The following is a 57,671-nucleotide window of genomic DNA, read 5'->3' on the forward strand; positions in this document are numbered from 1 at the left end:
GTCTGGCACTTGGGTTAAGGCTTCCAGGAGATTGACCTTCATAGCAAGCAAATGACTCGATTAAACTATGGCTGCAAGATTTAGTTTACGCTAAATTCTGGTCGTCCTAATTTTCTCTCATCACAATGAATTAGCCCTGCTACAAGAGGGGGGAGGACAGAGGATGCTTCGCTTTTTTGGCATGGGGGATTAAGGGGGGTTAAGATTAAAATGACGAGATTCAAAGTATTATAGGCACGTTAGCAACATGGTGCGTTACGGCGCAGTTATGGGTTGAGATAATCAACGTTAATTCTCCAATGCGCCTAACGCACCCTACGGGGTTAAACCACGTTAAACGTAATCGAAAGCGCTGCCATTTGTGAGGTGCGAATCCGCCGCCTCACTCCCACTTGGGCGCCTCGACTAACATCATCAACTAAATCATTAATTATCTCCAATGAATCTTCTCCCCGCGTCGAAATTATCCCCTTTTTCCCTCTGGCAAGGGTACGCAGTTTGAGTAAGGCTTTGGTAAAGGGTTGATCACTGGCGACAATTAAGACTTCACCCAACCCCGCCTCTTCTGCAATAAAGACAAATTCATCTTTATTCGGATTCGGAATTAATAGGGTTTGATTCGGTTTAATCCGGGTGGCATTATCCGGATCTTGCCGTGAAGTTTCCTGCAATTCATTAGGAAATAAAACTGTAATTCCAGCAGTTGGGTCAACCAGCATAATTCCCAAATGTAAATCCTTCTCTTCCCGATTCGTAACTTTAAACTGAAACGCATCTCCCACCGATAATTGATGACTCAAGAGTTGCCCAGATTCCCCTCGACTCCCTAACGGCGGACATTTGCTGTCATCTTGACGACACCCCCGTGGTGTAAAGGCTTGGGCAACAATTTCGGGACGATTTTCTAAACCCATTGTCACCTCTAAATTCAGTCGTGAGGATTCAGCATTGAGTGTCATTCGCATAATTCGCGCCGCTAATAGGGATTTAAGTTTACCCTGTAACCGTTCAATTCCTTGAGTCAACGTTTCTCCCGGTATGCCAAAGGAATCGGGAATCACGTCTAAAGTAGGAGAAAATAAGCCTAAACTATCCACAGGTGGTATTTTATCCGGTGTTTCTGATGACAATTGCTGCTGATACTCATCAGTCATCCGACTGAGAATATAATGCACATCTACCGGATAGGGAAATGTTCCCGGTTGGGGAAGAATCGGTTGAATCCGTTGTCGGGATTCTAGTTCAGTTTGGGCTGTTTCTGTCTCCTGACTTAACGACGGATCAAGTCCAATATGGAGTTTCCAATCCCTGGGAATCGTGCGGGAAAATTCCTGTAATAATTCTCCCGGTTGGACGTTTCCTTCGACTTGGGCTTCAGCAATTAACCCATTGCGTGAGATTAATTCAACTTTGGGCGTTTCGCCGCGACTGCGGAATGGGGGGGTAAAAATAGACCCTTCAGAAATCGCTTCTAAACTCTCTTGGGAAATACCCCCTAACCAAACTTGTACCCGATTATTTTCAACGCTTGTCACCACACCTTCGGCGGGAAGGGTTTTGGGTTCTGTGAAATAAATCGGTTCTCGGTAATGGCGACTATTCGGCGGAACCTCTACCAAGGGGATTTGGGTAGACAGGAATCGCATATCCCGTTCAATTCCCGCGATCGCACTTTCCACATCATGGTTATTCTGCCATAATGTTTGGGTGAGTAGATAGGTAAAGGCTCCCGCATAAAACCCAGAAAAGGGATAATCCGCCGCGATTTGTTCCCGTTGGGCTGAGGCAATTACCGCGCCAGTGGCGACGCCTTGCTGATAGGATTGGATAAAATCCTCACGGGATAGATTCAGCCGTTTTAGCCATTGTTGTTGATACTCGACTTCTTCCGGACTCATCCGAAAATCCATCCCCCCAGGAATCGCCCGGATTTTAACATTTCCCCGGGTTCCGCCCCCCGAATGACAACTATCCAGCACCACGGTAACATTGTCAGTTTTCTGCTTCAGGGCGAACATGAGTAAAAATAGGGTATGTCCGGTAATTTCATTGACAATACCGTCCTCAGCTTGCCAATGTTCATCCGCAGGAACAAGGGAACTATTCAGGGGATAAGTCGGATCAATGGGATTAGGATCAAAGACTTGTGAACCATGTCCCGAAAAATGAAACACTACCACATCTCCGGGTTTGGCTTGCTGAATTAAATGGGTTTCAAAGGCGGTTAAAATGCCATCACGAGTCGCCTCGGTATCCGTAACCGTCTTGATATCCTCTGGCTGGAAGCCGAAGCGATGAATCAGGAGTTGTTCCTGTAAGCGAACATCATTGACGCATCCAGAGAGGCTAGTAAAGCGATCGCTATTGGTAGGATACTGATTAATCCCCACTAACAGGGCGAGTTTGCGGGGAGTGCTTTGGGCTAAGACTTTACCATAACGTAAGGATTGGCGCTGTAAATCTAAGTGGCTTAAGCCGACGGTTGCTAAAGCCGATGTAGCCAATTGGATAAACTGACGACGCTTCATAGATGTCATAAATTTATGATCATAGCGATATATCTCTCAAGCTGAGAGACTCATGCAGAATGATGTTGGGGGACAATACAAGTTAACCTGACAATGCGCCTAACGTACCCTATAACGATGAATTAGATAACCGATTGAAGATGTCCCAGGATTGACGTGGGACGATAAAACTTGTAAGATTTCTAGCGTGGCACAGCTTAAACAGTGGAATCAATTGTAGGTTATTTTGACGTCAGGAAATCTCAGGAAATATAGGCTAAAGCCCTTACTACGAACCCAACTCTGCGCTTGGTCTTTGGGTATCGTTTGCTTCTGTACTCCCCCGGCTGGCGCTCAAATGCCTTATCTGCTGGCACAGGCGAATAATCAACCTGTTGAGATGCAGTTTGAAGCATCTCCAGAAACGATTATTCAGGAATTGGTTAAAGCCGATGTCGTTTATCTAGGGGAAATTCATAGTAATCCTGATGACCATAAAGCCCAACTCGACATTCTACAAGCCCTTTACCAAGAAAATCCCAAAATTGTCCTGGCGATGGAAATGTTTCAGCATCCCTATCAGGATATTCTGGATCAATATTTAGCTGGACACCTGACAGAAACTCAATTAATTGAACAAACGGACTATGAACAACGCTGGGGATTTCCCTGGGAGTATTATGCCCCCCTATTACAGTTTGCTCAAACCCATCAACTACCTGTTTTAGCACTAAATACCCCCACGGAAATTAGCCGCAAAGTTGCCCGGAATGGCTTAGAAAGTCTCACCCGTGACGAACTTCAACAGATTCCCCCCCTGGACGAAATTCGTACCGATAACGCTGACTATCGGCAAATGGTTGAAGCGGTTTATAATCAGCATCAACAGGCAGGTCATGGTAATAGCGATCGCTTTGAGCGATTTTTCACGGTTCAGGTGCTATGGGATGAAACCATGGCAGACGGGATTGCTAATTTTCTCACCGCTAATCCAGATTATCAAGTCGTCGTGATTGCGGGTAGGGGTCATATTGTCTATGGCTATGGTATACCTAGCCGAGTCGCCCGTCGTCTGAGTTATCGTCCCTTAATTCAGCGTTCGGTGTTGTTCGGTATGCCGGAAGGGTTGGAAAAAAATAGTGCGATCGCAGATTTCTTTTGGCAACCTCGCTAATATGATTTAAGAAGCACGTTGCTGTTGATATGCAATACCTACCCGATTTAACCAACCGTTTGCACTATCAAGGGATTTACCCCTGTCCCATCTGTCGTGTGGGTCAAATTCAAGGGATGCCATTAATGGATGCGATGGCTTGTGAAGCCTGTCGTCATATTTTCGTGGCTGACTTGGAACAGCAATTATTGAAAATGACCGATAGACAGCCTCCCCTTACCTGGCGTTGGAATGGCAAAAACTGGGTGGGGGCGCACCTCCAAGGCGTTGAATGGGGATGGATGACTTGGATTTTTGCAGCGGCGTTTGTGATACTACCCACCACGTTAATTGGCGTAGCTGCCTACACCTTCCCGCCAACGCCCGGTAGTCGCTTGGCTTGGCTACCCCTGGCTTGGACAGGATTAACGTTTTTATTCCATTTTGCCGTGATTGTCTGGCTATTAATGGAGTTTTATCAGTTTCCCCTGCGAGTCTATTTGCGAACTCGGCGGCGGCGTTTGCTGAGGCGTTAATCAAAAGGCAGAGGGCAAAGGGCAGAAGACAGAAAGTTGCAGCCAAATATGATAGGAATGGTCAATTGTAGGGGCGGGTTTAGGCACAATTGTAGGGGCGGGTTTAGGGACTCAATTCAGCTAGTCACCGATAAGTGAACAACAAAACCCGCCCTTTCCACCAATAACGGAACAACAAAACCCGCCCTTTCCACCAATAACGGAACAACAAAACCCGCCCTTTCCACCAATAACGGAACAACAAAACCCGCCCTTTCCACCAATAACGGAACAACAAAACCCGCCCTTTCCCACCAATAATTACCGATTAATTCAACATACTCCGCAGCATCCAAGCGGTTTTCTCATGAGTCCGCATCCGTTCAGTTAACAAGTCAACGGAAGACTCATCATTCGCCCGTTCAGCCGCCGGAAACGCTTCCCGCGCCGTTCTTACCACAGCTTCATTTGCTTCTACCAGTAAACGTACCATTTCTGAGGCTTCCGGAACCCCACGGGTTTCTGGAATCGAAGAGAGTTCGGCAAATTCGCTATAACTACCCGGCGCTGGATAGCCAATGGTACGAATCCGTTCGGCAATATCATCCACTGCTACCGCTAATTCAGTGTACTCGGTCTCAAACATATTATGTAGCGAGTGGAACATCGGTCCGGTGACGTTCCAGTGGAAGTAGTGTGTCTTTAGGTAAAGGGTATAGGTGTCTGCTAGCAGGCGAGACAATCCTTCGGCAATCTCTTTGCGGTCTTGTTCTGAAATACCAATATTGACGGGCGCAGATTTATCAGCAGTTTGCATAGTGGTCTCCTAATTTGCTCCAAAAATAATGTTAACAGAAAAGCTGGTATAGTTCCTTATTTCACCGAGTTTCACGGAAATAAGATGTGAATTCCGTAATTAAAGTATCTACAAGTCCTTTTCGCACACCAACTATCAATCTTAAACAATTAGCGATCGCTTACAAATCATCCTAAAGTATGAACTATTTTCGCCTAATAAAAATGAGGCTTCTCAGGCTAAATGTCGCATCAAGACAGCACGAGGGGCGCGGCGAACCCGGCATTTAATCGTTTCTTTACCTAGGCGCTGATGTGCCTCAAATCGATGACACCCAGAGAATCCGTAATACTCTCCATCAACTTCGAGTACATCTATGGGTTCTCTTAATCCCTCTTCTTGGATGGACTTCATCAACTCCAGCACCTTATTGGCGTCGTTTTCTCGGGGAAGGGGACGGCGGATTTGCTGTAGCGGAATTTCTCGAACTTCTACCATAGTGCCAAGTAACACCTCTGTCTCTTAATGTTTACCTCTAAATCATACTCGTTATGAGTTTGACTTGCAACTTGAGGATAAGGGAAGGGATATGGGGCGGGTTTAGTCGTATCTGGGTGAGGAAAGAAACGATAATAGTCAAACCCGCCCCTACACACGCACCAGGCTTTCTTGATTGAAGCGATAAAAGGGTCAAAACATTCCCTGTTCCCCGTTCCCTAACATAAGACAATTATTTTTGAATCCGAGACAGATCCATATTGCCAAAATTGACAAAAAAGGCAACATTAAGATTTTCTAGAGATTGAACCAACCAAAAAATATTATTAATTGTTTGACATTCGTAGTGATTGAACAAAATTGACAATCGCTTTTCTAAATCCGGTTTAACCTTGCCACATAGCAGAATGATTTTCAGCAATAATCCTGTGGTACGAATCGACCCCATATTAGAAATTAAATCAATAAAGACGTAGTGATTGGGATGCTGAGGACTGCTGACTAAGAAACTCAGTAATTGACTACAGGTTCTCAGCAATAAAAAATCGTTTATTTTCTTAGAATCGCTATCCGGCAAGGTGTTTTTGAGATGTTGCGCTAAACGCTGATTGAATTGATGTTTACCATAGGTGGGTTCAATTGCTGCTATTAAGTATTCATATAAATCAGCTTTAAAAGCACGATAAGAGCGCGTTTGATTACTTTGCTTGAGAAAACGTTGGGCTAAGTCTCGGTACGTGTAAGATCCTTCAACTTTACCCATAAACTGCTTCAGGGCGAAGTAGAGTTCGCGATCGCTTAACAGAGTCGGATTGGGTACAGGTTGAACCAGAGTGGTGTCTGCGGTGGGGGTTTTACTGGACGCCAGTCGCACTCGCCGGATTAGATAGGTGACATATTGCGAGAGGTTCATTTCTAATTGCCACTGACGTTGAGTTTGAATGTGGCGGATAGTTTGCTGATGTTCGTAGGAACTATCGGAACTTAGTAAGGCGTGGGTGTATAAATAAGGGTATCGACAAATCAATTGTCCTAACGCGGGATTGGAGTCTTGGCGATCCACATCGGTGGTGTGATCAACAACTTTGACCAAGCGTTTTAGGGTTTGAAAGTCTTCACTTTGAGTAAATACTTGCAAGAGTTGTCGCAATCGCTTGGATAGTCCCGATGTCGCCTTAATTGTCCCCAGTTGAAAGGGTTTTTCAAATAGTGCCACCAATTGCGCGATCGCCTGATCGTGGTTGCCTTGCATTTGCCATCGATTAATCAAGATATGGCAGCACCGATTGAGAATATGGGTAAAGTCTTGATGACGGGGATTAGCGAGGATAATTCGGTGGAAGGCGGCGATAATATCGGGTTCGGCGTAGTTTTTCGCGGTAATAAAGAGTTGTTCAAATCGTTCAATGAGTTGCTGGGGGGATTCTCGTTGTACCCAATAGAGTAAATGATCATATAATATCTGCTCGTCGGCACTCAAGGAACGCGGCGGAGACGTTGGTAAGAAGTCTGGAGGGGTAGGTTGTGGAGAGGGTTTTCTTGTCGATGTTGTATCTAATTGTTTCTGGGGGTTGGGGTTTCCTCGATAAGAACCAGCGATAATCTGCTGACGACTCGCATTCAGGAACTGGTAGTCCTTTTGATTTAAGCGTTTCCCTTTTGCCCAAATTAAGGCTTGTTGTAATTGATTTCGGTTCAACAAATAAGACGTATCCTGACACCCACTGAAAAACCAAGCCGCCATCGCCGAGTGATACGGGCGCAGATTATTCAGGGCGTTGGTTACCCAATCCCGATTAAAGATAGAGGCGTAGATGCGGTTATAGACTTTCAAAACAGGCTGGGCGTAGATTTCCCCAATTGGCTGTTTCACTACCAATCCCGATAGGCGCAATTCTCGTTGTTCTGGACTATTATCGGCAGGAATTTCTCCGCGATCGAGAATTTGCTGGTAGAGTGTTAAAAGTTGACGGGTACTGGCACAGTTAGGTAATAGGCGATCGCGAATGGTTTTCAGGTGTTCCGGTTCATCCTTGGCTTCCCAGTTGTCAATGATGTGCGATCGCACCAACTGTTCAATCCACACGCTAATTTGGGATTTATCTTGGGGAATCTTTGTGGGTAACCAGAGTTCAGCTTGATGCAGGACAATCTGACACAGCTTTTGGGTGAGAAAGGGTTTACCCCCTGTCCAAGTTAATATTTCCTGGATAATGGCGGGAGAATAGTTAACGTGGGTGGCTAATCCTTGGGCTAAGGGTAAACATTCATTTAATTGAAAGCCTGTCAGTTCAATTGCCCGACCAATGTTAAACGGGGTGCTATGTTTATCTTGAATTAACTCTGAGGGAGTCGCGACACCCAACAGGGCAAATGTGAGGCGTTGGTAGGCGGGATGATCGGCACGACTATCATAACAGCCACGAATCACCGCTAAAAAGTCATCGACGCGAAAGTTTAAGTTGAGAACCGTATCAATTTCATCAATAAAAATAACAATTGGTTGCGGAATCGCCGGAAGGAGGATACGTTCAATAAACTCACTGAAGCGTTGTACGGGCGAAAGTAAATCGCGATCGCGCCACCATCGACGCAAGTTAAATTGTTGGGTCAGATTGAAACTAATCACCAAACGACGGACTAAACCAGCATACCATTGCTCTGGCGTGAGATTTTGGCAACCAATCTTGGTTAAATCAATCGCCGCACAAGCAAATCCTTCCGCTTGTAAGCGGCGCATGGTTTGCACCCGCAAGCTAGATTTCCCCATCTGTCGGGAGTTGAGGACATAGCAGAAATCCCCTGCCCTTAACCCGTTGTAGAGTTCAACATCTGCCTGTCGCCACACATAAGTGGGGGAATCGGCGGGTAGGCATCCGCCAAATTGGTAGTTATAGGCTAAGGTGGTAGTCATATTCAATACCCTGACGAAACGCTGCATCGGTAGGAGACCGAGTAGAGCGAAGTAATAAAAAAAAGGGGTTACACCCCTCAGCGTAAACTATTTTTAAGTCGTTATAATAACCTTTTCCAAGTCTTGCTGACAATATTCCATGCTAGATTCACTTGAACCACCCTACTGCTCGGATAAGCTTGAATTAAATTTTTTCTCCCCCAGCTTCTCCCGCTTCCCCGGTCAAGTATTCCTAGAAACCGGGTTTCTCGTGAGAATGACAATACAATATCAACCTTTGACCCAAAGAAACCCGGTTTCTTGACCGATGTCCTAGTAACCCGATGTACTCACTGTCGGGATTTCGCCTACCTTCTGAGTTCCTTGCGCTATGATTTCTTTCATCGCATTTACCCAGCAACTATGTCTGTCTGTGGCAACGATAAATTTGTCGGCAAGTTGCTCTCCTTCCTTTATCGTAAATTCAACATTTTCCGAATCATCACGTCTGATTTTCCAGATATAATCCCCCATTAGAAATGTACGGTGAAAATCTTTTTCCAAAAACGCCGAAACAATATGATTTCCCATTCTGAATGCTTCTGATACAGGAATATCTATCGTCACAAGTAACTTAAAGTCTTGCCATCGATAGCTATTCATAGCCGCTACCCAAAATACAATCAATCCATCGCTGGCAAACTCAATTTTGAGAGCGGATTCGTGCGAGTTTACCTCTTTGGCTAGATTAAACGCTGCCGTTGAAAATAAGTTCGCGTCTTTCCATTCTCGCCAACATGACCGATGTACAAACCTTCTTGCTAACTGTGCCAGGGAGCTTGAGACCTTTGGATGAATATAAGGGAGTTGTGCTGCATCATAACGATTATCAATTACCTGATCGCAGATCGCACATTTTGTTACATTTTGAATAAAAAATGGCATAGTTCCATCCTCTTAAGTTTCTGGTTTGACCCATCCACTGTACTTAAGTTCCCTGACGATTCTTGCCACACTACATGAAGGTGTATCCCTGGTGAAACGGTAGACTGTTCCATCAACTGTGACCATATAGCTGTAACGTTGATTCAAGTACACTAAAGCGTTTACATCATCCTCAGAGATGAATTTTGCCATTCCAGTGCCATGATCATCAGGGTGTGAGTGCATTAGTAGTATTTTAGTGTTAGGTGGTAGCTCTCCTCCTTTGTAAGAACCCATATTAATCATGTCGTATGCGGACGAATTCTGAGGGATTCTCTGCAACACCCGATGCAACACGAACTCCTTTTTTACCTACCTGGCTATAGGTAAAAGCCCTTTTTATCATAGATTATCTCCTGTCTAGAGATTGTGTACTAATTTACTTGTACAGGAGATATGGAAGCAATTATTGTGTATGATCACGTACCTCACATAAATTGGTGGAGGCAAAAGTGATTTCGGTTGTTTAATCGGGGTCTTTTCGTGACTTGCGATCGCACTCGTGCTAAGTTAATCCTCAATCCACCACAGCAATACCCGACGAAATTCTCCCCCCTGTGTCGCTAAAGCTCAAACTTCGCCGTTGGTTTGCATCTGATGAACTTTATCGGCTAATTCCTGGGTTCGCTTTCTAATGAACACTTCGCCTAAATGGTAACATTTCAAGATTCGTTACAGTTGCCTCTTCTGTTTAAGCAAGGCTTGACACGCTTAAGCGCATTTAGATACGTTTAAGTTCAAGGCAAATAGTCGTGTTCTCAAGGACTAGGTAAATCTTTGAACCCGTTTTAACGGGTTTAAGCTTTTAGCCCGAACTTTAGTTCAGGGCTTTCTTTAGTTCAGGGCTTTCAGGGCTTCATTCTAAAACATCATCAGATTGCGATCGCGGATTGTCTTTAGCCGAAACTTGCATCGGACCAAATTCATCTGGCAAATCCTCAATCGAGACGCCCAACTCCCGACATAACGCTTTGACTTGGGGAATCGTCGGTCGAGGAGTCGCCTCACCTGTCTCCCATCGCACATAGGTTCGCAACGGAATGCGACACTGTCTAGCTAACTCCTCTTGAGTTAAATTTAGTCGTTCTCTGAGTATCTTTAATGGAGATTCAGCTTCTTTTGACTGTTTTTTGGTCATAGCGTTGCTTTTTGTCACGCCAACATGTCATCTTGACAAAAGCCATGTAAACGTGACACGATAACATGTGATGACAACAGAAAAGACCAGACGATTGAAACAGTTGCGTCAAGATAGGGCGTGGCTGGCTGGTCTTTCCTTCTCAGTGTCTCATCTTAATCAAAGATCCGCCGAAAAAATCCCAAGTGACCGAAATTCATCGCGTCGCCACGGATATTGCTGCCATCAATCAACAGGGTAAGCCATCATGACACCTTTATTTCGCCGCCTCCAACCCGCCCAGAAATTCCGGATCAGCCCCAGCAGTATCGCCCGACTCCTGAAAATCCCTAAACATTTGATTGTGCGTGTGGAATCTTGGGCATATATTGTTTTTGTCCATCGCCGCGACAAAGGTGGACAATTCATCAGCTATCGCCAATTACGCCAATGGTTTAACGCCATCGCCTGTCAAATTCAACACTGTACCACCTGCCAACAACTACAGCAATTGTGGCTGGCGATTGAACGCGATCGCAAAATCCACAACCAGCAATACAATCACCAAGATGCCGAGTTATTGTACAATTTTTGGACAAGGTGCTGGCATACACTAGGGCATCAGTAGTAGACATGACTTCTAATCAAGGGTGGCAATTTTGGATTGATCGCGGCGGCACATTTACCGACATTGTGGCGCGTCGCCCCGATGGACAATTGGTAATTCACAAACTCCTCTCAGAAAACCCCGATCGCTACACCGATGCACCAGTACAGGGAATTCGCGAAGTGATGGGACTTTCCGCTGATGCAGCGATTCCCACCGAACAGATTGACGCCGTGAAAATGGGGACAACCGTAGCCACGAATGCCTTACTAGAGAGAAAAGGCGATCGCACCGTTTTAATGATCACCAAAGGCTTCCGCGATGCCCTCCGCATCGGCTATCAAAACCGCCCCAATATATTTGCCCGTGAGATTATCTTACCAGAAATGCTTTACGAACGGGTGATTGAAGTCGAGGAACGCTACAGCGCCCACGGAGATGAATTAATTCCGGTGCAGATAGACGCCACTCGCCAAGCCTTACAAGCCGCTTATGATAACGGAATTCGCAGTTGTGCGATCGTCTTAATGCATGGCTATCGCTATCCGGGGCACGAACAGGAACTTGCCAACTTAGCGAGTGCGATCGGATTTACTCAAATCTCAGTTTCCCATGACGTCACACCCTTGATGAAAATAGTTAGTCGGGGTGACACCACTGTTGTTGATGCCTATTTATCTCCCATTCTGCGGCGGTATGTTAACCAAGTTTCCAGTCAATTAGCCGGAGAAATCAACAATCAACAATCAACAATCAACAATCAACAATCGATCCGATTAATGTTCATGCAGTCCAACGGTGGACTCACAGACGCCCGCACATTTCAGGGAAAAGACAGTATTTTATCTGGTCCAACAGGAGGTATTGTTGGCGCAGTACAAACCAGTCAATTAGCCGGATTTGATCAGATTATTAGTTTTGATATGGGCGGAACCTCTACCGATGTCGCCCATTACAACGGCGAATACGAACGCACCTTTGAAACCGAGATTGCGGGCGTTAGATTACGTACCCCGATGATGTCCATTCATACCGTAGCGGCGGGTGGCGGTTCAATCGTGAAATTTGATGGGGCGCGGTATCGAGTCGGACCCGAATCGGCGGGGGCAAATCCGGGTCCGGCTGCTTATTCCAAGGGGGGTCCGTTAACCGTAACCGATTGCAATGTCATGGTGGGGAAATTGCAGCCGGAGTTCTTTCCTAAAGTGTTTGGACTTGATGGCAATTTACCCTTAAATGACCAGGTAGTGCGAGATAAATTTAGTCAATTGGCGGCAGATATTGGGGATAAGCGAACACCCGAAGCCGTCGCCGCCGGATTTTTAGCCATTGCCGTCGAAAAAATGGCAAATGCGATCAAGAAAATCTCCTTACAACGAGGCTATGACGTATCCAACTATACCTTGTGTTGCTTTGGCGGCGCTGGCGGACAACACGCCTGCTTAATTGCTGATGCTTTGGGGATGAAACAGGTATTTCTTCATCCTTATGCGGGGGTATTATCGGCTTACGGGATGGGATTGGCAGATGTGCGAACCTTGCGGGAACGTTCGGTAGAAGCCAAATTAACGGAGGAATTACTGTCGGTAGGGACACCAGATATTGCTCCCTTGGAGGAAATATTCACCGAGTTAATAGCCAGCGGCAAAGAAGAAATTGCCACGACTCAGATAGGAGAATCCACGCCAATTGATAGTCAAGTCATCCGCAAAGTGCATTTGAAATATCAGGGGACAGACTCACCCTTAATTATCGATTTCGGTAGCGTGGCTGAAATGCGACAGCAATTTGAGGAAGCGCATCGGCAACGTTATGGGTTTATTGTGGAAGAAAAAGCCCTAATTGTGGACTCGGTATCGGTAGAAGTAATCCAGCCGATGGATGTGCCAGAAGAACCCGTGATTCAGCGTCAACGTTCAGAACCGCCGCAACCTGTAGCCAAGGTGCAGATGTATACTGCCGATGCATGGTACGAAACCCCTGTATTTAAGCGAGACGATTTACAGCCTGGAGACTCTATTCCCGCACCTGCATTAATTATTGAAACAACGGGAACCAATGTCATTGAACCGGGTTGGCAAGCTGAAGTAACCGAACGGAATCATTTAATTTTAAAGAAAACCCAACAATCAAAAGTCAACAATCAACCATCAACAATTGACAATCAACAAACAAACCTTTCCCAGCCTGATCCGGTAACGCTAGAAATCTTTAATAATCTTTTCCGTTCCATTGCCGAACAAATGGGAACCACACTGCAAAACACCAGTTATTCGGTAAATATCAAAGAACGGTTAGACTTCTCCTGTGCTATTTTTGACGGACAAGGACAACTCGTTGCCAATGCCCCTCATATCCCTGTACATTTGGGTTCCATGAGTGAAAGCGTTCGCAGTTTAATTGAGGCGTATGGCGATAGTCTCAAACCGGGAGATGTTTATGCGATTAATAATCCCTATAACGGTGGGACACACTTACCTGATGTCACGGTAATTACCCCAGTTTTTCTGGACGAAAGCGGGATTACCGATACTGTTGATCAAACGAGCAAATCTTCGACAAAATCCACTCCTACATCCTCCCCGTCCCCAAATCAACCCCCCTTAAAAAGGGGGGCGAGGGGGGATCAAAATTCGTCACCCTTATTCTACGTCGCCTCCCGGGGACACCATGCGGACATTGGCGGAATTACTCCCGGTTCGATGCCACCGGATAGCACAACCGTAGACGAAGAAGGAGTATTACTTGATAATTTTAAGGTAGTAGAATCCGGACGTTTCCGAGAAAAAGAATTATCCGAATTACTCCTATCTGGCACCTATCCGGTGCGAAATATCACCCAAAATATCGCCGACTTACAAGCACAAATTGCTGCCAATGAAAAAGGTGTGCAAGAGTTGCGGCGGATGGTGAAACAGTCGGGATTAGACACCGTACAAGCTTATATGGGACACGTCCAGAATAATGCCGAAGAGTCGGTGCGGCGTGTCATTGATGTGCTGAAAGATGGCAATTTTACCTATAAATTAGATACAGGCGGGCAGATTCAAGTTGCCATTGGCATTGACCGAGAAAATCGCCGCGCCACGATTGATTTTACTGGGACATCGGCACAGTTATCCAATAACTTTAATGCCCCGGCTGCGGTGTGTAAAGCGGCGGTTCTCTATGTCTTCCGGACGTTAGTGGATGATGATATTCCATTGAATGCTGGATGTCTCAAACCCCTAGATATTATTATTCCCGAAGGCTGTCTATTAAATCCCCGTTATCCGGCGGCGGTTGTGGCGGGGAATGTGGAAACATCCCAGGTGATTACCGATGCGCTATATGGGGCGTTGGGGGTAATGGCTGCATCTCAGGGAACAATGAATAATTTTACCTTTGGTAATGAAAATTATCAATATTATGAAACCATTTGTGGCGGTTCCGGTGCTGGGGTAGAGTTTAATGGGGCAGATGCAGTACATACCCACATGACCAATTCTCGTTTAACCGACCCAGAAGTTTTAGAATGGAGGTTTCCGGTGATATTAGAACAGTTTGGCATTCGTGGAAATAGTGGTGGAAAGGGGAAGCAGTGTGGGGGGAATGGTGTGATTCGGCGGATGCGGTTTTTGCAACCGATGACAGCCGCAATTTTATCCGGACATCGAGTTGTTGCACCCTTTGGATTACAGGGGGGAGAAGCGGGTGCTGTGGGGAAGAATTATGTGGAACGTCAGGATGGAACGATTGAGGAATTAGGAAATACGGCGGTTGTGGAAATGGAGGCGAGAGATGTGTTTGTGATTGAGACGCCTGGGGGTGGAGGATTTGGTAGTTCTGAATGAACCGGAAAGTGTAGGGGCGCACGTCAGTACATTGGTGTCAACTTAAGGTTAAAAGCTTTCTGTGTGAAATGTTGAATCTCGTTACCTTGAAAATAACCCCCCTTAATCCCCCCTTGCTAAGGGGGGAAATGTTCCCTCCCCTTTGTAAGGGGAGGGTTAGGGTGGGGTTGTTTTGGGGAGGACAAAATTCAGTTCAAATTGCCATAAAAGGCGTACTCTGCTTCGGATCCAGACACATTCAAACGCCAACTATCAAATTGTTCAGAACTCATACATTTATTTCCCGTACTCTGTAAGATGAGTTTGAACCGGGTATTATCAGTTATTCCCGGAGCAAAAATCCCATTACCAGAAACTTTTCCCTCAGCGCGGTATTCTTTGTAAAGGTCTACTTGCCCTTCCAATTGACTACCGAGGGAACTGCGAAAATGAGTCACAGTTTGGGGATAGGAGAAGGACAGATTTCCGGTTCGCCCTTGGTCATCAGTGAACTGGAAATTCCACTTTTTGCCATTAGTTGATCGTGATATTGTATAGGGAGGTGATGGTTTGCCTAGTCCTTCAATAAGGCTTGCCCCAGCAGGAGTCATGTAAAGTTCAGCTTGGGGGGCAAATTGGAGTTCATTGAAGGTTTTGAGTTCGTAGTCTCCGACATCTTGCGAGTATTGCTCCCAGGTTCCTGCATCGACGCAACAGGCGCAGGCTGATGCTGGCTGCGGTTGCGGTGCAAATAGGTAAGTTAGGATAGCGAACGTTACCAGTAGAATGGCGTAGATTAAATTTCGTCTCATCCGATATTCAACCTCTAATTTGACAATAGAGCTAAAATAAAGGCTGAAAAGATTTAGGTCAACCCACCTCAGAGGGAGAGGGGGAAATTAAAAGTGGTATAGGTTTGAGTCAAATTTGAGCCAGTTTTCGTGTAAAATAGCTGCGATTGTAACTGGGATGATAATTCAGGTTTGTCGGAAACTGATCATCTTAAAAAGAGAACAGATTGTTCCTATTCAGTTAGGGCGCATGTCTTTGCGCCCCTACGAGGAACATTGAAAGGTTACCTGAGGATTTTCCTTGATATGAGATAATCAGTCTTTTGTCATGAGCAAGCCTTTTGTAGTAGGCGAGTTCGTATTACTCGATCCCAAAATCGTCCTCAGTTCCCGCTTCCAAATCGGACTCCCTGTCTATAAAATCGTCCTCAGTTCCCGCTTCCAAATCAGTCATAGCATCCCAGGTTTGATTCCCAATGATGCCATCTCCAAATAAGCCTCGATCCTCTTGGAAGGTTCTAACGGCTTCACGAGTTCTTTCACCATAAACGCCGTCAATTGCGCCATTATAATACCCTTGCTCTTTTAAGAAGCTTTGCACATCGGCAACGGTTTCTCCCGTATTACCATAGCCTAGTGTGGGTGCTGTAGTGTCATATTCCTCTAGATCAGTAGCAGCCTCAGGGACTTGTGCGTTTATGGGGGCGCTAGCTAAACCGACAGAGGCTAGAGACATCACAGACACCACACCGACAGATACAAAACTGGATGGGAAAATTCTGGTACTCATAATTATAATCTCCTTACAAAATGAATTTTTTAACGTTTTGGGTCTTATCTAGTCAGTCTCGATGAATCTTGAACAGAAATTAGGCTGGAAAAATTGCCTCATCAAATAAAACTTGTTAAACCTGTCCCAACAATTTAACTGACTATACTTTTAATCTATATAAAATCTTGAGAAGTAACATTGATCTTAAGTCAGACTTATAATTTACTCCTTTTGAATCCTAAGTAAGGAGCAAGATAGTGTTAAAACTAACCTAAAGGAAGATGCTTTATTATCAAGGCAAAGGTACTAAGTAGGTGGACACAATTAAGGTTAACGGTTGAGATTAGGGAACTAATAATATTTTGAGTTGAGGCAAGGCAGAGGGCAGAAAGCAGAAGTACAGATAATTTTAGTCTTTTGATATTTGTGGTTCAGGATTAGATTTGAGTTGAAGAAAATGTCGAATCCTTTGCTGATAGTCTTTGCCAGCTACAGTAGCCACATTATCATGATCCGCATCAGGAACCAGGAAGAGTTGTTTTGAACCTGTTATAGTATCAAATAAAACTTGGCTCATGTAAGCAGGTACAACGGGGTCATCTGTGCCGTGAATTAAAAGAATCGGCATTTTAAGAGCAGGAACTTTGCTTTTCGAGTTAAACTTTTGCGTCAGCAGCAAATCAGCCGGAAATAACCCATAGATTCCTTGATGATCGACCATATCCCGCATTGAGGTAAATGTACTTTCCAAAATCAAACCCTGAATGCTGGGATTTTTCACCGCTAAATCGATCGCGATCGCGCCCCCTAGAGATTGACCATAGACGACAATATTCTGGGGCGGAATACCCTGTTGCTGCACCAGATAATCCCACGCCGCTTGAGCATCTTGGTACACTTGGGTTTCAGTGGGAAACTTGCCCTCACTTTGACCATAGCCTCGGTAATCAAATAACAAGACATCCAAACCCAATTGGTGAAATTCCATTGCCCGTTCGATATTCGCGCCAATATTCTCCCCATTTCCATGTAAATACAGCAGTACCCCGGTTTTGGGCGAGGTGGCGGGAATCCACCACCCATGGAGACGTTCTGGCTGATCAGAAGTTACAGGTATCCACACCTCCTGATAACTTAAGCCCAAGTCTTCTGGTGTAGTTTTAATGGTCTTAGTGGGAACAAAAACTAGGCGATTTTGCCCTAACCAGATAGAGATACAGGCTAACAGATAAATGATGGCGACAATTCCCGCTAGAATTAGGAACCTCTTTCCCAGCAATAAAATATAATTATTCATTCCCGTAATACTCTCCCAGGGCAAATCAAAGCGTTAAACGACTACAAACTTGATGCTGTTTTTGACTCACCTTGTTTTCCAATTAGGGCGGGTTGAGTCAAGTTATCAGTTTTCTCGATAATGTTATCGGTCAAACCCGCCCCTACAAATTATATCTCCTTGCCCCTGCACCTCTGCCTCCCTGCACCCAGACGTGCCATGGCACGTCTCTACATGTTCTATTTAAGCGGTGGTTGTTTGAGATGCCAATCCGTAGACTGTTCGTAAGCGTAAGCGACTTGAAATACCTGTTCTTCGCCCAATACTTTCCCAATTAGTTGCATCCCAATGGGTAATCCTTGGTCATCAAATCCACAAGGAATACTCATTCCTGGTAATCCTGACAAGTTTACGGGAATTGTCATTAAGTCCGATAAGTACATAGTTAACGGATCTGAGATTTTTTCTCCGGCTTTAAATGGAGGAGTTGGGGCGGTGGGACAAACTAAAACATCTACCTTTTCAAAGGCTTGCTCGAAGTCTTGCTTAATTAGGGTACGAACTTTTTGCGCTTTAAGATAATAAGCGTCATAATAGCCAGCGGATAGAGCATAGGTTCCCAACATAATCCGGCGCTTGACTTCCGCCCCGAACCCGGCTGCACGAGTTTTCTTGTACATTTCTAAAAGATTTTCGGCTTCCGGCGTGCGAAACCCATACTTGACGCCATCGTAGCGAGCGAGGTTGGCTGAGGCTTCACTGGGAGCAATAATATAGTAGGCGGGCAATCCATAGCGAAATCGGGGACAAGAAATTTCTTGTACTTCAGCACCTAGGCTTTTGAGCTGATCAATGGCTTGTTGAACGGTTTGGGCAATGACAGGATCTAAGCCTTCACCAAAGGTTTCTTTAATAATGCCAATTTTGAGACCTTTGGATTTTAAATCAGGTTGCAGGGATTGGGTGTAGTCGGGAATCTCCAGCTTGAGACTGGTTGAGTCATTTGGATCATAGCCTGCGATCGCGTTAAGTAAAATAGCCGCATCTTCTACGCTTCGTCCAAACGGACCAATTTGATCCAACGACGATGCATAAGCGACTAAACCATAACGAGACACTAACCCATAGGTGGGTTTCATGCCAACAATCCCGCAGAATGATGCAGGTAGACGAATTGAACCCCCTGTATCCGAACCGATCGCAACCACACATTCGCTAGCCGCAACCGCCGTAGCCGAACCCCCAGAGGAACCCCCAGGGACGCGGGACAAGTCCCATGGATTCGCTGTCTGTTGATAGCCAGAGGTTTCGCAGGAACTCCCCATAGCAAATTCATCCAAATTAGTTTTGCCCACCATGACAGCCCCCGCATCCTTAAGTTTTTGAGTCACGGTAGACTCATAAGGTGGGACGAAGTTTTCCAGGATGCGAGAGGCGCAGGTAGTGGGAATACCTTGAGTACACATATTATCTTTGATGCCAATCGGAATCCCCGCCAACATGCCGATTTCTTCCCCCGCTGCGATTTTGGCATCCACTTGACGCGCCTGTTCAAGGGCATAGTCGGCTGTAATATGCAAAAAGCTATGGATTTTCGGTTCTAGCGCCTGAATGCGATTGAGGGCGTCTTGCGTGATTTCAACACTGGTGCGTTCTTTGTCGATAAGTTGTTGGTGCAGCTCACGAATGGATGCCATGCTTGTACCTATTTATATTGATTTACCATGTTTGCCTTTCGTATTTTGGCAAAAATTCACCGAAAAAGGGGTTTGGTGACAAAAAGGGGTTTGGAAACCAAACAGGGTTTGGAGACCAAACCCCTACTGCTGTTGCGCCTGATAGGTCAAAAATTGTTGCAAAACTCCCACCGTTTCAAAATGGTAAGCGGGCAATAAGGGGCTGATGTTAATATCGGTGCGGTAAATGCTGAAAATTACCCAGTTTTGTCGTTCAGTCTGCTGGTCAATAATTTGCTGGATTTGGGGACGTCCCGTATCCACGAGGGATTGGCATTGACGCTTGAGGAATTCTGGATCAGGATTGAGAAACTCTAATTGCTTGGGGGTTTGAGTGCAAACTTCATCTTTGAGGTAGGTGCTGAGTTTTTCAACGGCGTACTCCTCATAAGCCTCCTTACCCGGATTCATCCATGCCAATCCAACTCCTAGCACAACTAGCGCGGTTCCACCCAATGCTGTAATAATTTTTAACGATTTCATGCCACTCCGTTAAGCCTCCATGGGTTATGACTTTCGCCTCTAACGTATGAGTTCCGGTAAATTGCCAAGAAATACTGTTGCAACTCACCGACTTGATGCTATACTAAAAAACTGTATGGCGAGCGTAGCCAAGGGGTTAAGGCAGTGGATTGTGGTTCCACCATTCGTGGGTTCGAGTCCCATCGTTCGCCCTTAAATTAAAATCATCTCAGTCCTGATGTACGATACTTATCGTTAAGCTTGATCCTGTAAGGGTTTAAGCGACGATAGGTTCAACGCTTATAAAAATTTCTGCTTCGATGGCTGAAGCTCCATAATAGCTCCCATCCTTGGTGTGCGTTAAGCGAAGCCATGCCGCAGGCTTTGCATCTTGCTCGCTACCTATACCCAATTTAAACGCGAAATAATACCATTAAATCCAGATTTTGTCAAGAAAATGCCCCGTTCTCTCTTCCAGAGTAAGAACGAGGAAATTGGGAGTGGCAAGGAATCACCAAAATCAATTTAAGAACTTAGCTATTCCGCTAATCAGCAATGTAAGTGGGAAAACAATGATACACTTCTATCCCTGTTTATTTTAAAATAGCTAAGTCAACATGTTGTTCTTTTTAGAAATTAAGCTTGTGCTTTTATAGGTTGAACAAATACATGGGAAATATTGTATTTGCACCCCAAAAATTGTACGGTATGCTTACCTTTATCTTCAGGAACACCTCGATAAACCAATCCTGATTTATCCTGGGGGGCTAAATTCATCGCTGTCCGGTGAACCATATAGTAACCTCCCCGGAATTTTGCGACCTCACCTGTGTCAACAATTTTAAATTGAACAGGCTTTTTTTCGTAAGAGACACCGCGATAGCAAAACTTCATTGGTTCTTATTGAATTCATAAACTTTTATCTATCATATACAGCTAACAATTTCTCAGCAAGTATTCCACCCCTGTTTTTGTTCACAATTCATTTAAAGGGGGTGGGGTGGTTATATCGGTTCAAACTGTGCGATCGCGGCTTGAACAACCACAGCACAAGCTTCATACTGTGCCAAGTTTCCCTTTAAGCTCAACGTAGTTGTCTGTCGTTCCCACTCATATCCCAGTTCAACACCGATTGGATCAGGGAGTACATGCACAGTTACGCCTGTGTCTAGTCAACCGGATGTGGCGACAGATTGTTGCTGATAGAGCAGGGTGATGGGTAAATATGGACGAAAGCCAGCTTCACCGAGTTACCACATCAGCACAGATAAAAGGATATCGCTGGGCGTTAAGCTGTCATGCATTTAAATTGGGAATGGGTAGCGAGCAAGATGCTCGCACTGAACGTGATTTCGCCATTATTGACATTAAGGTTTAAATGCCGAACAGCAGTTTATCGGGTAGCGGAATTAGAGAATATCTATTAATGTATAATATCTTATTGACTCACTTCATTTTATTTGTTTGGGAAATGTCCGATGAGTCAAGATCCAAGGATCATCCGGCGTAGCTTTGAAGTCTTTACGAAAGTTACGATCGCTAAACTGGCGTATAATTTCACCGCCAATGAACTGGGTATTCATCAAAAAACTCCCAAGAGCTAAACGGGAAAAATCTTTGGCTTCATACCGACTTTCAACATAGTCTGGAAGTTGCTTAACGGCGAATAATACAGTTTTTTGATCGAGGTTTGGTAACTGTTGAGCAGTTTTATATACCAAGTTTTCCAGGTTGTGTCCATAACCCTGTTTCTTGCTTTTCAAAGTTTCCTCATTAATCCCTTTAGCCATAAGAGCGCCCTTTAATAGCAGTTCTGTCGATATACAACAATTTTGGATTACAGCATATTTATTGAATGAACCTAATACAGTCGCTGCCGCTGCCTCAAGTTGCTGTTTGGCTAGAAACCACCATTCCACCGTTTTACTAGGGAGTTTACTTATTTTATTAATGTCATCAAGTCCATACACAAAATCCAGAATATCAATGACTTGATCAAAGAAAGCAAACCCAGATTGTTGATCATTAAACAGCCATTTTTTTTGTCTCTCAGGTACATCTATGAAATCCACTGGTTTGATTGCAGGTGTGCCAACAATGAGTGGAATGCGTATAGGAAAAAATACATCCCGGAACATAAAGGCTCCTATATGCATAGGCGGCTTATGAAGATCGGAGGAACGATATAATTCACTGTATATCTGATTAACGGCGTTGAAAAGTGGATCGTTTTCAAGAGTAGTGCTACTACCAGGGTGCAAACGCTGTGCAATTTTCATGTATGTCCCTATAGGACGTTGCCAGGGTTCTGCCCCCTCTTGAATTAGTTCGTCATCTACTTCAATGACAAGCTTCAACAACTCATTTTTTTCTGTCACTTCTACACTTAAACTAGAAACTTATGCCACTATGTTACACAATTCTAGGCGTTAAAAACCCAACAATTCAATGTAAAGGTTGGTTGGCAATGCCCACCCTACGGTATGTCAAGGGTTGTGGCGACTCCAAAATGCAAATTTTCAGTGCTATTCTACTTAGGTGAGGGCGCAAGCCTTGCGCCCCTATGTTTGGGTGTATCGTTAGCAGTTGAGAGCCGCTACAGAGTTTTCTGCCTTAGGTAAGGTAGGAGTGATCGCGTCATTGATTATTGTGCTACTGTTTTTCAGAAGTTCTAGCATCGATACAGCGCTTAATTCTGTAATAAAGTACAGTAGATCAAAGTCCCCCTTTTTAAGGGGGATTTAGGGGGATCGACAATGTATCGCATAGCAGAGCAAACTGCTGTATCTTTTGTTGAGTTTCCTGGCGTCAACCCAACCTACAACTACAACTAGCATCGATTTCGATTACTGGACTACTGTTCTAGAGCGTCAGTCGGCGTAATAGCAGTTAGCGGTGGGTAATACAAATCTGGGTTGATTACCTCCTTTATAATCCAGTCCGCGCAGGCGAACTTTGTTTGTGTAGCAGCGATTTTAATCGCCGTGACTTCTTGAACTGATACGCTATAAATTATGCTCGATCGCCCGATTCAGATTCCACGCCGCACTAATTAAAGATACATGGGTAAACGCTTGGGGAAAATTGCCCAACGCTTCACCACTTGATCCCGTTTCCTCGGCATACAATCCTAAATGGTTGGCATAACTGAGCATCTGTTCAAAAATCAGTCGAGCGCGATCAAGTCGCTTAGTGTCTGCTTTTCCCGCCCTTGTCAACGCCTCAACTAGCCAGAATGTACAGAGATTAAACGTTCCTTCTGTCCCTGAAATACCATCTGGCGCTTCTTCGGGATTATACCGATACACTAAACTATCGGAAACCAGTCCCCCTATTTCTGGGGGGGAATTAATCGCATCCAGGGTTTTCAACATGCGAGGATCAGTGGGAGACATGAAGAAAATTAAGGGCATAATCAGATTACTGGCATCTAGGGACGTGCTACCGTAATATTGAACAAAAGCTTGACGCTCCTCACTCCATCCCTTTGTCATAATTTCTTCATAGATGCGATCGCGTTCCTTAAGCCATCGCTGGTGATCTGCTGGCAATGAGCGCTTTTGAGCCAAACGTAAACCACGATCAAGTGCAACCCAACACATGAGATTAGAGTAAATAAAGTCTTTACGTCCCCCGCGTGTTTCCCAGATTCCTTCATCTTGGCGTTGCCAATTATCGCAAACCCAATTCAGTAACCGCCGTAGGGATAGCCACAAGTCATAGGAAATCGGCGTGCCATATTTGTTGAACAAATATACCGAGTCCATCAATTCGCCATAAATATCAAGCTGTAACTGCTTATAAGCCCCATTGCCAATCCGAACCGGGTAAGATCCCTTATACCCCTCAAGATGATCCAGAATCTCTTCATCGAGATCATGATAGCCATCAATACCATACATAATCTGCAACGGATCTTCTGCATCCAACTCCTGACAGCGATTTTCCAAGAACAGCATGAACTGGGCGGCTTCCTCGGTAAACCCGATACGGAGTAGGGCATACAGGGTAAAGGATGCATCTCGAATCCAGGTATAGCGATAATCCCAATTTCGGGAACCCCCAATCATTTCTGGCAAGCTGCAAGTCGGCGCGGCTATAATTGCTCCCGTAGGTTCGTAGGTGAGTAATTTTAACGCCAGGGCTGAACGTTCCACCGTCTCGCGCCATCGACCTTCATAAGTACATTTGCCAATCCAGCGTCGCCAATACGCCACCGTATCGTCAAAGAGTTGAATCGCTTCTTGATGGCGCAGGGGCAAACTACACCCCCCATCCTGGTCAGTTTCTTGCAGCACAAAAACGGCGGTTTGTCCAGACTCTAACGTAAATTCGGTGAAGACACCGCATTCATTTTGTTTTAAAGGAACATCCGTCACCAACCCCAAACTCAGAGACGGCGACTTAAAACACGCCCCCGTGGATGAGAGAATCGTCTCGTGGCGATCGCGGGCATAATTAAAAGCAGGATAGCACTCTAAGCGAAACTTCATTTTGCAGCGAACGACTTTAACCTGCCGCACTAACCAGTGATACCCTTTCTGATTCACTGGCATACCAACAGGCATAAAATCAATAATCTCACCTACCCCACAAGACGCCAGGAAGCGAGTCACCAACACATTCGTTTCGGGCCAATATAACTGTTTATGAGTGACGCCATCCACACAGGGAGCAATCTTAAAATGACCCCCTTTCTCAGCATCCAGTAATGCGGCAAAAACACTCGGAGAATCGTGTCGAGGAAAGCAAAACCAGTCAATTGAACCTCCTAAGCCAACTAAGGCTGTGGTGTGCATATTGCCGATAATGCCGTAATTCTCGATAGATTGATATGCCATTGAATTATGAATGTTTAATGTTCAATTTTGAAGTTTAAACCACCGTCCATTAATCAAGGAAAAATGACAAATGACGTAGCTTGCTTCTTTTGGGAAGCGAGTATGACGAATGACGAATGACGAATGACATAAGACTATTCCCCAATTTCCGCCAATTCCAACCAACGTTCTGTGGCTGTATCAATAGTATGAGTCAAGGTTTCTAATTTCTGATAAAGTTCCTGCACCTGATCCACTTTACCAGGAGATGAATTATACAGCGCTTTTTCCACCTCTGCCTTCTCCGCTTCCAGTTGGGGAATTTTATCCTCTAATTCTTCAAACTCGCGCCGTTCCCAATTAGAAAGCCGACGCGGTTTTCCATTACCAGACGATTGCGTTGTCAGCGTTTCCCCATTTGCCGACTTTTCTGACTTCTGTTGCATCTTAGCACTGGCTTCAGCCGCTGCTGCTTCCGCTTCCTTGTAATCCAGATACACAGAATAGTTACCCGGATACTGACGCAGAATTCCTTCTGATTCTAAGGCAAAAATTTTGTTGACGGTGCGATCTAAAAAATAGCGATCGTGAGATACCACAATCACACAGCCATTGAAATTTTCTAGGTAATCTTCTAATACCGAAAGCGTTTGTACATCTAAATCATTGGTCGGTTCGTCCAAAATTAACACATTGGGAGCGCTCATTAAAACACGTAACAAAAATAGGCGGCGCTTTTCTCCTCCAGACAGTTTATGAATGGGAATGTATTGTTGATTCGGTGGAAACAGAAACCGTTCTAACATTTGTGACGCCGTAATCAGCGTTCCATCCCCAGCTTTCACATATTCTGCCACTTCTTTGAGGTAATCAATCACTCGTTGATCTTGATTGATTGCCATTAGTAAATCATCAGAATGCTGGTCAAAATAGCCGATATGAATCGTTGCGCCAATATCCACCTCACCTGAATCCGGCTCAATTCGCCCAGTGATAATATCCATTAATGTGGATTTACCACTCCCATTTTCGCCAATAATGCCAACGCGATCGTCGGGACTAAATTCGTAGGTAAAGTTTTGGATTAACGTGCGATCGCCATACCCTTTAGAGACATTCTCTAACTCAATCACTTTCTTGCCAATCCGACGACTGGCTGTGGAAATATCGACTTTGCCTTGAGCCTGTTTAAACTCTTGATCCTGCATCTGATGGATGCGGTCAATTCGCGCTTTCTGCTTCGTACTCCGCGCTTTTGGACCTCGTTTCAGCCATTCCAACTCTCGCCGCAATACATTCTGATGTTTCCGTTCTTGACTGACGGCAGTTTCTTCAGCTAGGGCTTTTTTCTCTAAGTAGTAGGCATAGTTGCCATTGTAGGTATAAATATCACCTCTGTCAATTTCAATAATCCGATTGGTGACTTGATCCAAAAAATAGCGATCGTGGGTAATTAATAGAATGGCTCCCGGATAAGATTTTAAATATCCCTGTAACCATTCTACCGACATAGCATCTAAATGGTTGGTGGGTTCATCCATCAGTAAAACATCGGGTTCTGATAGTAACGCTGTCGCCAAGGCGATGCGCTTCCGATAACCTCCGGATAAATTACCAATGGGTGTATCAAAGTCTTGAATTCCTAGCTTCGTGAGGATGACTTTGGCACTGGTTTCTAAGTCCCAAGCGCCTAGAGTTTCGATGCGCTGCGTCACCTGAGATAAACGTGCCATCACTTGTTTATCGTCTGAATTTCGTGCCAATTTGTGGGATAATTCCTCATAATCCCGGATGAGTCTCATCTGTTCACCACTATCGGCAAAGATCTGTTCTAATACGGTACGATTTTCATCTAAGTCCGGTTGTTGGGGTAAGTAAGCAATTCTCGCGCCGGGATTGACCAGAAATTGACCACCATCAATGGGTTCCAGTCCAGCAATCATTTTTAATAGAGTGGATTTACCCGATCCATTCGTACCGATTAAGCCGACTTTATCGGTAGCATCGAGGCTAAAGCTGGCATCTTTGAGGATTTCTTTAATGCCAAAATCTTTTTTAACGGATTGCAGCGTGAAGATACTCATTAAGTTTCTAACTTGATCCTATTTCTAAATTTGCCCTATTTATTGATTGATGGGAAAACAGTGGGTGCGTCTCTGCACGTAAAACTGTTTCATGTCATCTGCAGTTGTGTCGTTTGTCTATCATACCTGTAGTTATTGGGACAAAAACCTTACTCTTCTATTCTTTTACCCTTTTACCCCTTCCCCACTCTATACAACCAATGTTACCGGACTTGATATTATCCCTCATCCTTATTTTCACGCTAACACGTTCAAATTAAATTCGCGATCGCAACACAGACAGATCCCCGACTTCTTCAAGGGGATCTTGCTTAGGCTGTAGTAAGTTGACACAGCTAGCTAAGTCTCCTCCCCAATTCTGCTGCACTCAGTTTGTGTCACCTGATGGCGATAGCTAAAGAGTTGTTCGAGTTGGGCGTCTACCCACCAATCCAACAGCCTCTCAACTAGCCATCCTCCCGGTAATCCATATTCAATCCTATCGGTTAAGCGGGTTTTGCCTGCTTCTGGATTAAATTGGTGGCGATGAACCCAATACGCCATCGGTCCTTCCTTCTGTTTATCCGTAAAGATGGAATAGGGTTCGCATTCGATGTGAATCGCTACCCAGCGCAGCGGAATTGGACCGACAAATAGACGAAATTCCGAAATCGCACCCACACCTAACCCACCTTCGCGACGTACAACCTGAACAGGTTGCCAAGGCGGAGTAAGTCGTTCTAGGATATCTGGACGCTCGTGAAAGTTCCAGACAACCTCCACGGGTGCGTCAATGAGCGTGGACTTGCGATAGTGCAACATAAAACTATTATCACTGATTTTTCAGGTTGATTCCCAGCGCGTTGAACTTGGCACGATCTAGGGTATCGTGATGTCAGACCCATAAGTTTGATCTAAGTTCAGTATCAAGTTACACAATACGTCAACGCGATCGCTAACATCTCTTTTCCATACTGAAAACAGCACAGCAAACAGCGTTGAAAACAGGGAATTGGGGGATTTATGACACAGAATTTGACCAAGCTGCAACTGACGAACATCGGCTGGACAGATGGTTTTGCTATTTGGCGAGTCCGGAACCTGAATAATGTCGATATTCAGTATAATTGGGATGTTTATGAAACTGGTCAGGCGGGTCAGGGGATTGCTTTAGCCAAATACGATGTATTTTTCTACACGTCTTTAGTCAGAGGACCAAATACAGCGAGAGTATTAGTCAATGGTATCCAGCAAATGGTTAAATCCGCCCATTTAAACTATGCATTTTATCACAGTATTGAACCCCTGCCTGAACCCATTCCTCCTAGTTTAGAACTCCAGAGTCTTGATCAGAAACAGCTTTGTGTGATGATTTAGGGATCTCTTAATTAAAATGAGGACAAGGGGATAATGGAATAAGGAAGATAGGGGAGATGAGGGAGATGGGGTGTAGGGGGAAGCTTCTGGGAACAGAAAAGACAAGGATATTTCAAAATTATCTTAATCACAAATCACTTATAGCCATGCAACAGTTAGAAAAAAAACTTACACTTGAAGACTTTCTGGCAATGCCAGAGTCAGATGTAACTCACGAATTAGTCAAGGGCGAGGCAGTACCAAAAATGTCACCAAAACGATTTCATGCTAGGGTAACGGGTGCTTTGTATACGCTTTTGAACCAGTGGTGTCAGGAACAGGGAGAAGTGAATCCCGAATGGGCGATCGCGTTAAAACGTCGGGGTGAAGACTGGGTTCCTGTGCCAGATTTAACCTATATTTCTTATCAGCGACTACCGACAGACGTGATGGAAGATGAACCTTGTCCAGTTCCCCCAGAATTAGCCATTGAAATTATTTCACAGGGACAAAGATTTGGCACATTGATCGAGAAAGCCACCGATTATCTAGAAGCGGGAGTCTTACGAGTTTGGATTGTCGATCCTCACGCCAGAAGTATCACCGTTTTCTATCCCGATGCGCCACCGCGAACCTATACGAAAGATATGGTGATCACCGATTCGTTGTTTGAGGGATTAGAATTGACGCCGCAGCAGATATTTGGCGAAGCGAGATTACCTGAGAAGGATTAATCTGCTTTTGAAACCCCTTTTTATAGCTTGGGTATTTTTTCCTTCTGCCCTCTTCTGCCCTCTGCCTTGTTCCTTACACCGCTATCAGAAAAAATGTACCCCTTGCTCCTCCAGCTTCCCCGGCTTCCCTCGCTCCCCCTCACCACAGCACTTATTCAGCAGCCCCTACTTACTCACCAGGCGGTTGGGTAAACCTCACCCCCCGACTCCAGGAGTCACGCTAGGATATTTACATAAGTTAACAATCCTAGCGTAACCATGATTAATCTGATCGAATCCACCAAAGACTACTGGAGAAAGCTTGACGAGTTAGAAGCCGCCTACAAGCGAGGCGATGTCTCCGTTGAGGAAGTTGATGTTAGAGTGGCTCAACTCATGGATGAACTCGGTCATGAACGTAGAGTAACCTTAAGTTCCATAAGGCAAAGTATACTTCGGCTTTGGCAAGACCAACGCGAAACTCTCCTTGGCTTCGCGTTTCTGGCAATTTTGACTTATGCTTGGTTCATCTTCAATTAGGCTAAGTCGGTGGAGACAATTAAAGTGAATGATACTGACTGGTATGCTGGTGGGCAATGCCCACCCTACGGCATGTCCGTTGATTTCCACCACTATACTTATACCCAGTTGTTGGAAAAATAGGTGAATATCTTATGGAAAAAGCGACATTTGGAGCAGGCTGTTTTTGGGGAGTAGAGGCGGCATTTCGTCGATTAAATGGCGTTACTTCTACATCCGTCGGCTATATGGGAGGACATTTTGAGAACCCTTCCTATTTGGATGTTTGTGCCAGAATTACTGGACATGCAGAAGTGGTGCAAGTGGAGTATGATCCGTCTCAAATTTCCTACGATGACCTGCTGAATGTTTTTTGGTCAATTCATGACCCTACCCAGTATAATCGTCAGGGACCCGATCGCGGCGAGCAATACCGCTCGGTTGTATTTTTCCACAATCGGGATCAGGAGAAAGCTGCCAGAGAGTCAAAGCGCAAGCTTCAGATGTCTGGTAAGTATGACCAGGATATTATGACCGAAATTAAACCCGCTTCTGATTATTATTTCGCCGAAGAGTATCATCAGCAGTATTACGAGAAGAAAGGACGACCTTGATTGTCATTCGTCATTCGTCATTCGTCATTCGTCATTCATCATTCATCATTTGTCATTTGTCATACTTGAAGAGCGCGAGAAGCAAGCTACGTCATTCCTCATTTGTTAAATTATGCCTTCTAGTTGATGCGTTACGCTACCCTTCGCGAACACTGCACGAACGCTAACACACTACTGGATTGGCACTACCTAAATTGATGGTAATAATTGGGTTCGTAGTAGGGAACCTTAGCCCTAGATCCGGTTGGGTTGAGCGAAGTCGAAACCCAACCTACAACCTATTCCACCATTTTAGCTGGGTCACGCTACTACGGTTGCTAGAGTTAACTGGGTTGGTTTTCTAGCTGGATGACGACTTTAACGTTATACTCCTCTTCAAACACGACTTTTTTATCTTCTAAACTCCAAACTTCTAAGGCACAGGTATCATTGGGATCTACAGGTGTCAGACGCAAACATAATTCTTTGTCCTCTGGTATATAGTGGCAGCGGATTTTAGAAATTGCCCCAATCTGTCGGCGATCTAGAGCAACAGCCAAACGTAAGAAAGGACTGATTTCTTTGACTAGATGCCGATAGTATTTGTTGGGTAAATTATTGTAATTGTCGTGCTTTTTCTTGGGTGAACTCTTGCGATGGTAACGAGCTAAGTTAGCGATCACTTCAATTTCAATATCGGTGAAACCCAGTAATTCACCGTTGCGAATCAGGTAATAGGAATGCTTATGATGTGAAGAATGACTCACATACAAACCACAATTGTGCAAAATTGCCGCCGCCCACAACAATTCTCGTGCTTCGGTTCCCCAATTATTTAGCTGTCCTTTGGTTTGATTAAATAAGCTGACGGCAAAGTTAGCCACCCGTTCACTAGAGGCTAAATTAACGTGATATTTTTGCGCGACTTTAATGATATTGCGTTTGCGAACTTCGCCTTGATACCGCAGTCTGTCTTCAATTAAGCCTTGGGAAAGCATCCAGTCTACGATAACTCCCTCTCGCAAAGCGCGTTCTCCGACGGTGAGGGACTGAATGCCTAACATCGTCATGGCTTCTAGTAAAATAATTGCGCCCGCCACGATAATTTCGGCTCGTTTATCCGCAAGTCCAGAGAGTTTTTCCCGTTCAGCACAGGTGAGTGCGGCAAGGTGTTTGACGATATCTTTGAGATCATTGCGGTTGAATTCATAGCCATTCAGGGGACTAGGTATTACCCCTAAATGTTCTTTGGCGTGAAGGGCGGCTAGGGTTTCAATTGTCCCCGAGGTTCCAACTAAGCGAGGCTTTTCTCCGGGTTCGATATTGGCTAAGATATCTTCAACGGCGCGTTCGATGCGTCCCCGAATATAGGCTTGTAAATATTGAAACTCGCGATCGCTAATCGGATCAGTGGTAATGAATTCACGGGTTAAGCGTACTGCGCCGACTTTGGTGCTGGTGAGGGAACGGGGGGCGTGGCTGTCGCCTAAGATTAATTCCGTGGAACCGCCGCCAATATCGATGATGATGTGAGGTTGGTTATTAAATTCCATTCCCGACAAGACGCCCAGATAAATCCGCCTTGCTTCTTCTTGACCGGAAATGAGGTTGACAAATAACCCTAATTGTGAATCAACTTGTTGTAAAAAGTCGCGTCCATTGGGGGCTTCCCGTACCGCACTCGTCGCCACAGCAACCAGGTGATCCGCCTGAAAACTTTTCGCTAACGCCTGACAACGTTGCAACGCCGCGATCGCACGTTTGATGGCTTGGGGGGTTAAATTTCCGGTGTGGGGATCACGTTCCCCCAGTCGCACCGTATCTTTTTCTTTCGCGATAATCGTAAACGAAGGAAGCGTCGGGTCAATCCGGACAATGACCATGTGAATCGAATTCGTGCCAATATCAATGGCAGCCAGAATGCGATCATTGTCTGTGGTTGGAGTCGAAACTCCTGCTGAATTCCCTTTGGCAGCTAAATCGATCATTCTTGTATTCGGGATTACAACTCTAGCCGTGATGCTATTGACAACGATAACTTTAAATCTGCTCAAATCGACAGTAGCAAAGTGTTGCGTTATCTTAACGATATAGATTTACCCTAATTTAGTGAAGACCCGATAAAAGACCTGAGCATCGATGCTGACCGACCAACACCCTCCCTCAATACCAACTTGGCTAGCGATCGCGCGGCTGTTGCGCTGGGATAAACCAGCCGGACGCTTAATTTTAATGGTTCCGGCGCTGTGGGCAGTTTTCTTAGCCGCCCAGGGTACACCCCCGATTCCCCTCGTCGGTGTGATTATTCTGGGAACCTTAGCCACGAGTGCGGCGGGTTGCGTGGTTAACGATTTGTGGGATCGCGACATTGATCCGCAAGTCGAACGCACCAAAGAACGTCCCTTAGCCTCTCGCGCCCTGTCTGTACAAGTTGGCGTGGTGGTGGTGTTAGTGGCGATGAGTTGTGCAGGTATCCTCGCCCTGTATCTCAATCCCTTCACCTTTTGGCTGTGCGTCGCCGCTATTCCCGTGATTGTATTTTATCCATCCGCCAAGCGCGTTTTTCCGATTCCTCAGTTAGTCTTATCCATCGCTTGGGGGTTTGCGGTTTTAATCAGTTGGAGTGCGGTTACTGGGAATTTACAACCCGCCACTTGGTTATTGTGGACAGCAACGGTAATGTGGACATTAGGATTTGATACTGTTTATGCGATGTCTGATCGGGACGATGACCAGAAGCTTGGGGTTAAGTCTAGCGCCTTGTTTTTTGGGGACTACGCCCCGGAAGCCGTGGGTCTATTTTTTGCCGCCACAGTGGGATTTTTGGCGAGATTGGGATTTGTCATGCAGCTACACTGGGGCTTTTGGATTGCTTTAGGTATAGCCACGATCGGGTGGATTTGGCACTATACGCGACTGCGCCAACCTGATATTCCCAAACCCGTTTATGGGGGAATTTTCCGCCAAAATGTCTGGATTGGTTTTGTTCTATTGGCAGGGATGATTGGGGGTTTGGTTTTGTAGAGATAACTATACCAAAAGGCAGAAGACAGCAGGTGATTGATTACTGATAAGCTGATGTGCATTGAAATTGTATATCATCTGTTCCCTGTTCCCCGTTCCCTGTTGCCTTTTAAGTATTCAACCGGACATGATATCATTCATCTAAATAGCGCTCATCAAAAGAATCATGAAAAAAATCCACACCTTATCGGCGGTAATGAGTACCTTAATCTTGGTACTTATGAGCGCACCTAGAGGAAATTCGCAAACGCCTGATGTAACACCCCAAGAACCGACGAATACCTATCCTCCTGAGATGGTTCAAGTTTATATCGAGAACTGTGTTGGCGATCGCCCAGAGGAAATCAGGGCATTTTGTACCTGTACGATTGAGAAGATTCAAGAGACTTACACCCTAGATGAATTCATGCAAATTGGTCAAGACTTGCAAGCCGGTCAGCCCGAACCGGAGGAGTTTAGGCAAATCATCACCTCTTGTGTACCCAATCAAGTTAATTAAGTAGTCGGACAAAAGAAAACGGTACTGTGTTAAGTTTTGCAAATTTCCCTTCATGCTACATCGCTCATCCAAAGAGGGACTTATCTGCATCACACAACCGAACCACGCCTGGGTTTCCGGTGAATTAGCCCGGGCTTGGGGAAATGAACAGTTCGGTCAGTTTGTCCCACCCAAAGAACTCTGTCTCGCCGCCGAACAACATGATATCGGCTGGCTGTTGTGGGAACAAGCGCCCACTCTCAACCCCGAAACTGGCTATCCCTATAGGTTTACTGAACTCCCAACCCAAGTCCATATCGATATCTGGACGGGTGCGAAACAGCTAGCAATGCCTTGGGGGAGGTATGTGACGTTATTCGTTTCACTCCACGGTACTGGGCTATATGAGCGATATCAAAGTTGGCAGAAAAACCCGGAGTCTAGCCGAATTGTACAGGATTTTCTGAACAGTGAGTATGCCTTTCAAGAACAGCTTATTGCTACGTTGAAAAACGACCCCCATTATGTCCCTTATGTGACACCAGAAATTATCAAACGCAACCAAAAACTGGTAGCGACTTGGGATGCTATTTCACTAATTTTGTGTCAGAATGTGTCAGGTGAACAGCAGGTTGAGCAGGTTCCTACGGCTGAGGGTGAAACTGTTCTAACGTTGACTCATGTTAATGATGATCCTCATCAAATCATTCTATCTCCTTGGCCCCTTCAGGAGAATGAGGTAACGCTGGTTTATGAAGGACGGCTATTACGAGAAACGTTTACAGATGAGATGGCGATGCGAGAGGCGCTGAGGCGCGATGGCGGGTTAACTCTAACCACTATTCTGACACCAGAGTAGGTTTCAGGTACTTTTCCAGAGTTGACCTTAACAGTTGAGTAGATTATATTTGGGCTGGGGTAATACCAAATTCGCTTTCATAGCCCCCCTTTAAACTTTACGTGTAGGATAAGTGGCAACGCACGATAGCGGTATATTACATTGAGTCTTAACCTGCTGTATCCTTACTTACTACAACTGTCAGCGCACTTACCAACTTGCGCCCAAACTTCCTTACGAGGAAAATTGGAATCCACTCTTACTAAAGGTTCTATAGCAATCCTATTTAGGTCGTGGCAATTTTCAAAAATGAAACCCTTGCTATACCTGGGTTTCGAGCATTTTGCTTGTTGCATCCTATTTAGGATTGCTATAATTTAATAATAACGAGCTTCTCTCCAGGTTTAAGTAAACCCACACTCTCTGGTAAATATGGCTTGGGTCTATATTTCCTTAAGTTCACAGGGTTTTTTACGGTTACGGCGTCTCCTATTGATGGAACACTAAGAGCATCAACACTAGGAGCAAATCGAGGATTTGAAGATTGAATCAGTTGCTCTTTAACAGATAAACTATTTGAGGCATTATCAACAACACCTATTCTAATCCAGCCAATTGGAGTTATGTTTTTTATTGAATTATAAGTTGCAGTAGGTACCAATAAAGGTATCCCTGATATATGGGTTAGGTGATTGATTGCGGTTACACTCACGAGAGCAATCATAGCAGGTACGATAATAGTCTTTAGGTTTGCCTTCTTGTGCCAACGAGACTTCACTTTTTTAGAGAAGACAAAAGCATCGACAGTTGGTATAGATGCCAGATTTCTTGCAACAGAAGTTGCACCTGCTCTAAGCCATGGATAAGATTTTAGAGAAAAGGGCGAAGTGCTTTGTTCTTCAATTAAGCGCCTAATACCTTTAGCGATATTTTCAAAGGCATTATCATAAGGTTTCCAATCGGTTACAGGTTTTTCCCCTTCAGGCAAGGCTTTGAGATTAAGATTGTCGAACGCACTCTTCCAATTATCGACTCGGCGAAGGAGAATAGGAATGAGAATAGCTTCTTTATCCTTATGCCTTTCTTTAGCAGTTTTCAGAACGATGTCCCAGTTATAGTCTAAAGCAAAAAAGTCTGAACTAATTAGTAACAGAATTATATCAGCTGTTCTCAATTGTGTATATGTCTCATTTTCCCATTCTTTTCCCGCACCAATCTTTTCTGGATGCCAGGTATTGATCAAGCCTTTCCGCTGCAAAATATTGAGCTGCTTGTCTAATTTTTTTAGCATGTATTCGTCATTTTTAGAATCAGAGCAACAATATAATACTTTGATAGGTTTAGCAGGCGACATCAATTTCAGTACCTCTAAATTCGATATTAAATAGAGTTTACTTTGAACATCTATAGATCTTATTAGAAGACAGCTATGTGTTTACACGCTGGCAACCAGTTCCTCAACTACCGCACGGATACCTCGAGCAACATTGCAAAATGCTTCGTCACGATTTCCCCACTTGCTTACAGGTTTACCATCTTTAGGCAGTGGTTTAAGCTTGCCAAACGGTGCATTTTCCCAATTATCAGTGGGGTGGAGAATTATAGGAATAACCCGGGCTGTCTTCGCTTCATGTTTCTCCATTGCCCGCCTTACCTCAACACCCCAGCAATAATTTGAAGCCAGAAAATTTGTACTAATTAACAGTAAAATTACACTAGCTGTATCTAGGTGGGGGTTGATTTCATTTTGCCATTCTTTTCCTGCTCCAATTTTACGTTTGTGCCAAGTTGTAACCACGCCCTGCCGTTTCAAAATAATGAGGTGTTTTTCTAGCTCATCGCGTAGCTTTTCGTCTTGGCTAGCAAATGAGAAGAAGACTTCAATTGGTTTAACAGACGTAACTTGGTTGTCTACTACATGCAAACTATTAGATGAATGAGAGCTTATAACTTTCTTGCTGGCGTCTATATTTTTGGGGAGGGAATTTAATTCCTCTGTAATACATGCTAATGGTTTAGTTACTACAGTTTCTTCTTCTAATTCTGTAAGATTTTTACCTTTTTTAGAATTAAAGTCAATCTTAGGTAGCTGTAAAGGTACTCTTAAACACTCACAAATAAACTTTTTGACTCCAAGATAGATTTGATTTTCCTGGGAATTAGGCTTAAAGATGCAAATATGGTTATCTGCGATGGCGACAGGCTTCACCCCTTCAATACCTGGATTAGCGCTATCCGGGTCTACAACCAAGATTCCCTGTATCGGCTTCGTCTCATAATAAACCTTTGTTTGAATTTTCAGATGACGAACATTTTCCCGATACCATTCATTTAGTTCACGCAACTGAGGAGCGTGTGCTTTTAGTTCTTCAACGCTCACTGTGCTTCGCGCAAGAATGCCAATATTATCGATTAGTTGAGCTAGATGAGAACCGGTGTGTGGAGTGGCTAGAAACACAATACCCTTAGTCTTTTCTATAAGGGATTGTTTTCTGAAAGTCTGAGCGGTTCTCAGCATTGCTTTTACCACTAATCCACCCAAGCTGTGAGTAACGAATATCAGCGGACGCTGACCAATATCACGATTTTCTAACCAATCTAGTAAGTTGCTAGCTTGGTCAAAAAGTGGCATTGTTGAACCTTTCCATTCAAAAGCTTCAGCCGCATACCCAAAAGACCATATCCCAATATCTAACAAATCTGTTCCCAGCCAAGTCAGCCAAAAGTTATCATCATATAGCTCTTGCGGATGCCAAGTACTCCGAGCATTCCCACCTAAACCATGAATAAAGATGACATCGCCACTCCGACTAGCATTTTCGCAACCTGATATTTTAATCAAACCCCTCTTTGTTTGCAAATTTTTATCGTATGAATTAGGCTTTTTACGACGCTTGAAAAAAAACATATTAGGCTTTCCTTTGAAAATAGCGTAATTTTAATGCAACTATTCAATTAGTAATACTGGCTACTATGTTAGCTGTATTAACGATGATTGAGATTATTGGATGTGCCAGTTGAAAGAGTAGAACGCATTGTTAAAATACAATCAATGTGGGGTTAGTGAGAAGAATCTAGCGATCGCCCTGCTAACCTGATCCTCCCTGACTCAACACAGACACAATGTACTGATTGAGGCTCACATTTTCCCTGTCCGCTTTCTCAGCCAAACGACGATGCAACGATTTCGGCATCCGCAGGAGTAGCTTACCACTGTAAGTATCATCCGTACTGGGTAAAGGAATCTCATCTCCAGCTTCATAAGCTGTCTCAATCCACAACTCTCGCGCCTCATTTATGTTTGCGATCGTCTCATCCAACGTTTCACCTTGAGTCAGACATCCAGGCAAATCTTTAATCTGAGCTACATATCCCCCCTCTGGATCGGGGTAAAGTGTTACTGGATACTGAAGATTCAAATAATAGTCCAATGGCTGCTTCTCACTCAGCTTGTTCTTCTGGTTCAGTGTCTTCATCGCTCCATTCCTCCAAGTTCAATAACTCAACGATTTGCTTGACATAAACCCCTTTAACTTTCTGTCCGCCTTTTTTGGGTACAGTAATTTTTCTACCTTGTGAATCTCGAAAACTATGGTGGCTACCCTTCGACCTTTTCTCTTCAAAGCCGAAAGCTTCCAGAAGGTAGCGCACGTCCTCAAACCGCACTTCTGGCGGTTTATTCAGGAATTGCTCTACTAATTTCTCTAATTTGCCCATCCAGCAACATGATCACAGGTAGTATCATAGCAAGGATTTAAACGCGCTGTTCTGCTCTAAGTCCACTCTTCCACAGCCGAAGCAGTAAGTAGGTGGACACAATTAAAGTGAACGGTTGAGATTAGGGAACAGGGAACAGGGAACAGGGAACAGTAAGGGTTTGAGGGCAATTTGCAAAACTTAACACAGTACCGTTTTCTTTTGTCCGACTACTTAGGAGATGCGATCGCCTTGGCGATGGTGGCGTGAGCGCATATATTTCTGTTGAGTATGGCTTTGAGAGGGGATTGCGATCGCGCGATTTTACTTTGCCAGGACTATAGATCTGCCCCCCGGAAGAACTGCCGGATCTAGAATAGAAAGAGTTTCTGAGGTTCTCTGTGAAGCTAAAGCACTTACTGTTACCCCTAGGAATTCTAGCCGTCGTTGCGATCGCCTTCTTCGCCTACGATGCGGCTACGGCTCCCTTGCCAGAAGGATTCCCGCCTCCAACAGCAGAGGGGAAAATTGAAGTCAAACACTATCCAGCCTACCGCTCTGCCACAGTTCGCTACTCAGGAGAACTCTCAATGGCAGCCAATAGAGCATTTGATCCTCTCTATCGCCATATCAGTTCTAACAATATCTCGATGACGGCTCCAGTCGAAACCCGTTATCCAGTTAGCACCCTGGAAGCCAATCAAATGGGTCCACCTGATGAACAAGGGGAAGCGCTGGTTTCATTCCTCTACCGCAACACGGATATCTACCCCGACGAAATTAGCCAAAACATTCAAGTAGAAGATATTCCACCCATGACAGTCGTCAGTCTGGGGTTAAAAGGCAGTTACGATTACTCCAGCTATCAACAAAATATCCAACGGTTACGAGAGTGGTTAGCACAGCATCCAGAATGGACTGTTGTTGGCTCCCCTCGCCGTTTCTTCTACGATGCTCCTTATGTCCCCGAACCTGCCAAGCGCAGTGAAATCCAAATTCCGATTCGCCGGGTAGAAGGTTGATGAAGGGGTTGGTGTTAAGCGCGATCGCGTTTCATCCTGTGCTGTTCGCCACAGATTCATCAAGTCAGATAAACGCTGTCCTTACCTGAGAGCCTCTTGTTCACCAACTAGAGTTAGTTATACTTTAGATGAGCGATCGCTCTGGGTTTCCTGGTTGTAAATATGAATGGTAGCATGAACAGTTACTTGGAACACTTTACCCTATAGCCATCGTGTTTGAGATTGAGTTAACAGACCAAGCTATTGAGGATTTGCAGTGGTTTAAGAAACACCAACAGAATGTAATTATTGATGGCATTGAGGCAAACCTTGGTTATGAGCCAGCTACCGAGACGCGCAACCGGAAGCGCCTGCGTCCAAACGATACAGCGGAATGGGAATTGAGGCTGGGTGTGTACCGCGTTCTGTATAACGTTGAGGAAAAAGTTAGAATCGTCAGTATCGAGCGCATAGCTGCCAAGCAGAGGAACAAGTATATATTTCAAGGAGAGGAGGGAGAACTATGATGCACTGGGATTATCGGGTGTTCTTTGAGGATGATGGCTACACAATCCGCACTGTGTATTATGATGATCGCGGCGCGATTGCTGCCTGTTCAGAAAAGCCGATTGAGCCTTTCGGAGAGTCACTAGAAGACCTTCAAGATGAATTAAATCTTCTACAGGCGGCTTTAAAAAAGAAAGTTCTTTCGGCTTCTGATGTGCCAGATCAAAGCCTTCGTCCGAAGGTAAAGAGAGGAAAATCATTAAAGGCAGTGCGTGAGCAATTTGGCTTACAGGCAGAAGTAGCTCAGGAGTGATAGGCGATCGTTCACGGACAACGATGGAATCGATCCGACGATTTTACCTCTGAGGAGATTTTCAGCGAACCGATTGGTGAGTTGGTGATGCGGGAGTTACCGATGAAATTGCTTATTGTAGATGTAGAAGTGGTAGAGGTGAAGCGATGGATACCACCACGAGAGAGCAGGACATTGTAAAACAGGTGATTCAACGATACGCTAAGTTCAAACCTTCTCATGGCGATATTCGACTCGACACGGTGTTTGACGACGCGCAAAATCGCTATGCATTGATGCAGGTAGGTTGGGATAGAGGACAACGGGTGAGGGGAAATTTGATTTATGTGACTTTGAGTGAAGGCAAGGTTTGGGTGGAATATGACGGGATGGAACAGGGAATCAGCAAAGACTTAATCGCCGCAGGTATTCCTCCAGAGCGAATTGTTCTAGCATTTCTCCCGGAAGAGCAAACTGCTGCAACGGCTTGAATTTAAACAAGGAAAACATCATGAACGAGGAAAAGAAATCGATTCACGACTTTGATTTTAAATTAATCTGCGAATATTTTTCAAGCCTAGAACGACAAGGACCTGGGAGTCCTGAAGTAACGATTAAAGCGTTGAGCTTTATTGATAATCTGACCAATGAATCACAAATTGCTGATATTGGTTGTGGCACCGGTAGTCAGACAATGGCAATGGCTAGTTGTACGTCAGGGTATATTACAGGAATCGACTTATTTCCCGGCTTTATAGATCTATTCAATCTTAACGTACATAAACGGAATCTTCAGGATAGAGTCAAGGGTATTGTTGGTTCAATGGAGAATCTTCCTTTTCAGCATGAAGAATTAGACTTAATCTGGTCAGAAGGAGCAATCTACAATATCGGGTTTGAACGAGGCATAAACGAATGGCATAAGTTTTTGAAGACAGGAGGCTTTATTGGCGTTTCAGAGGCATCATGGTTTACCGAAGAGCGACCTGATGAAATCGACAAATTTTGGAACGATGCTTATCCGGAAATAGATACTATTTCAAACAAGGTTGCACAAATGCAAAAAGCCGGATATATTCCAATTGCCACTTTTGTCCTGCCCGAAAATTGTTGGACTGAACATTTTTATACGCCGCAAGTTTCTGCACAGAAAAACTTCTTGGAAAAGTATGCAGGCAATAAAACAGCCGAAGAGTTCATAGAAAACGAAAGACATGAATCCGAATTATATTACAAATACAAAGATTTTTATGGCTATGCTTTCTATATTGGCAAAAAGATTTAAATTGAACGATTGAATGTTTGATGGTTTTGTCAACCCTTTAATACTCACTTAAAACTGATATTTGTTTGATTACGGTTTTGGCTATGCTCGACAATCTTGCGCGAAAACGCTTGATCAGCATTGAAGATGCTGCTGAAGCGATTGTTCGACAGCGAACAATTATTCCAGATCACCAGGCGCTTCTAGTCGCGATTTCAGGGATAGATGGTTCAGGGAAAGGCTATCTCACCGACAAAATTGCCACCCTACTTTTGAAACGAAGTCTCAATATCGCAAACATCAATCTTGATGGTTGGTTAAATCTGCCTGAAAAACGCTTTAGTAAAATTAATCTACCGGAACACTTCTACCAACATGCGATTCGTTTTAAAGAGTTATTTGATCAACTCGTCTTTCCATTACGCGATCGCCGCTCCATTTATCTTAAGGCAGATTTCACGGAAGAAACAGCTACGAAATATCGAAAACATATCTACAGCTTTGAGGAAGTAGACATTATTTTGCTAGAGGGAATCTACTTACTAAAGCATCAATTTCAGTCATATTACAATCTCTCTTTCTGGATTGATTGCAGCTTTGAGACAGCCCTAGAACGGGCGATTGCTCGTTCACAAGAGGGATTGTCTCCAGAAGAAACAATTCAGGCATATCAGACGATTTACTTCCCGGCTCAGAAAATTCATTTTGAGCTTGACCGACCGCAACAATCTGCGATCGCAATAATTAACAACGATCCCAGATTAGAAGGGTGAGTTTTTTTCAGCAGCAGAAATTGAGGAGTATCTACTCTCCTTACTAAGATTTATCTATCATCCCTACATACAGCTAGAACCAATCTACGCGATCGCGCCCTCAAAATAAATTCTAAATGGTTCAGCAAGAATGCCTAATATTTGATTTAACTGAGTGATAAAATATTCAGTCAAATCAATTTTAACAATCTGATTTTCTAACATAATAAACTTCCAGTTCGTACCCGTTGAAACTGCACCATATACTACTGGCTGTTCCAGCCCCTTACGGATATTAAATATTTGAGCAGCGACCATTTGAGCGACACATTGTCCTAACCCAATGCGGATATCATTATCTTTCGCTTCAACCAATGTTAAAACAGGAGCAGTAACTAGGGATTGATTTTTTGATGCACTTAAGATAAAGTCACAAGCACCCGTTAACCCTTTTGATTCGTCAACATTAAACGTATTACCCGAAAAATAACCAATTTTATTATGAAACTTACGTCTTACTTCCAATAAAACCGGAGTAATAATTAATTCAGATCGAGCTTTTTCTGTACTAATACTTGCCGCTAAATCCAAGGTTTCATCCAGCGTTTCCTTAAGGCGTTGTGAAGCTTCAATGGGTGCAATGTGACTAAATAAATGGGAAATATCCTCGACTGTTAATTCGAGGGTAGAAACGGCTTGGTCAATGGTTTTGAAATCACTGTATGACATATTTCCAGAGTTAGCAGCACTGACAATGCTACTACAATCATTTTGCCACACTCTAAGTAGTCGGTGATAAGTGGGTGGACACAATTACAGCAGTTTGCTCGGCTATGCGGTACATTGTCGATCCCCCTAAATCCCATAAGCAAAAAAAGCGAAGCATCCTTTGGCTTCCCCATGGAACAAAAAGCGAAGCATCCTTTGGTCTCCCCCTTTTGAAGGGGGACGGGAGGGGGATCTGAAGGGGGACTTTGATCTACTGTACTTTATTACAGCGCAAAGAGCTGTAGACCAGCGCGAAGCGCTATAAAAAAAGGATCACACAAAAAACGGACGAAAAAAATTTTCGCCAAGCGTGTCATTTAGAGACAACAATATCAGCTAACGCAGGTTTGACATTGGCATAGTCATAGTTAAAACCACTGCTAGTTGTCCGCTTAGGCAACACCTTTTGACCCTCTAGCACAACCTTAGCCCCCTCTCCCAGTAAGGCTTCTAGGGCAATGCTGGGAACGGGTAACCAGGAGGGACGATTCATGACATCTCCCAAAGTCTGACAAAATTCCGACATCCGCACGGGGTTAGGTGCTGTTCCATTAAATACCCCTTCCATATCATCGCGGGTGAGTGCATTGATAATCAAGTTCACCAAATCCTCTCGGTGAATCCACGAAAACCACTGACGCCCACTACCAATTGGACCTCCAGCAAACAGTTGAAAAGGAGGTAACATTTTCGCTAGTGCGCCACCATTTCCTAAAACAATGCCAAACCGCAGGATAACCAAGCGGACTCCAGCCTCTTTTACCTTTTGCGCTTCCGCTTCCCACGCCTGACAGACTTGGGCAAGAAAATCATCTCCAGGGGGGCTGGTTTCAGTGTATGTTGCCGTTTCGCTAGTCCCGTAATAGCCAACAGCCGACGCATTCACTAAGACACTGGGTTTGGATTGCGCTTGGTTGATTGCTTCAACAATTCGCCGGGTTCCCAGTTGGCGGCTATCGAGAATTGCTTTTTTCCGTTCCGGTGTCCAGCGATTCTCACCGATGGGTTCCCCCGCCAAATTTACCACCCCATCACACCCGGCGATCGCGTCTTGCCAAGATCCCGATTCGGTGGGCGTATAGCCGACAATCTCTAAATCAGGAAACAGCCGAGTTGCTTTGGCTCGGTTTCGGGTTAAAATCATCGGTTGATGCTCTAACTCAAGCAGACGCTTGACTAAACGAGAACCAATAAATCCGGTTGCTCCAGTAATAGCGATTTTCACGATTAACTTACTCTGCTCCCTGTGCTTGTTTTGTATCACCGTAAGCCATACCATTGGCTTCGGCATAGCGGTGCATAAAGCGCATGAAACGATCCCAGTGATCTTGGCGTTCGACTTCAAATTCGCAGTCTACCCGCTTTAAATCATCGCCTTCTGGACCACCGAATATAAATTTAACTGACGAGGGTTCCACACTAATTTGCCCTTCTTCATCAATCAAGAGTAAGGCATTGGCGAATCGTTTGGTATAACTCTGAAATTTTTCTATCGCTTTTAAGGAATCGAAACTCATTAATACTGAACGCACACCCGAACTTCGATTGCGCCGTAAGCTAACATTGCTCAGTTCTTCAGGAAGTCCTTCAAAAAATTGAATTGATGGTGTTTGGGATGTCATTTTTATAAGGAGAATACTATATTGTTCAGTATACAAAACTTTATGCCTCTCACCGAAGAGATCCCCGACTTCTTCAAGAAGTCGGGGATCTAACACTCACGAGAAATGACTCAAAACTACACGGCTTGCGGTTGCACTTGCGGCTGGAATTGGAACAGGGAGTACACCACATTGCGGCGGATGTCAATCATCATTTCCAAGAAGGTTTCATAGCCTTCTTGCTTATACTCAATCAGTGGGTCTTTCTGTCCATACCCCCGTAACCCCACTGATTCGCGCAACGCATCCATCGACTGCAAATGTTCCCGCCATAGGGTATCAATTTGCTGCAAGATGAAGAATCGTTCTGCTTGTCGCATCAATCCCGGTTGAATTTGATCGATTTGGGCTTCTTTAATGTCATACGCTTTGCGGACTTCTTCATGTAAGAAGGTTTTAATCTCCGTGACTGTCATATCATCGAGATGCTCTGGCTTGAGATCTTGCAACAAATAGACAAATTCTTGTACCTTAGACACCAAGCTGCCTAAATCCCATTCTTCCGGCGGCAAATCTGGGTTGACGTAGGCGTCTACGATATCATCCATTGTCTTCTCCGCATATTGGATGACTTGTTCTTTAAGATCTAATCCTTCTAACACCCGACGACGTTCAGCATAAATTGCCCGCCGCTGATTATTCATCACCTCGTCATATTCAAATACCTGTTTCCGGGTGTCATAGTAGAAAGTTTCCACTTTTTTCTGCGCCCCTTCTAAGGAACGAGTCAGCATTCCGGATTCGATCGGCATATCTTCCTCAACTCGGAACGCATTCATCATCCCCGCCACGCGATCGCCCCCGAAGATTCGCAGTAAGTTATCCTCTAAGCTGAGGAAAAACTTGGTTGAACCCGGGTCACCTTGGCGTCCCGCCCGTCCCCGGAGTTGGTTATCAATCCGGCGAGATTCGTGGCGTTCGGTACCAATGACGTGCAATCCGCCGATAGGCTCGGTGTTGATTACCTCATCATGTTCTTTATGAGTAAAGGCTTCATATTCCTTTCGCACCGCCCGACAAACCTCCCGCAGCTTTTGAATCACGGGGTCATCCGTCGGGGCATTTTCCGCCGCGATCGCTATTTTTTCTTCAGCTTCTAATTCCGGTAGACTGCGTTCCCCATACTGCTGCACCGCAAACTTCACCGCCTCAATCAGCTTTTGCTCGGTTTCCGGAGACAACTGAGTCGGGTAAATCTGGGGACTTACCTTCCAAGTTTTCACTTTTTTACCGGGTGCAAACCCTTGGGCTTGGGAGCGTTTTCCGCTACCGGATGCCATAGCCGCAAAAGAATCTTCTTCTTCGGGGATGACAATCTGCGGCATGAAATATTCCCGCACTTTCAGCCGCGACATATAATCCGCATTACCCCCTAAGATAATATCGGTACCACGTCCTGCCATGTTGGTGGCAATCGTCACCGCCCCTTTGCGCCCCGCTTGTGCCACAATTTCTGATTCCCGTTCCACGTTTTCGGGTCGGGCATTGAGCAGATTATGGGGTACGTCTAATTGGCTTAACAAACGCGAAAGCACTTCTGATTTTTCCACACTGGTTGTACCCACCAATACTGGGCGTCCTTGCTCATGCATGTCCGCACATTCTCGTGCCACCGCTTTCCATTTGGCTTCCTCAGTTTTATACACCACATCCGACATATCCCGCCGTCCGGGGGGCTTATTGGTGGGGATAATCGTGACTTGTAGGTTATAGATTTTTTCAAATTCGGCTTCTTCTGTTTTGGCTGTTCCGGTCATCCCGGCTAGCTTGGGATAAAGCAAAAAGAAATTTTGATAGGTAATTGTAGCTAGGGTTTGGGTTTCTTTTTGAATCTCGACACCTTCTTTTGCCTCAATCGCCTGGTGCAGTCCATCACTCCAACGCCGTCCCTGTAAGACCCGTCCGGTAAACTCATCGACGATGACCACTTCGTCGTTACGCACGATATAGTTTACGTCATTGGTAAACAGTTCCTTTGCCTTAATCGCGTTGAAGATATAGTGCGCCCACGGATTTTCCGGGTCATACAAATCCCCAACCTCTAGGAGTTTTTCCGCCTCGATAAAGCCTTCATCGGTGAGAATGACATTACGCGCTTTTTCATCCACCTCGTAATGCTCTTCCGGCTGAAGCATTTTAGCGATTTGAGCCGCTTTCATATAGTTCTGGGTGGGGCGTTCCACCTGTCCGGAAATAATCAGGGGGGTGCGGGCTTCGTCAATGAGTACGGAGTCTACTTCGTCAATGATGCAGTAATTGAAGGGACGCTGCACCACCTCATTCATTGAGGTTGCCATATTGTCCCGCAGGTAGTCAAAGCCCAACTCGCTGTTCGTGGCGTAGGTAATATCACAGGCATAGTTGCGCTGTCGTTCCGCAGGACCCATCCCTGACTGAATCAGTCCTACCGTTAATCCTAAGAAGCGGTGTACCTGTCCCATCCATTCCGCGTCCCGGCGTGCCAGGTAATCGTTGACGGTAACAATATGTACCCCTTTGCCACTTAGAGCGTTGAGATAAGCTGGGAGGGTGGATACAAGGGTTTTTCCCTCACCCGTTTTCATCTCCGCGATTTCTCCTCGGTGCAGCACCACGCCACCTAATAGCTGCACATCAAAATGGCGCATTCCCAAAACCCGCCATGCAGCTTCCCGCACTACGGCGAAGGCTTCGGGTAGGAGATCCTCTAACAGTTCTTCTCGCTCGCGATCGGTTGTCGCTTTTTCAAGCTGCTGCTTGAATTCTGCGGTTTTCCCTTGGAGTTGCTCATCGGAGAGCGATCGGATATCTTCTTCCAGAACGTTGATATCGGCAACGAACGGTTGGTATCTTTTAAGTTTGCGGGTGTTTGGATCGCCAAGTAAGTTTTTTAACATAGCAGGAGAGGGATACGTCTAATCGCGCTTTGTCTAGGGTTAAGGTTAGACACTCAAGACTAAGGGCATGAATAGGGGAGTCAGCGTTCACAGGCAATCTTGCACGAGTCCTAGTGGCTAACGGCTAACCCATGATAAACCACCGCTTAGGGCGGCATTTTTATGATCATCCTACCATTTTTACTCAGATTGAGGGGCGCTTCGTCCTTCCTACTGGCGATCCTCCAACCAACTGGCTAAATCGGGTAAACTTTGAAAATCGAAAATTTCTTCAGTTAACCGTTCCAAATCGCTCAACGGTAATTCTTCAATTTTGCGGCTGATTGCCAAGGGAATTTCGCCAAAACGCTTCAGAATTAGACGCGCTACTAGAGTTTTGCTCTGTTGTAGTCGCCCTTCTTCCCTACCTTCTTGTCTACCTTCTTCTTTGCCTTCTTTTTTTCCTTTTTCTTCAGCATAAGCAAGCCGCCCTTTTTCATCTTGCAACATCATGCCTCGCCGATCAACCACCTCCAATTCTTCTACCGTCATTGTGGCTTGGTTAGCAAGGTTTAAAGCAAGTTCTATCTCTGAAACTTCCCCTAAATTATCAGGGACACTCTCCAAACTCGCTGCTTCTTTCAGGAAATAAATCCATTTATCGGTTAAACTCTGTAGTTCAGACAAGGTTTTATTGAATTTGGGAAGTTCGACAAAGATGAGCTGTAATTCACCATCGAGAAGCTCAAATTTTTGGGTTTTCTCTTGAAAGACAAATTGATTAATTACCTGCTCTGTGTTGGCAAACAAGATAAAATCAGTAATTGTTACGGCAATTGCTGGATTCAGGAAAGGATAATCATCGCCTGTTTTTAACTGGTTACTATAGGCTTTTGCCAAGTTATAAGCTACCCGCTTGTTAAAGGCAGTCATTGGCGCTATTTGCATTTCAATGACTACAATAGACCCATCCGCTAAAACAGCTTTTACATCTAAATACGTTTCTTTTAAGGTCATCACCTGACCCGGATTATAGGGATTAACAATTGTTAGAGATTGAATGATTTTTTCTTCGTTATAAATTATTGCATTGAGAAAACTGATTAAAATCTCTTGGCTTTGTTCGGAACCAAATATTTTTTTAAAGGCATAATCGATCTTGGGACTAATAAACCTCATTTTAGGTCTCCCGTTTCAGTATAAATAGATGGAATAGAGTCCGATCCTAGCACAGCGATCGCCCCGTCTTCTATTTACTAAAAAGTGATAATTTTGTTGAGGTGATACATCAAACAATTTCCAACTCTAAATTGTGACTTTTCAGGAAATTATGAGTAAAGTGGTCAACCTCATTTGTGTCACTCAGTTCCAAATTATAGAAATCGACAACATCATGTTCAAAATAGGGACCGGCGTGCCAAGTTCCTAGTCCTAACTTGATGAAACAGTTTCCGGGAATTCGAAAAACTTTAATTTCATCAATTGCAGGTTGGTTCTGTTCACAAGCAGGTGCAACCGCCATCCACCAGTCTTTCCCTTCCAGAGAACCCAAACATTGGGTACAGTGCTGATGGCGCGTGATTTTGTGAAATTTGCGACCTCTGTGATACAAGCGCATGATGTAAAAGCGGGGAGTACCGTTGTGCAGAACTAATTGTGCATCTTTTGCATCATAGGGTTTATCATCGGCTGTCGGCGTGATTAATTGACCGAAGGGTTGAAAGCGTTCGGCGCTAATTTCTTCTACTGAAAGCTGTTTCACTGAAATGGTGCGATTCATGACAGATATCGATAGTGCAACACAAAGCTTACTGCTATTTTGTCCCAAACAGGCGATCGCCTGCATCCCCAAGTCCGGGCAAAATATAACCATGCTCGTCTAAGCTTTCATCAATCGCGGCGGTATACAGAGGGACTTCCGGATGATGATCATGGAAATTGGCGATTCCCTCCGGTGCAGCTAGCAAGCACAAAAACTTGATGGACAAGGGAATAAAATCCTTCACCCGATCCACGGCGGCTACGGCTGTATTCCCTGTAGCCACCATGGGATCAACAACCAAGATGTCTCGGTGTTCAATATCATGAGGCAGTTTGCAATAATATTCAATCGGAATCCGAGTCGTTGGATCGCGATACAAGCCAATATGCCCTAAGCGGGCGGAAGGGATCAGTTCTAAGATTCCATCAACCAGCCCTTGTCCTGCCCGCATAATCGAAACAATCACCATTTTCTTATCTGAAGCCAGCATGGGAGCGTGCATGGGAGTCAGGGGTGTTTTAATCGCTGCGTATTTAAGCGGTAAGTCCCGCGTTACCTCGTAAGCCAGTAAGCCGCCAACTTCTTTCATCAGTTGACGAAATTTAGCCGTACTGGTGTCTGCCTGACGCATAAGGGTTAGCTTGTGCTGTACGAATGGGTGATCGATTACTGTAACTTGAGGGATCATCTGTTAATAGTAGACAGCTTTTTATCTGTATAAAAGTTAATCTTCCTGAGAGTATACCACTCCTGTTGCCAAATCACAGCAAAGAAAGTAACATAACCTAAAATACAGTTGCAAAATGGATTTAAGTCATTTTTGCAACTGCCAAAATAAAAACAATATAACAGTGAGACTATTAGCCTATTTTAGAATAGCAAAGTCAATGGGTAACGTCATAGTTGGTGAGCAATGAACTCAAACTCTTATCCAGTCATCTAAAGACGACTGGATCTTGGGAGTCCTGGGATTTTAACCCAAAGCTATTGGAGAGACTGATGCAAGATGCGAGTTATATCGCACTACGCACTAAGGTTAGGACATAAAAGAAAAATTAAAATCGCTCAACACCGAGCGAAGCCGAGGTGTTAACCCTGAGCGACTTGTACCGAGCGTGTTACTGAGCGTGTTACCGAGCGAAGCCGAGGTAAGCCGAAGTAAGTCGAGGTAAGTCGAAGGGTCAATCCCTTGTAAGGTAAGCTTTTTTCTTCACTATTGCCTATTGCCTATTGCCTATTCCCTGGCGCGTAGCGCTATACTTTTGATGCAGAAGAGGGAGAAGGGATCTCCGTTAACACTCGCTTCACCATGCTGATAAACTCCTCCAATACATAAGGTTTTGTTACATAAAGATTCGCTCCTAGACGTATACCACGTTCAATATCTCTGGGTTCAGATTTTGCTGTCAAAAAAATAAACGGAGTTTGGCGACCAAAACGGCGCAGTTGTGATAAGACGGTATACCCATCAAATCCGGGCATATTAATGTCGCAAATAATTAATTCTGGATTCAGACATAAGCTGAAATTGATGCCACTTGATCCGTTATCTGTGGCAATGACATCATAGCCATTGGCGGGATTATATCCTTCCATTGCTAAAATTTCAGATAAATTATCCCGTAGGCTTATGTCATCTTCAATGATTAGAATTCTTCGCATTGTCTCGCCTATTTCCATACTGGCATTTGAGTTGGATTGAATTAGGTTATCTTTCTTTATTGTTCCCTAACAATTGAGAGTTTACATCCGTGAATTCTCTGGTTTTTTCAAGCTTTCGGGAAAACTAGACCTTGCTTATCGTTGGGGAACTCTCTCCTAGAATTTACCGATCGCTATCCTTATAAAGATTTGCAAACAAAACTTGACGCCAGCGAGTTGATCAGTGAAACTACAGACAAGAGCGTAATACAGTGTAAACAGCCGTATTACGTAAGTTGTGGTTAACTCCAAAGGCTGATTTATCCTCCAATGAGCCGGAAGCTGGGATGGAACAGCACGTCTTGCCCAGAAATACTGTCCCCATCCAAGCAACCCGCGAGATGGACGGATTGAGCCTATTGATGAAGGATAACCTCTGCTATACCGTTTGCACCTCCTCAATCATTTCTAGTGTGTCTCCCTTTTGGTGTCCGGTATGGTAAGCAGCAAGGAGAATTTGGCTGGTTTTTCCGCAGGCGATCGCCCCCCTAGCGTCAATGGCGATCGCACCTAAATCCCGCTGATTCTCCTTTGCTTCTTTTATGGAACGTTCCATGGCTTCGGCTAAGGATAAGCCGTCGGTGACACGCACCACCACCCGTGCAGCGAAGCATTCATCAATAATATCTTCCCCAATTCCGGTACAGCTTACCCCAGCGTTTAGGTTAGCGTAATTCCCCGCAGGCATGGCTGAGTCGCTGACTCGACCAATGCGTTCAAATCCCTTCCCTCCGGTGGATGTACCCGCCGCCAAGCCGCCCTGACTATCTAATGCCACAACTCCAATTGTGCCACGTCCGGCTTCCGAAGAAAGGAGTTCGGGTTCGCTAACCACATCCGCCATCGTCCGTTCAAAGTTGTCCTGTCTATCCTGTAACCATTCCTGTAATCGCTTCTCAGTCAACGGGTTGTAAATCGGTGCATTCACTTCCCGCACCAATTCCGCCGCCCCAAAATCCGAGAGAATGCGATCGGGACAATCTTGCAAAATCTTCGCCAAATCGATGGGATTTTTAACCCGCGAGACATTAATCACACCGCTAAAGCGTTGAGGTTTACCATCCATCAGTGACGCACTCATGCGAATCTGTCCATCGGATTGTAATACCGAACCCGTTCCGGCATTATAGCGAGGTTCGTCTTCTAGGAGTTGACAGCCTCGAATCACCGCTTCACGGGCGTTTACACCCGATGATAACAGGGCATAGACATCATCAAGTATTGTATAAAGCGAATCGCGCACCGCTTGGGTGGCGTCTTTGGTTTTCAGGGCGCTTCCGGCACCACCATGAATAATTAATTTGGGTTGCATTGAATTCACGAACTCCTTTACAGTTAACAGGCTTGGGATTTGCGTCGGCGGCAGCGTTCTGAGCAGAACTTTACATTATCCCAGCATTTCGCCCATTTTTTGCGCCAAGTGAAAGGACGTTCGCAGACGGGGCAGATTTTGGTCGGTAGATCTGACTTAGAGCGTACTCGTGCCATGTTACGTGAAGGAGTAGTTAACTCTTCAATCGTAAAAAACGGTTAATTCTCTTGTCAAAGTAAACCGCCATCGTGGGTTAGGCGGAACTTGATTTGGGAAAATATCATTTAATGGACTATCCGCCGTAACCCACCAATAATTAATTTCCCAAGACACCGTAGGGTGGGTTAGGTGGAACTTAATTCGGGAAAATATCATTTAATAGACTATCCACCGTAACCCACCAAAGCATTGAATAACGGTGCGTTAGCAAAGCGTAACGCACCCTACAATTGAGTGGGATTGAAAATGATGCCAAATAACCTGTAGGGGCGACCCGCCTGCATTAATTAACAACTCCAATCCCTTCAATAAAATCGGGTCGCCCTCAAACTTTGATGCCAGACGTTAGGCAACAGTTAAATCAACCTGGAAGGTGAAATCATTAAAATCTTCGTCACCACCTCCATACAAATCTTCAAAGCCAAAGGTGTTATCACCCAAGAGGCGAATGTGGTCAACCCCATCAGGATTCGCACCTAAATGGGCAAAGTAGGCAATGGGTTCTCCATAACCCAGGTACTGATTGTTAGAATTCTCGGCAAGCCATTCCTCCGTGGTGCCATTGGCGATAATGTAAGGCGCCAGCAGACTTCCTCCCTCTAATTGGGTGTCAAACGTCGCCATCCCCCGATTTACATCACTAACCACCGATTGAGCAAGGGCGGCTTGGGCATAACCTTCGTCTTCTGGGTAAATCAGTTGACCCGTCATTGGATCTTCAACTGCTCCCTCTTCATTTTCAATCACATACAAGCCGACGGAATTATCGAAACCAGCATGACTCTTGATCTCGATAAAATTCGCGTCTACCGGACTGCTTTGTCCACGTAAATCAATGAGTTCTCGTTCTCCTTGTAATTGAGTTCCTAACGCAGGTAATTCGTTCGTCGATTCAACCATTAGAGTCAGAGTATCGTTACCTTCTGCCATTGGGTTTTGCCAATTGAGAGTAAACTGATTGTTCTCTCCATTCAATACCTCAAAATAATCCGTATTGTTGGCATTAGCGCTGGGAAGACTAAACCAGACATTACTTGGCGTTTGTCCTGAATCTAATGCGGCTTGGACATTATCCGTTGTGCTGTTTTGCACCAGATAAAATCCCAGATTGGAAGTCGTCTCACCGAAAACTTGCTCCACATCCAAAATCCGAGTTAGGTTATCGCCAGCAAAATTATTGGGCAAACTGGAGAACAGAACGTTCCCTTCATCCAAAGCGGCTTGCAGATAACCAGTTTCTCCGGGTTTAATCCCATTAATCTTCCCAGCCGCATTATCCACTTCAAAAATGCCAACTTCACTGACAAAGGATGAGTTATTACCCGTAAGCGTGAACAGGAGTTTATCGGCTGGAGATTTGCCATTGAGAAACAACAGATCATTTTTGAAGTTGAGTTTAGGTTTGGCATTGCCATTATTCCTTGTTCCCCGATTGACCGTTAAGTCAAAGTCATCACTGATTTCCCCGCCATTACCATCATTAACGGTGAGAGTAATCGAGTTAGTACCGATGGCTTTGTTGCGGGGAGTACCACTAATTACACCCGTTTCCGGATTCAGGTTTAATCCTTTGGGTAAACCCGTAGCCGAGAAGGTGAGAGTGTCGCCATCAGGATCAGTGAAATAGTCACTGATGTCTAGACTGTAAACTTCTTTGGTCTGAGCCGTTTGGTCAGCGATAGGAGAGACTAAGGTAGGGTCATTGTTAACTACAGGTGCAGGAGTAATATCTAACTCAAACTCATCAGTTTTTGTACCCCCTTGCCCATCTGATGCTGTGACAAAAATATTCAGTGTTTCATCTCCACTGTCTGGTGTACCGCTAAATGTACCAGCTTGTGAGTCAAAGGTTAACCAGGAAGGAAGATCATTTCCATCTGCTAATGTGGCGCTGTAGGTTAAATTATCGCCATCCGCATCATTAAAGTTATTGGTGATATCCAAACTGAAGGAGTCTTCTGCCTCAACCGTTTGGTCAGCAATAGGCGAGACTAAAGTGGGGTCATTGTTGACTACAGGTGCAGGAGTGATATCTAACTCAAACTCATCGGTTTGTGTACCTCCTTGTCCATCTGATGCTGTGACCAAGATATTTACTGTTTCATCACCTGTGTCTGGTGTACCGCTGAATGTGCCAGTTTGTGAGTCAAAGGTTAACCAGGAAGGAAGGTCATTTCCATCTGCTAATGTGGCGCTGTAGGTTAAATTATCGCCATCAGCATCAGTAAAGTTATTGGTGATATCCAAACTGAAGGAGTCTTCTGCCTCAACCGTTTGGTCAGCGATGGGAGAAACTAAGGTGGGGTCATTGTTCACTACAGGTGCGGGAGTGATATCTAACTCAAACCCATCAGTTTTTGTACCCCCTTGTCCATCTGAAGCTGTGACCAAAATATTTAGTTGAGTTTCATCACCTGTGTCTGGTGTACCGCTGAATCTACCTGTCTGTGAGTCAAAGGTTAACCAGGAAGGCAGAGTATTTCCATCTTCTAAAGTGGCGCTGTAGGTTAAATTATCGCCATCAGCATCACTAAAGTTATTGGTGATATCCAAACTGAAAGAGTCTTCTACCTCAACCGTTTGGTCAGCAATAGCGGTGACTAATAGCGGGTCATTATTCGTCACCTCACCGCCACCAATTAAGCCGGAATCTTCAAAGAAAGCCCCTGCTGTTACCTCAGGATTTCCCACAGTATGCGTCGGAACCGGACCCCCGTTATCCTGCAATGGACTCAATTGGGCATCGATTATTCTAATTGTGGCAGTCGCATTGTAATCGTTCCAGTTATTGGTAGCTTTCGGTGGATATTGGACATTCCCACCCTTGTCAGTTAATTCCTTATTCGTGTGTTGCTGAATCCCCCAATCATTTGTGCCATTATCGGCTGTATTCTCGTAAAAGATGGTATTCTTGACGCTGACATCGGCATTCTTGCTAGCCGATACTCCACCACCAACCCAGCTCGCGTTATTGTAAGCAATAGTCGAGTCAATAATTTCCGTGGGACTGTACAATGTCATTCCACCGCCGACACTTCCTGATGTATCGCCTGTGGTTTGATTACCCGAAAACGTGCTGTTAATTATTTTCGTTGGGGCATCATACGTCCATAAACCACCACCCTGATTGGCTGCTGTATTATTGGCAAAAGTTGTGTCACGAACAACTAATCCTTTGTTGAGTCCATTGCTGAGTTGGACAACGGCACCTCCGTTCCCTTTATTTCCGCCATTGGGGAGTGCTAAAACTTCGTTATTTTCAAAGAGACTGCCTTCAATAATTACATTGTCCTGAGTCCCCGTGTAGAGATAAGCCGCACCGCCTTCACCCCGACCTTTATTTCCTTCAAAGACACTATCAATAATCTGAATTGTGCCAGAGGTGGCATCACTTCCATTACTGGCGCGGTCAGTGTAAACGGCACCACCGTACCCTCTTAAGAATGGATTTTTGTTGCCATTATCGTAAAATGCAGCGGTAGTGTCGTTGTTGAGGAACGTGGAGTTTTCAATGGTTAATTTGCCTTGGAGACTATTAATTGCCCCACCGTTAATTCCCTGGTTGTTGGTAAATTCACTATTGGTTACAGTGATTTCGCCGGGACTGACAAAGGCAATGGCACCAGCGCCGCGTTCATCATTTCCGGCAACGGCTTTATTGTTATCAAATGTGCTGGCGTTAACAATTAAGTCGGTTTCCCAAGCGCTGTAGATTGCGCCGCCCCCCTTATCGGCGACGTTGTTCTTAAACTGAACATTATCGACCGTTAATGCGCCTTGGTGGGTGATTTCAATGGCACCGCCGCGTTCATTGGTATACCCGTTGATCAGGTCAAGGTTTTTTAACGTCAGACTGGCGTTGAAATCTTGATTCGAGTTGACATAAAAAATGCGGGATTGTTTGTTCCCGCTAATTTTTAGACCGGGAGCGTCCGCCCCATCAATGGTTATATTTTTCCCAGGGCGAATTTCCAGTTGACCTGTTCTGAGAGTAAGAGTTTCTCCGGCAAGGCTGGAACTGAATTTAATCGTATCTCCTGATTGTGCTAGGGTAAGCGCTTCTCTTAAGGAACCTGATCCATTGTCTTTTGTGTTGGTAACAATGATCTGTGGCATGATTAAATCTCCGAGACTATTTTGCGAAATTACAGTGTTTTGCTTTTTGTTTTCAGCGGGGTGGTCAGGGTAGAGAGTCGTGTAGCGATAGTTGATTCCTTATTCTTTTCCAACCAAATGAGATAAACAAGTTTCGCTCCTGTTTCTAGGGTAACGTATGGAAATTACACCCTCTATATCTATAGATAGAACAATAATTGGAAAATGACAGGGGGGATTGAGGGCAATTCACTAAAACTTCATAAAGACTTTTTGTTTCTATGATGAAGACTTTATAAAGTGAAAGTAGAATAAACCCGGTCAGGTAGGGTTGATCAAGCTCTCTCAAGTGACCCGAGTTCAATCGGGTCGGTCAGGTGATCAGCGTTGACTAATATACAGGGACATAAATACCTAGTACAGCCGTGCATAATGTATCGAGTAATTTTCTTTCAGATAAAACTTTTTCTGCTAAAATACGACCGATTTTCGCGGAGCCGTATTCGTGCGTGAGGCTGGTTATTTGTCTGGGGTCATTGAGGCTTGGTCGGGATTGACATCGTGATTACAAAACCTAACAGCGTTGAGTTTATGTCTACCTATTTTTTAGTGTAGGACAATTCCAAATTTCTAACCATCGTTCTGAAGACAGGCAACGGAAGGGGTGGAGAAGCGGCTCTATTCGTCTCGAAAAGTGCGATATATATCCGAGAATAAGAACAAAGGCAGTAAATTAGCAGACTATCTGTCCGCAGACAAGGCATGACGTTAGCGAATGTACGAATTATCTTAGTTGAACCCGCAGGTGCTTTAAACGTAGGCTCAGTTGCTCGGGTGATGAAAAATATGGGGTTGCACCAGTTATGGCTGGTCAATCCCCATTGTAATCCAAGGGCATCAGAAGCGCGGCAGATGGCGGTTCATGGTGTCGATGTTTTAGAATCAGCCCAACAGGTGGCAACGTTACCGGAAGCGTTACAAGGATGTCAACGCGCGATCGCAACCACTGCCCGTACTCGTCATTTGCCGACGACTCTAGAACCGCCACGCTTAGCATTACCCTGGTTATTGGCGGAGAATATCACCTCTGCCCTGATTTTTGGACCTGAAGATCGGGGGTTGAGTAATGATGAACTCAACTATGCCCAGCGATTTGTCTGTATCCCAGCCAATCCAGAGTATCCCTCGTTAAATTTAGCTCAGGCTGTAGCCGTTTGCTGTTATGAACTGTCTCAACTCGCCTCCCCATCTCCCCAGACGCGCCATGGCACGTCTCTACAGGCTCCCCAGACGCACCATGGTACGTCTCTACATACCACCGCTTCCTTAGATGCAATCGAGGCTTACTTCCAACACCTAGAAGCCGTACTATTAAAGATTGGCTACCTACATCCCCATACCGCGACATCCCGCATGGAAAAGTTCAGACGCCTATACTACCGAGCTATGCTTACCCCAGAAGA

General features: G+C 44.9%; 53 protein-coding genes and 1 tRNA gene (1 of these 54 running past the window's edge). 20 read left to right on the top strand and 34 right to left on the bottom strand.

Annotation, left to right across the window (positions count from 1 at the left end):
• Nucleotides 1-323: 323 nt before the first annotated feature.
• Entirely contained in the window at nt 324-2,537 is a 2,214-nt protein-coding gene (locus tag RID53_RS19510) for a caspase family protein (protein WP_446389670.1), read from the bottom strand.
• Nucleotides 2,538-2,865: 328 nt separating this feature from the next.
• Here RID53_RS19510 and RID53_RS19515 point away from each other — a divergent pair, with 328 nt between their 5' ends.
• Nucleotides 2,866-3,681: a ChaN family lipoprotein gene (locus RID53_RS19515; protein WP_446389735.1), complete on the top strand. Its 816-nt coding sequence runs from the start codon at nt 2,866-2,868 to the stop codon at nt 3,679-3,681.
• Nucleotides 3,682-3,710: 29 nt separating this feature from the next.
• Nucleotides 3,711-4,196, top strand: coding sequence for a hypothetical protein (locus RID53_RS19520; protein ID WP_446389671.1), 486 nt, complete (start codon nt 3,711-3,713; stop codon nt 4,194-4,196).
• Nucleotides 4,197-4,312: 116 nt separating this feature from the next.
• On the opposite strand, the gene RID53_RS19525 is transcribed toward RID53_RS19520, so the two are convergent.
• From RID53_RS19525 to RID53_RS19550, 6 genes are all read right to left on the bottom strand, one after another.
• Nucleotides 4,313-4,531 (bottom strand): hypothetical protein, encoded by a 219-nt coding sequence (locus RID53_RS19525; RefSeq protein ID WP_446389672.1) that lies wholly within the window; start codon nt 4,529-4,531, stop codon nt 4,313-4,315.
• Nucleotides 4,504-4,992, bottom strand: coding sequence for a Dps family protein (locus RID53_RS19530; protein WP_446389673.1), 489 nt, complete (start codon nt 4,990-4,992; stop codon nt 4,504-4,506). Before RID53_RS19530 ends, RID53_RS19525 begins: the two co-directional genes overlap by 28 nt.
• A 213-nt stretch (nt 4,993-5,205) precedes the next feature.
• Nucleotides 5,206-5,469, bottom strand: coding sequence for a ParB N-terminal domain-containing protein (locus RID53_RS19535; protein WP_446342754.1), 264 nt, complete (start codon nt 5,467-5,469; stop codon nt 5,206-5,208).
• 232 nt (nt 5,470-5,701) lie between these two features.
• Nucleotides 5,702-8,383, bottom strand: a complete 2,682-nt coding sequence (locus RID53_RS19540) for an AAA-like domain-containing protein (RefSeq protein ID WP_446389674.1) — start codon at nt 8,381-8,383, stop codon at nt 5,702-5,704.
• A gap of 312 nt (nt 8,384-8,695) precedes the next feature.
• Complete coding sequence (locus tag RID53_RS19545) at nt 8,696-9,307, bottom strand: hypothetical protein (protein WP_446389675.1); 612 nt, start codon at nt 9,305-9,307, stop codon at nt 8,696-8,698.
• Between the two features lie 895 nt (nt 9,308-10,202).
• Nucleotides 10,203-10,484: a helix-turn-helix transcriptional regulator gene (locus tag RID53_RS19550; RefSeq protein WP_446389676.1), complete on the bottom strand. Its 282-nt coding sequence runs from the start codon at nt 10,482-10,484 to the stop codon at nt 10,203-10,205.
• Nucleotides 10,485-10,731: 247 nt separating this feature from the next.
• Here RID53_RS19550 and RID53_RS19555 point away from each other — a divergent pair, with 247 nt between their 5' ends.
• On the top strand, nt 10,732-11,091 hold the full coding sequence (locus RID53_RS19555; protein WP_446389677.1) for a hypothetical protein: 360 nt from the start codon (nt 10,732-10,734) through the stop codon (nt 11,089-11,091).
• Between the two features lie 5 nt (nt 11,092-11,096).
• The gene (locus RID53_RS19560) at nt 11,097-14,903 is read left to right on the top strand and encodes a hydantoinase B/oxoprolinase family protein (protein WP_446389678.1); all 3,807 of its coding nucleotides are present in this window, start codon (nt 11,097-11,099) and stop codon (nt 14,901-14,903) included.
• Nucleotides 14,904-15,091: 188 nt separating this feature from the next.
• Here RID53_RS19560 and RID53_RS19565 read toward each other — a convergent pair whose 3' ends face one another.
• The 5 genes from RID53_RS19565 to RID53_RS19585 all read right to left on the bottom strand — a co-directional run bounded on the left by RID53_RS19565 (nt 15,092) and on the right by RID53_RS19585 (nt 19,940).
• Entirely contained in the window at nt 15,092-15,694 is a 603-nt protein-coding gene (locus RID53_RS19565) for a hypothetical protein (protein WP_446389679.1), read from the bottom strand.
• Nucleotides 15,695-16,034: 340 nt separating this feature from the next.
• The gene (locus RID53_RS19570; protein ID WP_446389680.1) at nt 16,035-16,463 is read right to left on the bottom strand and encodes a peptidoglycan-binding domain-containing protein; all 429 of its coding nucleotides are present in this window, start codon (nt 16,461-16,463) and stop codon (nt 16,035-16,037) included.
• Between the two features lie 391 nt (nt 16,464-16,854).
• Nucleotides 16,855-17,742, bottom strand: coding sequence for an alpha/beta hydrolase (locus RID53_RS19575; protein ID WP_446389681.1), 888 nt, complete (start codon nt 17,740-17,742; stop codon nt 16,855-16,857).
• Nucleotides 17,743-17,960: 218 nt separating this feature from the next.
• Nucleotides 17,961-19,418 carry an Asp-tRNA(Asn)/Glu-tRNA(Gln) amidotransferase subunit GatA gene (gatA, locus tag RID53_RS19580; protein WP_446389682.1) on the bottom strand — a complete coding sequence of 486 codons (1,458 nt, stop codon included), beginning with the start codon at nt 19,416-19,418 and terminating at the stop codon, nt 17,961-17,963.
• Nucleotides 19,419-19,541: 123 nt separating this feature from the next.
• The gene (locus RID53_RS19585; RefSeq protein ID WP_446389683.1) at nt 19,542-19,940 is read right to left on the bottom strand and encodes a DUF4359 domain-containing protein; all 399 of its coding nucleotides are present in this window, start codon (nt 19,938-19,940) and stop codon (nt 19,542-19,544) included.
• A gap of 118 nt (nt 19,941-20,058) precedes the next feature.
• Here RID53_RS19585 and RID53_RS19590 point away from each other — a divergent pair.
• Nucleotides 20,059-20,131 (top strand) — tRNA-His (locus RID53_RS19590).
• 424 nt (nt 20,132-20,555) lie between these two features.
• Here RID53_RS19590 and RID53_RS19595 read toward each other — a convergent pair.
• Nucleotides 20,556-20,813 (bottom strand): DUF4278 domain-containing protein, encoded by a 258-nt coding sequence (locus RID53_RS19595; RefSeq protein ID WP_446389684.1) that lies wholly within the window; start codon nt 20,811-20,813, stop codon nt 20,556-20,558.
• A gap of 110 nt (nt 20,814-20,923) precedes the next feature.
• The gene (locus RID53_RS19600) at nt 20,924-21,073 is read right to left on the bottom strand and encodes a hypothetical protein (RefSeq protein WP_446389685.1); all 150 of its coding nucleotides are present in this window, start codon (nt 21,071-21,073) and stop codon (nt 20,924-20,926) included.
• 71 nt (nt 21,074-21,144) lie between these two features.
• Here RID53_RS19600 and RID53_RS19605 point away from each other — a divergent pair, with 71 nt between their 5' ends.
• Nucleotides 21,145-21,297 carry a hypothetical protein gene (locus RID53_RS19605; protein WP_446389686.1) on the top strand — a complete coding sequence of 51 codons (153 nt, stop codon included), beginning with the start codon at nt 21,145-21,147 and terminating at the stop codon, nt 21,295-21,297.
• 73 nt (nt 21,298-21,370) lie between these two features.
• Here RID53_RS19605 and RID53_RS19610 read toward each other — a convergent pair whose 3' ends face one another.
• From RID53_RS19610 to RID53_RS19625, 4 genes are all read right to left on the bottom strand, one after another.
• Nucleotides 21,371-22,297 carry a hypothetical protein gene (locus RID53_RS19610; RefSeq protein ID WP_446389687.1) on the bottom strand — a complete coding sequence of 309 codons (927 nt, stop codon included), beginning with the start codon at nt 22,295-22,297 and terminating at the stop codon, nt 21,371-21,373.
• A gap of 627 nt (nt 22,298-22,924) precedes the next feature.
• Nucleotides 22,925-24,760 (bottom strand): glycoside hydrolase family 15 protein, encoded by a 1,836-nt coding sequence (locus tag RID53_RS19615; RefSeq protein ID WP_446389688.1) that lies wholly within the window; start codon nt 24,758-24,760, stop codon nt 22,925-22,927.
• Nucleotides 24,761-24,894: 134 nt separating this feature from the next.
• Nucleotides 24,895-26,823 (bottom strand): ABC-F family ATP-binding cassette domain-containing protein, encoded by a 1,929-nt coding sequence (locus RID53_RS19620; RefSeq protein WP_446389689.1) that lies wholly within the window; start codon nt 26,821-26,823, stop codon nt 24,895-24,897.
• A gap of 339 nt (nt 26,824-27,162) precedes the next feature.
• Complete coding sequence (locus RID53_RS19625) at nt 27,163-27,624, bottom strand: SRPBCC family protein (RefSeq protein WP_446389690.1); 462 nt, start codon at nt 27,622-27,624, stop codon at nt 27,163-27,165.
• A gap of 201 nt (nt 27,625-27,825) precedes the next feature.
• Between RID53_RS19625 and RID53_RS19630 the strand changes: the two genes are divergently transcribed.
• The 4 genes from RID53_RS19630 to msrA all read left to right on the top strand — a co-directional run bounded on the left by RID53_RS19630 (nt 27,826) and on the right by msrA (nt 30,004).
• On the top strand, nt 27,826-28,179 hold the full coding sequence (locus RID53_RS19630; protein WP_446389691.1) for a hypothetical protein: 354 nt from the start codon (nt 27,826-27,828) through the stop codon (nt 28,177-28,179).
• 146 nt (nt 28,180-28,325) lie between these two features.
• Nucleotides 28,326-28,892 carry a Uma2 family endonuclease gene (locus tag RID53_RS19635; protein ID WP_446389692.1) on the top strand — a complete coding sequence of 189 codons (567 nt, stop codon included), beginning with the start codon at nt 28,326-28,328 and terminating at the stop codon, nt 28,890-28,892.
• A gap of 258 nt (nt 28,893-29,150) precedes the next feature.
• Nucleotides 29,151-29,411, top strand: a complete 261-nt coding sequence (locus RID53_RS19640; protein ID WP_446389693.1) for a hypothetical protein — start codon at nt 29,151-29,153, stop codon at nt 29,409-29,411.
• A 134-nt stretch (nt 29,412-29,545) separates the two neighbouring features.
• Entirely contained in the window at nt 29,546-30,004 is a 459-nt protein-coding gene (gene msrA / locus RID53_RS19645) for a peptide-methionine (S)-S-oxide reductase MsrA (RefSeq protein ID WP_446389694.1), read from the top strand.
• Between the two features lie 323 nt (nt 30,005-30,327).
• Here the strand turns inward: msrA and RID53_RS19650 are convergent, their stop codons facing one another.
• Nucleotides 30,328-31,971, bottom strand: a complete 1,644-nt coding sequence (locus tag RID53_RS19650) for a Ppx/GppA phosphatase family protein (protein WP_446389695.1) — start codon at nt 31,969-31,971, stop codon at nt 30,328-30,330.
• A 151-nt stretch (nt 31,972-32,122) separates the two neighbouring features.
• On the opposite strand from RID53_RS19650, the gene RID53_RS19655 reads away from it, so the two are divergent.
• From RID53_RS19655 to RID53_RS19665, 3 genes are all read left to right on the top strand, one after another.
• Nucleotides 32,123-33,007, top strand: coding sequence for a 4-hydroxybenzoate solanesyltransferase (locus RID53_RS19655; protein ID WP_446389696.1), 885 nt, complete (start codon nt 32,123-32,125; stop codon nt 33,005-33,007).
• A 166-nt stretch (nt 33,008-33,173) separates the two neighbouring features.
• A complete protein-coding gene (locus RID53_RS19660) occupies nt 33,174-33,506 on the top strand; it encodes a hypothetical protein (RefSeq protein ID WP_446389697.1) in 333 nt (110 codons plus the stop codon).
• A 52-nt stretch (nt 33,507-33,558) separates the two neighbouring features.
• The gene (locus tag RID53_RS19665) at nt 33,559-34,344 is read left to right on the top strand and encodes a DUF3891 family protein (protein WP_446389698.1); all 786 of its coding nucleotides are present in this window, start codon (nt 33,559-33,561) and stop codon (nt 34,342-34,344) included.
• A 349-nt stretch (nt 34,345-34,693) separates the two neighbouring features.
• Here the strand turns inward: RID53_RS19665 and RID53_RS19670 are convergent, their stop codons facing one another.
• The 4 genes from RID53_RS19670 to RID53_RS19685 all read right to left on the bottom strand — a co-directional run bounded on the left by RID53_RS19670 (nt 34,694) and on the right by RID53_RS19685 (nt 38,040).
• Entirely contained in the window at nt 34,694-35,677 is a 984-nt protein-coding gene (locus RID53_RS19670; protein WP_446389699.1) for a TIR domain-containing protein, read from the bottom strand.
• An 81-nt stretch (nt 35,678-35,758) separates the two neighbouring features.
• Nucleotides 35,759-37,231, bottom strand: a complete 1,473-nt coding sequence (locus RID53_RS19675) for a TIR domain-containing protein (RefSeq protein ID WP_446389700.1) — start codon at nt 37,229-37,231, stop codon at nt 35,759-35,761.
• A 181-nt stretch (nt 37,232-37,412) separates the two neighbouring features.
• Nucleotides 37,413-37,799, bottom strand: a complete 387-nt coding sequence (locus RID53_RS19680; protein WP_446389701.1) for a type II toxin-antitoxin system HicB family antitoxin — start codon at nt 37,797-37,799, stop codon at nt 37,413-37,415.
• On the bottom strand, nt 37,765-38,040 hold the full coding sequence (locus RID53_RS19685) for a type II toxin-antitoxin system HicA family toxin (protein WP_446389702.1): 276 nt from the start codon (nt 38,038-38,040) through the stop codon (nt 37,765-37,767). Before RID53_RS19685 ends, RID53_RS19680 begins: the two co-directional genes overlap by 35 nt.
• A 380-nt stretch (nt 38,041-38,420) precedes the next feature.
• Between RID53_RS19685 and RID53_RS19690 the strand changes: the two genes are divergently transcribed.
• From RID53_RS19690 to RID53_RS19715, 6 genes are all read left to right on the top strand, one after another.
• Complete coding sequence (locus tag RID53_RS19690) at nt 38,421-39,041, top strand: heme-binding protein (protein WP_446389703.1); 621 nt, start codon at nt 38,421-38,423, stop codon at nt 39,039-39,041.
• Between the two features lie 212 nt (nt 39,042-39,253).
• Nucleotides 39,254-39,547, top strand: a complete 294-nt coding sequence (locus RID53_RS19695) for a type II toxin-antitoxin system RelE family toxin (protein WP_446389704.1) — start codon at nt 39,254-39,256, stop codon at nt 39,545-39,547.
• Entirely contained in the window at nt 39,544-39,840 is a 297-nt protein-coding gene (locus RID53_RS19700; protein ID WP_446389705.1) for a hypothetical protein, read from the top strand. The genes RID53_RS19695 and RID53_RS19700 overlap by 4 nt, the downstream gene beginning before the upstream one ends.
• Nucleotides 39,841-39,986: 146 nt before the next feature.
• Nucleotides 39,987-40,310, top strand: a complete 324-nt coding sequence (locus RID53_RS19705; protein WP_446389706.1) for an element excision factor XisI family protein — start codon at nt 39,987-39,989, stop codon at nt 40,308-40,310.
• A gap of 20 nt (nt 40,311-40,330) precedes the next feature.
• The gene (locus RID53_RS19710) at nt 40,331-41,104 is read left to right on the top strand and encodes a class I SAM-dependent methyltransferase (protein ID WP_446389707.1); all 774 of its coding nucleotides are present in this window, start codon (nt 40,331-40,333) and stop codon (nt 41,102-41,104) included.
• An 83-nt stretch (nt 41,105-41,187) separates the two neighbouring features.
• Nucleotides 41,188-41,856 carry a uridine kinase family protein gene (locus RID53_RS19715; protein ID WP_446389708.1) on the top strand — a complete coding sequence of 223 codons (669 nt, stop codon included), beginning with the start codon at nt 41,188-41,190 and terminating at the stop codon, nt 41,854-41,856.
• A gap of 84 nt (nt 41,857-41,940) precedes the next feature.
• Here RID53_RS19715 and RID53_RS19720 read toward each other — a convergent pair whose 3' ends face one another.
• The 11 genes from RID53_RS19720 to RID53_RS19770 all read right to left on the bottom strand — a co-directional run bounded on the left by RID53_RS19720 (nt 41,941) and on the right by RID53_RS19770 (nt 56,229).
• The gene (locus RID53_RS19720) at nt 41,941-42,564 is read right to left on the bottom strand and encodes a hypothetical protein (protein WP_446389736.1); all 624 of its coding nucleotides are present in this window, start codon (nt 42,562-42,564) and stop codon (nt 41,941-41,943) included.
• 352 nt (nt 42,565-42,916) lie between these two features.
• Nucleotides 42,917-43,828: a thylakoid membrane protein ThyD gene (gene thyD, locus RID53_RS19725; RefSeq protein WP_446389709.1), complete on the bottom strand. Its 912-nt coding sequence runs from the start codon at nt 43,826-43,828 to the stop codon at nt 42,917-42,919.
• A 7-nt stretch (nt 43,829-43,835) separates the two neighbouring features.
• On the bottom strand, nt 43,836-44,225 hold the full coding sequence (psb28, locus tag RID53_RS19730) for a photosystem II reaction center protein Psb28 (RefSeq protein ID WP_446389710.1): 390 nt from the start codon (nt 44,223-44,225) through the stop codon (nt 43,836-43,838).
• A gap of 116 nt (nt 44,226-44,341) precedes the next feature.
• Nucleotides 44,342-47,140: a preprotein translocase subunit SecA gene (gene secA, locus RID53_RS19735; RefSeq protein WP_446389711.1), complete on the bottom strand. Its 2,799-nt coding sequence runs from the start codon at nt 47,138-47,140 to the stop codon at nt 44,342-44,344.
• Between the two features lie 210 nt (nt 47,141-47,350).
• Complete coding sequence (locus RID53_RS19740; protein WP_446389712.1) at nt 47,351-48,298, bottom strand: Rpn family recombination-promoting nuclease/putative transposase; 948 nt, start codon at nt 48,296-48,298, stop codon at nt 47,351-47,353.
• A gap of 109 nt (nt 48,299-48,407) precedes the next feature.
• Nucleotides 48,408-48,899 carry an ureidoglycolate lyase gene (locus RID53_RS19745; RefSeq protein ID WP_446389737.1) on the bottom strand — a complete coding sequence of 164 codons (492 nt, stop codon included), beginning with the start codon at nt 48,897-48,899 and terminating at the stop codon, nt 48,408-48,410.
• A gap of 34 nt (nt 48,900-48,933) precedes the next feature.
• Nucleotides 48,934-49,569: a uracil phosphoribosyltransferase gene (gene upp / locus RID53_RS19750; RefSeq protein WP_446389713.1), complete on the bottom strand. Its 636-nt coding sequence runs from the start codon at nt 49,567-49,569 to the stop codon at nt 48,934-48,936.
• Between the two features lie 566 nt (nt 49,570-50,135).
• The gene (locus tag RID53_RS19755; protein ID WP_446389714.1) at nt 50,136-50,543 is read right to left on the bottom strand and encodes a response regulator transcription factor; all 408 of its coding nucleotides are present in this window, start codon (nt 50,541-50,543) and stop codon (nt 50,136-50,138) included.
• Nucleotides 50,544-50,961: 418 nt separating this feature from the next.
• Nucleotides 50,962-51,894: an isoaspartyl peptidase/L-asparaginase gene (locus RID53_RS19760; RefSeq protein WP_446389715.1), complete on the bottom strand. Its 933-nt coding sequence runs from the start codon at nt 51,892-51,894 to the stop codon at nt 50,962-50,964.
• Nucleotides 51,895-51,917: 23 nt separating this feature from the next.
• Entirely contained in the window at nt 51,918-52,070 is a 153-nt protein-coding gene (locus RID53_RS19765; protein WP_446389716.1) for a DUF2256 domain-containing protein, read from the bottom strand.
• A gap of 388 nt (nt 52,071-52,458) precedes the next feature.
• Entirely contained in the window at nt 52,459-56,229 is a 3,771-nt protein-coding gene (locus tag RID53_RS19770) for a putative Ig domain-containing protein (protein WP_446389717.1), read from the bottom strand.
• 741 nt (nt 56,230-56,970) lie between these two features.
• On the opposite strand from RID53_RS19770, the gene RID53_RS19775 reads away from it, so the two are divergent.
• A protein-coding gene (locus RID53_RS19775; protein WP_446389718.1) for an RNA methyltransferase crosses the window boundary here: on the top strand, nt 56,971-57,671 show its 5' portion. Its footprint extends 88 nt past the window's final position; 701 of the gene's 789 nt are visible here — the first part of the coding sequence; it begins with the start codon at nt 56,971-56,973; its stop codon lies beyond the right edge, outside the window.

It is taken from the genome of Coleofasciculus sp. B1-GNL1-01 (assembly GCF_040220235.1).
In the GTDB taxonomy this organism is placed as follows: Bacteria; Cyanobacteriota; Cyanobacteriia; order Cyanobacteriales; family Coleofasciculaceae; genus Coleofasciculus.

What these genes read in the sequence shown, in the direction of transcription:
- RID53_RS19510 (WP_446389670.1), bottom strand. Translation starts at nt 2,537, where the DNA reads ATGACATCTATGAAGCGTCGTCAGTTTATCCAATTGGCTACATCGGCT.
- RID53_RS19515 (WP_446389735.1), top strand. Translation starts at nt 2,866, where the DNA reads ATGCCTTATCTGCTGGCACAGGCGAATAATCAACCTGTTGAGATGCAG.
- RID53_RS19520 (WP_446389671.1), top strand. Translation starts at nt 3,711, where the DNA reads ATGCAATACCTACCCGATTTAACCAACCGTTTGCACTATCAAGGGATT.
- RID53_RS19530 (WP_446389673.1), bottom strand. Translation starts at nt 4,992, where the DNA reads ATGCAAACTGCTGATAAATCTGCGCCCGTCAATATTGGTATTTCAGAA.
- RID53_RS19535 (WP_446342754.1), bottom strand. Translation starts at nt 5,469, where the DNA reads ATGGTAGAAGTTCGAGAAATTCCGCTACAGCAAATCCGCCGTCCCCTT.
- RID53_RS19540 (WP_446389674.1), bottom strand. Translation starts at nt 8,383, where the DNA reads ATGACTACCACCTTAGCCTATAACTACCAATTTGGCGGATGCCTACCC.
- RID53_RS19545 (WP_446389675.1), bottom strand. Translation starts at nt 9,307, where the DNA reads ATGCCATTTTTTATTCAAAATGTAACAAAATGTGCGATCTGCGATCAG.
- RID53_RS19550 (WP_446389676.1), bottom strand. Translation starts at nt 10,484, where the DNA reads ATGACCAAAAAACAGTCAAAAGAAGCTGAATCTCCATTAAAGATACTC.
- RID53_RS19555 (WP_446389677.1), top strand. Translation starts at nt 10,732, where the DNA reads ATGACACCTTTATTTCGCCGCCTCCAACCCGCCCAGAAATTCCGGATC.
- RID53_RS19560 (WP_446389678.1), top strand. Translation starts at nt 11,097, where the DNA reads ATGACTTCTAATCAAGGGTGGCAATTTTGGATTGATCGCGGCGGCACA.
- RID53_RS19565 (WP_446389679.1), bottom strand. Translation starts at nt 15,694, where the DNA reads ATGAGACGAAATTTAATCTACGCCATTCTACTGGTAACGTTCGCTATC.
- RID53_RS19570 (WP_446389680.1), bottom strand. Translation starts at nt 16,463, where the DNA reads ATGAGTACCAGAATTTTCCCATCCAGTTTTGTATCTGTCGGTGTGGTG.
- RID53_RS19575 (WP_446389681.1), bottom strand. Translation starts at nt 17,742, where the DNA reads ATGAATAATTATATTTTATTGCTGGGAAAGAGGTTCCTAATTCTAGCG.
- gatA (WP_446389682.1), bottom strand. Translation starts at nt 19,418, where the DNA reads ATGGCATCCATTCGTGAGCTGCACCAACAACTTATCGACAAAGAACGC.
- RID53_RS19585 (WP_446389683.1), bottom strand. Translation starts at nt 19,940, where the DNA reads ATGAAATCGTTAAAAATTATTACAGCATTGGGTGGAACCGCGCTAGTT.
- RID53_RS19595 (WP_446389684.1), bottom strand. Translation starts at nt 20,813, where the DNA reads ATGAAGTTTTGCTATCGCGGTGTCTCTTACGAAAAAAAGCCTGTTCAA.
- RID53_RS19605 (WP_446389686.1), top strand. Translation starts at nt 21,145, where the DNA reads ATGGACGAAAGCCAGCTTCACCGAGTTACCACATCAGCACAGATAAAA.
- RID53_RS19615 (WP_446389688.1), bottom strand. Translation starts at nt 24,760, where the DNA reads ATGGCATATCAATCTATCGAGAATTACGGCATTATCGGCAATATGCAC.
- RID53_RS19620 (WP_446389689.1), bottom strand. Translation starts at nt 26,823, where the DNA reads ATGAGTATCTTCACGCTGCAATCCGTTAAAAAAGATTTTGGCATTAAA.
- RID53_RS19625 (WP_446389690.1), bottom strand. Translation starts at nt 27,624, where the DNA reads ATGTTGCACTATCGCAAGTCCACGCTCATTGACGCACCCGTGGAGGTT.
- RID53_RS19630 (WP_446389691.1), top strand. Translation starts at nt 27,826, where the DNA reads ATGACACAGAATTTGACCAAGCTGCAACTGACGAACATCGGCTGGACA.
- RID53_RS19635 (WP_446389692.1), top strand. Translation starts at nt 28,326, where the DNA reads ATGCAACAGTTAGAAAAAAAACTTACACTTGAAGACTTTCTGGCAATG.
- RID53_RS19640 (WP_446389693.1), top strand. Translation starts at nt 29,151, where the DNA reads ATGATTAATCTGATCGAATCCACCAAAGACTACTGGAGAAAGCTTGAC.
- msrA (WP_446389694.1), top strand. Translation starts at nt 29,546, where the DNA reads ATGGAAAAAGCGACATTTGGAGCAGGCTGTTTTTGGGGAGTAGAGGCG.
- RID53_RS19650 (WP_446389695.1), bottom strand. Translation starts at nt 31,971, where the DNA reads ATGATCGATTTAGCTGCCAAAGGGAATTCAGCAGGAGTTTCGACTCCA.
- RID53_RS19655 (WP_446389696.1), top strand. Translation starts at nt 32,123, where the DNA reads ATGCTGACCGACCAACACCCTCCCTCAATACCAACTTGGCTAGCGATC.
- RID53_RS19660 (WP_446389697.1), top strand. Translation starts at nt 33,174, where the DNA reads ATGAAAAAAATCCACACCTTATCGGCGGTAATGAGTACCTTAATCTTG.
- RID53_RS19665 (WP_446389698.1), top strand. Translation starts at nt 33,559, where the DNA reads ATGCTACATCGCTCATCCAAAGAGGGACTTATCTGCATCACACAACCG.
- RID53_RS19670 (WP_446389699.1), bottom strand. Translation starts at nt 35,677, where the DNA reads ATGTCGCCTGCTAAACCTATCAAAGTATTATATTGTTGCTCTGATTCT.
- RID53_RS19675 (WP_446389700.1), bottom strand. Translation starts at nt 37,231, where the DNA reads ATGTTTTTTTTCAAGCGTCGTAAAAAGCCTAATTCATACGATAAAAAT.
- RID53_RS19680 (WP_446389701.1), bottom strand. Translation starts at nt 37,799, where the DNA reads ATGAAGACACTGAACCAGAAGAACAAGCTGAGTGAGAAGCAGCCATTG.
- RID53_RS19685 (WP_446389702.1), bottom strand. Translation starts at nt 38,040, where the DNA reads ATGGGCAAATTAGAGAAATTAGTAGAGCAATTCCTGAATAAACCGCCA.
- RID53_RS19700 (WP_446389705.1), top strand. Translation starts at nt 39,544, where the DNA reads ATGATGCACTGGGATTATCGGGTGTTCTTTGAGGATGATGGCTACACA.
- RID53_RS19705 (WP_446389706.1), top strand. Translation starts at nt 39,987, where the DNA reads ATGGATACCACCACGAGAGAGCAGGACATTGTAAAACAGGTGATTCAA.
- RID53_RS19710 (WP_446389707.1), top strand. Translation starts at nt 40,331, where the DNA reads ATGAACGAGGAAAAGAAATCGATTCACGACTTTGATTTTAAATTAATC.
- RID53_RS19715 (WP_446389708.1), top strand. Translation starts at nt 41,188, where the DNA reads ATGCTCGACAATCTTGCGCGAAAACGCTTGATCAGCATTGAAGATGCT.
- RID53_RS19720 (WP_446389736.1), bottom strand. Translation starts at nt 42,564, where the DNA reads ATGTCATACAGTGATTTCAAAACCATTGACCAAGCCGTTTCTACCCTC.
- psb28 (WP_446389710.1), bottom strand. Translation starts at nt 44,225, where the DNA reads ATGACATCCCAAACACCATCAATTCAATTTTTTGAAGGACTTCCTGAA.
- secA (WP_446389711.1), bottom strand. Translation starts at nt 47,140, where the DNA reads ATGTTAAAAAACTTACTTGGCGATCCAAACACCCGCAAACTTAAAAGA.
- RID53_RS19740 (WP_446389712.1), bottom strand. Translation starts at nt 48,298, where the DNA reads ATGAGGTTTATTAGTCCCAAGATCGATTATGCCTTTAAAAAAATATTT.
- RID53_RS19745 (WP_446389737.1), bottom strand. Translation starts at nt 48,899, where the DNA reads ATGAATCGCACCATTTCAGTGAAACAGCTTTCAGTAGAAGAAATTAGC.
- upp (WP_446389713.1), bottom strand. Translation starts at nt 49,569, where the DNA reads ATGATCCCTCAAGTTACAGTAATCGATCACCCATTCGTACAGCACAAG.
- RID53_RS19755 (WP_446389714.1), bottom strand. Translation starts at nt 50,543, where the DNA reads ATGCGAAGAATTCTAATCATTGAAGATGACATAAGCCTACGGGATAAT.
- RID53_RS19760 (WP_446389715.1), bottom strand. Translation starts at nt 51,894, where the DNA reads ATGCAACCCAAATTAATTATTCATGGTGGTGCCGGAAGCGCCCTGAAA.
- RID53_RS19765 (WP_446389716.1), bottom strand. Translation starts at nt 52,070, where the DNA reads ATGGCACGAGTACGCTCTAAGTCAGATCTACCGACCAAAATCTGCCCC.
- RID53_RS19770 (WP_446389717.1), bottom strand. Translation starts at nt 56,229, where the DNA reads ATGCCACAGATCATTGTTACCAACACAAAAGACAATGGATCAGGTTCC.